This window comes from Lederbergia lenta NBRC 16444, assembly GCF_001591545.1.
Classification (GTDB): Bacteria; Bacillota; Bacilli; order Bacillales; family Bacillaceae_C; genus Lederbergia; species Lederbergia lenta.
On sequence record NZ_BCVC01000003.1, the window covers coordinates 173,015 to 230,685 of the forward strand.

General features: G+C 37.2%; 59 protein-coding genes (2 of these 59 running past the window's edge). 25 read left to right on the top strand and 34 right to left on the bottom strand.

Going from position 1 to position 57,671, the window contains the following annotated elements; translation table 11 throughout:
* The 3 genes from BLE01S_RS12970 to vanY all read left to right on the top strand — a co-directional run.
* Nucleotides 1-35 carry the 3' portion of a response regulator transcription factor gene (locus BLE01S_RS12970; RefSeq protein ID WP_066142735.1) on the top strand. The gene continues 667 nt to the left of window position 1, outside the view, so the window shows 35 of its 702 coding nt (coding positions 668-702); its start codon lies off the left edge, out of view; its stop codon occupies nucleotides 33-35.
* Nucleotides 28-1,143 carry a HAMP domain-containing sensor histidine kinase gene (locus BLE01S_RS12975; protein ID WP_066142738.1) on the top strand — a complete coding sequence of 372 codons (1,116 nt, stop codon included), beginning with the start codon at nucleotides 28-30 and terminating at the stop codon, nucleotides 1,141-1,143. Before BLE01S_RS12970 ends, BLE01S_RS12975 begins: the two co-directional genes overlap by 8 nt.
* A gap of 98 nt (nucleotides 1,144-1,241) precedes the next feature.
* Entirely contained in the window at nucleotides 1,242-2,117 is an 876-nt protein-coding gene (gene vanY / locus BLE01S_RS12980; RefSeq protein WP_066142741.1) for a VanY-A/VanY-F/VanY-M family D-Ala-D-Ala carboxypeptidase, read from the top strand.
* A 1,223-nt stretch (nucleotides 2,118-3,340) separates the two neighbouring features.
* Here the strand turns inward: vanY and BLE01S_RS12990 are convergent.
* Nucleotides 3,341-4,564, bottom strand: a complete 1,224-nt coding sequence (locus BLE01S_RS12990; RefSeq protein WP_111703383.1) for a Zn-dependent hydrolase — start codon at nucleotides 4,562-4,564, stop codon at nucleotides 3,341-3,343.
* 796 nt (nucleotides 4,565-5,360) lie between these two features.
* Here BLE01S_RS12990 and cidR point away from each other — a divergent pair.
* The 3 genes from cidR to BLE01S_RS13005 all read left to right on the top strand — a co-directional run bounded on the left by cidR (nucleotide 5,361) and on the right by BLE01S_RS13005 (nucleotide 7,418).
* Entirely contained in the window at nucleotides 5,361-6,251 is an 891-nt protein-coding gene (gene cidR, locus BLE01S_RS12995) for a cidABC operon transcriptional activator CidR (protein ID WP_066142753.1), read from the top strand.
* Between the two features lie 258 nt (nucleotides 6,252-6,509).
* Nucleotides 6,510-7,028 carry an acyl-CoA thioesterase gene (locus tag BLE01S_RS13000; protein WP_066142756.1) on the top strand — a complete coding sequence of 173 codons (519 nt, stop codon included), beginning with the start codon at nucleotides 6,510-6,512 and terminating at the stop codon, nucleotides 7,026-7,028.
* An 18-nt stretch (nucleotides 7,029-7,046) separates the two neighbouring features.
* Nucleotides 7,047-7,418 (top strand): hypothetical protein, encoded by a 372-nt coding sequence (locus BLE01S_RS13005; protein ID WP_066142759.1) that lies wholly within the window; start codon nucleotides 7,047-7,049, stop codon nucleotides 7,416-7,418.
* A gap of 70 nt (nucleotides 7,419-7,488) precedes the next feature.
* On the opposite strand, the gene glsA is transcribed toward BLE01S_RS13005, so the two are convergent.
* A complete protein-coding gene (glsA, locus tag BLE01S_RS13010; RefSeq protein WP_066142762.1) occupies nucleotides 7,489-8,418 on the bottom strand; it encodes a glutaminase A in 930 nt (309 codons plus the stop codon).
* 160 nt (nucleotides 8,419-8,578) lie between these two features.
* Entirely contained in the window at nucleotides 8,579-9,688 is a 1,110-nt protein-coding gene (locus BLE01S_RS13015; protein ID WP_066142765.1) for a DUF4145 domain-containing protein, read from the bottom strand.
* A gap of 233 nt (nucleotides 9,689-9,921) precedes the next feature.
* Between BLE01S_RS13015 and pcp the strand changes: the two genes are divergently transcribed.
* The 5 genes from pcp (at nucleotide 9,922) to BLE01S_RS13040 (ending at nucleotide 14,852) form a co-directional block, all read left to right on the top strand.
* A complete protein-coding gene (pcp, locus tag BLE01S_RS13020; protein WP_066142768.1) occupies nucleotides 9,922-10,569 on the top strand; it encodes a pyroglutamyl-peptidase I in 648 nt (215 codons plus the stop codon).
* A gap of 166 nt (nucleotides 10,570-10,735) precedes the next feature.
* Entirely contained in the window at nucleotides 10,736-11,173 is a 438-nt protein-coding gene (locus BLE01S_RS13025; protein WP_066142770.1) for a hypothetical protein, read from the top strand.
* Nucleotides 11,161-11,451 (top strand): YxcD family protein, encoded by a 291-nt coding sequence (locus BLE01S_RS13030; protein ID WP_066142773.1) that lies wholly within the window; start codon nucleotides 11,161-11,163, stop codon nucleotides 11,449-11,451. The genes BLE01S_RS13025 and BLE01S_RS13030 overlap by 13 nt, the downstream gene beginning before the upstream one ends.
* A 284-nt stretch (nucleotides 11,452-11,735) precedes the next feature.
* Entirely contained in the window at nucleotides 11,736-12,845 is a 1,110-nt protein-coding gene (locus BLE01S_RS13035) for an MFS transporter (protein ID WP_082788741.1), read from the top strand.
* A gap of 588 nt (nucleotides 12,846-13,433) precedes the next feature.
* Nucleotides 13,434-14,852 (top strand): vWA domain-containing protein, encoded by a 1,419-nt coding sequence (locus BLE01S_RS13040; RefSeq protein WP_066142779.1) that lies wholly within the window; start codon nucleotides 13,434-13,436, stop codon nucleotides 14,850-14,852.
* A gap of 55 nt (nucleotides 14,853-14,907) precedes the next feature.
* On the opposite strand, the gene BLE01S_RS13045 is transcribed toward BLE01S_RS13040, so the two are convergent.
* The 4 genes from BLE01S_RS13045 to BLE01S_RS13060 all read right to left on the bottom strand — a co-directional run bounded on the left by BLE01S_RS13045 (nucleotide 14,908) and on the right by BLE01S_RS13060 (nucleotide 19,627).
* Nucleotides 14,908-16,095, bottom strand: a complete 1,188-nt coding sequence (locus BLE01S_RS13045) for a MalY/PatB family protein (RefSeq protein ID WP_066142782.1) — start codon at nucleotides 16,093-16,095, stop codon at nucleotides 14,908-14,910.
* Nucleotides 16,096-16,111: 16 nt separating this feature from the next.
* Nucleotides 16,112-17,674 carry a maltose/glucose-specific PTS transporter subunit IIBC gene (gene malX / locus BLE01S_RS13050; protein WP_066142785.1) on the bottom strand — a complete coding sequence of 521 codons (1,563 nt, stop codon included), beginning with the start codon at nucleotides 17,672-17,674 and terminating at the stop codon, nucleotides 16,112-16,114.
* Nucleotides 17,675-17,844: 170 nt separating this feature from the next.
* A complete protein-coding gene (locus BLE01S_RS13055; protein WP_066142788.1) occupies nucleotides 17,845-18,618 on the bottom strand; it encodes a MurR/RpiR family transcriptional regulator in 774 nt (257 codons plus the stop codon).
* A 373-nt stretch (nucleotides 18,619-18,991) separates the two neighbouring features.
* Nucleotides 18,992-19,627: an HD domain-containing protein gene (locus tag BLE01S_RS13060; RefSeq protein ID WP_231955884.1), complete on the bottom strand. Its 636-nt coding sequence runs from the start codon at nucleotides 19,625-19,627 to the stop codon at nucleotides 18,992-18,994.
* A gap of 49 nt (nucleotides 19,628-19,676) precedes the next feature.
* Between BLE01S_RS13060 and BLE01S_RS13065 the strand changes: the two genes are divergently transcribed.
* The 3 genes from BLE01S_RS13065 (at nucleotide 19,677) to BLE01S_RS13075 (ending at nucleotide 22,372) form a co-directional block, all read left to right on the top strand.
* Nucleotides 19,677-20,162: a DinB family protein gene (locus BLE01S_RS13065; RefSeq protein ID WP_066142791.1), complete on the top strand. Its 486-nt coding sequence runs from the start codon at nucleotides 19,677-19,679 to the stop codon at nucleotides 20,160-20,162.
* Between the two features lie 324 nt (nucleotides 20,163-20,486).
* The gene (locus BLE01S_RS13070; protein WP_066142794.1) at nucleotides 20,487-20,837 is read left to right on the top strand and encodes a DUF485 domain-containing protein; all 351 of its coding nucleotides are present in this window, start codon (nucleotides 20,487-20,489) and stop codon (nucleotides 20,835-20,837) included.
* Entirely contained in the window at nucleotides 20,834-22,372 is a 1,539-nt protein-coding gene (locus BLE01S_RS13075) for a solute symporter family protein (RefSeq protein WP_066142798.1), read from the top strand. Before BLE01S_RS13070 ends, BLE01S_RS13075 begins: the two co-directional genes overlap by 4 nt.
* Nucleotides 22,373-22,421: 49 nt before the next feature.
* Here the strand turns inward: BLE01S_RS13075 and BLE01S_RS13080 are convergent, their stop codons facing one another.
* Nucleotides 22,422-22,628, bottom strand: a complete 207-nt coding sequence (locus BLE01S_RS13080) for a hypothetical protein (RefSeq protein ID WP_066142800.1) — start codon at nucleotides 22,626-22,628, stop codon at nucleotides 22,422-22,424.
* Nucleotides 22,629-22,787: 159 nt separating this feature from the next.
* Here BLE01S_RS13080 and BLE01S_RS13085 point away from each other — a divergent pair, with 159 nt between their 5' ends.
* Nucleotides 22,788-23,459 (top strand): SIMPL domain-containing protein, encoded by a 672-nt coding sequence (locus BLE01S_RS13085; RefSeq protein ID WP_231955883.1) that lies wholly within the window; start codon nucleotides 22,788-22,790, stop codon nucleotides 23,457-23,459.
* A 72-nt stretch (nucleotides 23,460-23,531) separates the two neighbouring features.
* On the opposite strand, the gene BLE01S_RS13090 is transcribed toward BLE01S_RS13085, so the two are convergent.
* Nucleotides 23,532-23,828, bottom strand: a complete 297-nt coding sequence (locus BLE01S_RS13090; RefSeq protein ID WP_066142806.1) for a hypothetical protein — start codon at nucleotides 23,826-23,828, stop codon at nucleotides 23,532-23,534.
* A 22-nt stretch (nucleotides 23,829-23,850) separates the two neighbouring features.
* Entirely contained in the window at nucleotides 23,851-24,654 is an 804-nt protein-coding gene (locus BLE01S_RS13095; RefSeq protein ID WP_066142809.1) for an RDD family protein, read from the bottom strand.
* Nucleotides 24,655-25,113: 459 nt separating this feature from the next.
* Here BLE01S_RS13095 and BLE01S_RS13100 point away from each other — a divergent pair, with 459 nt between their 5' ends.
* Nucleotides 25,114-26,079, top strand: coding sequence for a stage II sporulation protein M (locus BLE01S_RS13100; RefSeq protein WP_066142812.1), 966 nt, complete (start codon nucleotides 25,114-25,116; stop codon nucleotides 26,077-26,079).
* Here BLE01S_RS13100 and BLE01S_RS13105 read toward each other — a convergent pair.
* Genes BLE01S_RS13105 through BLE01S_RS13125 form a run of 5 tightly spaced genes read right to left on the bottom strand, consistent with a single transcriptional unit; the run spans nucleotide 26,072 to nucleotide 31,024 of the window.
* Complete coding sequence (locus tag BLE01S_RS13105; protein WP_231955882.1) at nucleotides 26,072-27,430, bottom strand: DUF58 domain-containing protein; 1,359 nt, start codon at nucleotides 27,428-27,430, stop codon at nucleotides 26,072-26,074. The genes BLE01S_RS13100 and BLE01S_RS13105 overlap by 8 nt on opposite strands.
* Entirely contained in the window at nucleotides 27,381-28,310 is a 930-nt protein-coding gene (locus tag BLE01S_RS13110) for an AAA family ATPase (RefSeq protein WP_066142818.1), read from the bottom strand. The genes BLE01S_RS13105 and BLE01S_RS13110 overlap by 50 nt, the downstream gene beginning before the upstream one ends.
* Entirely contained in the window at nucleotides 28,307-29,434 is a 1,128-nt protein-coding gene (locus BLE01S_RS13115) for a DUF4350 domain-containing protein (protein ID WP_231955881.1), read from the bottom strand. The genes BLE01S_RS13110 and BLE01S_RS13115 overlap by 4 nt, the downstream gene beginning before the upstream one ends.
* A 30-nt stretch (nucleotides 29,435-29,464) precedes the next feature.
* A complete protein-coding gene (locus tag BLE01S_RS13120; protein WP_066142821.1) occupies nucleotides 29,465-30,100 on the bottom strand; it encodes a DUF4129 domain-containing protein in 636 nt (211 codons plus the stop codon).
* 24 nt (nucleotides 30,101-30,124) lie between these two features.
* Nucleotides 30,125-31,024: a DUF7847 domain-containing protein gene (locus tag BLE01S_RS13125; protein ID WP_066142825.1), complete on the bottom strand. Its 900-nt coding sequence runs from the start codon at nucleotides 31,022-31,024 to the stop codon at nucleotides 30,125-30,127.
* Between the two features lie 713 nt (nucleotides 31,025-31,737).
* On the opposite strand from BLE01S_RS13125, the gene ilvA reads away from it, so the two are divergent.
* Nucleotides 31,738-33,006: a threonine ammonia-lyase IlvA gene (gene ilvA, locus BLE01S_RS13130; protein ID WP_066143412.1), complete on the top strand. Its 1,269-nt coding sequence runs from the start codon at nucleotides 31,738-31,740 to the stop codon at nucleotides 33,004-33,006.
* Nucleotides 33,007-33,038: 32 nt separating this feature from the next.
* Here the strand turns inward: ilvA and BLE01S_RS13135 are convergent, their stop codons facing one another.
* On the bottom strand, nucleotides 33,039-33,587 hold the full coding sequence (locus tag BLE01S_RS13135; protein WP_066142828.1) for a DUF488 domain-containing protein: 549 nt from the start codon (nucleotides 33,585-33,587) through the stop codon (nucleotides 33,039-33,041).
* 126 nt (nucleotides 33,588-33,713) lie between these two features.
* On the opposite strand from BLE01S_RS13135, the gene BLE01S_RS13140 reads away from it, so the two are divergent.
* Nucleotides 33,714-34,784 carry a C45 family autoproteolytic acyltransferase/hydrolase gene (locus BLE01S_RS13140; RefSeq protein ID WP_066142831.1) on the top strand — a complete coding sequence of 357 codons (1,071 nt, stop codon included), beginning with the start codon at nucleotides 33,714-33,716 and terminating at the stop codon, nucleotides 34,782-34,784.
* Nucleotides 34,785-34,820: 36 nt separating this feature from the next.
* Here the strand turns inward: BLE01S_RS13140 and BLE01S_RS13145 are convergent, their stop codons facing one another.
* The 11 genes from BLE01S_RS13145 to BLE01S_RS13200 form a co-directional block, all read right to left on the bottom strand.
* The gene (locus tag BLE01S_RS13145; protein WP_231955880.1) at nucleotides 34,821-35,222 is read right to left on the bottom strand and encodes a hypothetical protein; all 402 of its coding nucleotides are present in this window, start codon (nucleotides 35,220-35,222) and stop codon (nucleotides 34,821-34,823) included.
* A gap of 15 nt (nucleotides 35,223-35,237) precedes the next feature.
* Complete coding sequence (gene menC / locus BLE01S_RS13150) at nucleotides 35,238-36,344, bottom strand: o-succinylbenzoate synthase (RefSeq protein WP_066142833.1); 1,107 nt, start codon at nucleotides 36,342-36,344, stop codon at nucleotides 35,238-35,240.
* Nucleotides 36,345-36,357: 13 nt separating this feature from the next.
* A complete protein-coding gene (locus BLE01S_RS13155; RefSeq protein ID WP_066142835.1) occupies nucleotides 36,358-37,164 on the bottom strand; it encodes a GNAT family N-acetyltransferase in 807 nt (268 codons plus the stop codon).
* Between the two features lie 153 nt (nucleotides 37,165-37,317).
* Nucleotides 37,318-38,520 carry an ABC transporter permease gene (locus tag BLE01S_RS13160; RefSeq protein WP_066142838.1) on the bottom strand — a complete coding sequence of 401 codons (1,203 nt, stop codon included), beginning with the start codon at nucleotides 38,518-38,520 and terminating at the stop codon, nucleotides 37,318-37,320.
* The gene (locus tag BLE01S_RS13165; protein ID WP_111703381.1) at nucleotides 38,517-39,197 is read right to left on the bottom strand and encodes an ABC transporter ATP-binding protein; all 681 of its coding nucleotides are present in this window, start codon (nucleotides 39,195-39,197) and stop codon (nucleotides 38,517-38,519) included. Before BLE01S_RS13165 ends, BLE01S_RS13160 begins: the two co-directional genes overlap by 4 nt.
* Nucleotides 39,181-40,407: an efflux RND transporter periplasmic adaptor subunit gene (locus BLE01S_RS13170; protein ID WP_066142840.1), complete on the bottom strand. Its 1,227-nt coding sequence runs from the start codon at nucleotides 40,405-40,407 to the stop codon at nucleotides 39,181-39,183. Before BLE01S_RS13170 ends, BLE01S_RS13165 begins: the two co-directional genes overlap by 17 nt.
* Before the next feature lie 202 nt (nucleotides 40,408-40,609).
* A complete protein-coding gene (yidC, locus tag BLE01S_RS13175) occupies nucleotides 40,610-41,371 on the bottom strand; it encodes a membrane protein insertase YidC (protein WP_066142842.1) in 762 nt (253 codons plus the stop codon).
* A 32-nt stretch (nucleotides 41,372-41,403) separates the two neighbouring features.
* Nucleotides 41,404-41,670 carry a hypothetical protein gene (locus tag BLE01S_RS13180; protein WP_066142844.1) on the bottom strand — a complete coding sequence of 89 codons (267 nt, stop codon included), beginning with the start codon at nucleotides 41,668-41,670 and terminating at the stop codon, nucleotides 41,404-41,406.
* A 354-nt stretch (nucleotides 41,671-42,024) separates the two neighbouring features.
* Nucleotides 42,025-42,801 carry an ABC transporter permease gene (locus BLE01S_RS13190; protein ID WP_066142851.1) on the bottom strand — a complete coding sequence of 259 codons (777 nt, stop codon included), beginning with the start codon at nucleotides 42,799-42,801 and terminating at the stop codon, nucleotides 42,025-42,027.
* Complete coding sequence (locus BLE01S_RS13195) at nucleotides 42,798-43,694, bottom strand: ABC transporter ATP-binding protein (RefSeq protein ID WP_066142854.1); 897 nt, start codon at nucleotides 43,692-43,694, stop codon at nucleotides 42,798-42,800. Before BLE01S_RS13195 ends, BLE01S_RS13190 begins: the two co-directional genes overlap by 4 nt.
* Entirely contained in the window at nucleotides 43,691-43,885 is a 195-nt protein-coding gene (locus tag BLE01S_RS13200) for a PLD nuclease N-terminal domain-containing protein (protein WP_066142857.1), read from the bottom strand. Before BLE01S_RS13200 ends, BLE01S_RS13195 begins: the two co-directional genes overlap by 4 nt.
* 233 nt (nucleotides 43,886-44,118) lie before the next feature.
* Between BLE01S_RS13200 and BLE01S_RS13205 the strand changes: the two genes are divergently transcribed.
* A complete protein-coding gene (locus tag BLE01S_RS13205; protein ID WP_066142860.1) occupies nucleotides 44,119-44,301 on the top strand; it encodes a hypothetical protein in 183 nt (60 codons plus the stop codon).
* A gap of 103 nt (nucleotides 44,302-44,404) precedes the next feature.
* Here the strand turns inward: BLE01S_RS13205 and BLE01S_RS13210 are convergent, their stop codons facing one another.
* From BLE01S_RS13210 to BLE01S_RS13240, 7 genes are all read right to left on the bottom strand, one after another.
* Complete coding sequence (locus tag BLE01S_RS13210; RefSeq protein ID WP_066142862.1) at nucleotides 44,405-44,836, bottom strand: terpene synthase; 432 nt, start codon at nucleotides 44,834-44,836, stop codon at nucleotides 44,405-44,407.
* Nucleotides 44,837-44,982: 146 nt separating this feature from the next.
* Nucleotides 44,983-46,326: a TldD/PmbA family protein gene (locus BLE01S_RS13215; RefSeq protein ID WP_066142865.1), complete on the bottom strand. Its 1,344-nt coding sequence runs from the start codon at nucleotides 46,324-46,326 to the stop codon at nucleotides 44,983-44,985.
* Between the two features lie 4 nt (nucleotides 46,327-46,330).
* Nucleotides 46,331-47,719 carry a TldD/PmbA family protein gene (locus BLE01S_RS13220; protein ID WP_066142868.1) on the bottom strand — a complete coding sequence of 463 codons (1,389 nt, stop codon included), beginning with the start codon at nucleotides 47,717-47,719 and terminating at the stop codon, nucleotides 46,331-46,333.
* 293 nt (nucleotides 47,720-48,012) lie between these two features.
* Nucleotides 48,013-49,383, bottom strand: a complete 1,371-nt coding sequence (locus tag BLE01S_RS13225) for a sensor histidine kinase (protein ID WP_066142871.1) — start codon at nucleotides 49,381-49,383, stop codon at nucleotides 48,013-48,015.
* Nucleotides 49,380-50,063: a response regulator transcription factor gene (locus tag BLE01S_RS13230; protein WP_066142874.1), complete on the bottom strand. Its 684-nt coding sequence runs from the start codon at nucleotides 50,061-50,063 to the stop codon at nucleotides 49,380-49,382. The genes BLE01S_RS13225 and BLE01S_RS13230 overlap by 4 nt, the downstream gene beginning before the upstream one ends.
* 560 nt (nucleotides 50,064-50,623) lie before the next feature.
* Nucleotides 50,624-52,831: an MMPL family transporter gene (locus BLE01S_RS13235; RefSeq protein WP_066142877.1), complete on the bottom strand. Its 2,208-nt coding sequence runs from the start codon at nucleotides 52,829-52,831 to the stop codon at nucleotides 50,624-50,626.
* Nucleotides 52,832-52,914: 83 nt separating this feature from the next.
* Complete coding sequence (locus BLE01S_RS13240; RefSeq protein ID WP_066142880.1) at nucleotides 52,915-53,673, bottom strand: AAC(3) family N-acetyltransferase; 759 nt, start codon at nucleotides 53,671-53,673, stop codon at nucleotides 52,915-52,917.
* Nucleotides 53,674-53,837: 164 nt separating this feature from the next.
* On the opposite strand from BLE01S_RS13240, the gene BLE01S_RS13245 reads away from it, so the two are divergent.
* From BLE01S_RS13245 to BLE01S_RS13270, 6 genes are all read left to right on the top strand, one after another.
* A complete protein-coding gene (locus BLE01S_RS13245; protein ID WP_066142883.1) occupies nucleotides 53,838-54,206 on the top strand; it encodes a GntR family transcriptional regulator in 369 nt (122 codons plus the stop codon).
* On the top strand, nucleotides 54,206-55,102 hold the full coding sequence (locus BLE01S_RS13250) for an ABC transporter ATP-binding protein (RefSeq protein WP_066142886.1): 897 nt from the start codon (nucleotides 54,206-54,208) through the stop codon (nucleotides 55,100-55,102). Before BLE01S_RS13245 ends, BLE01S_RS13250 begins: the two co-directional genes overlap by 1 nt.
* The gene (locus BLE01S_RS13255) at nucleotides 55,099-55,785 is read left to right on the top strand and encodes a hypothetical protein (RefSeq protein WP_066142889.1); all 687 of its coding nucleotides are present in this window, start codon (nucleotides 55,099-55,101) and stop codon (nucleotides 55,783-55,785) included. Before BLE01S_RS13250 ends, BLE01S_RS13255 begins: the two co-directional genes overlap by 4 nt.
* 30 nt (nucleotides 55,786-55,815) lie before the next feature.
* Complete coding sequence (locus BLE01S_RS13260) at nucleotides 55,816-56,007, top strand: hypothetical protein (protein WP_066142892.1); 192 nt, start codon at nucleotides 55,816-55,818, stop codon at nucleotides 56,005-56,007.
* Nucleotides 56,008-56,305: 298 nt separating this feature from the next.
* Nucleotides 56,306-57,400, top strand: coding sequence for a GerAB/ArcD/ProY family transporter (locus BLE01S_RS13265; RefSeq protein ID WP_066142895.1), 1,095 nt, complete (start codon nucleotides 56,306-56,308; stop codon nucleotides 57,398-57,400).
* A protein-coding gene (locus BLE01S_RS13270; protein ID WP_066142898.1) for a spore germination protein crosses the window boundary here: on the top strand, nucleotides 57,397-57,671 show its 5' portion. Its footprint extends 1,204 nt past the window's final position; only the first 275 of its 1,479 coding nucleotides appear in the window; it begins with the start codon at nucleotides 57,397-57,399; the stop codon falls past the right edge of the window. The genes BLE01S_RS13265 and BLE01S_RS13270 overlap by 4 nt, the downstream gene beginning before the upstream one ends.

The following is a 57,671-nucleotide window of genomic DNA, read 5'->3' on the forward strand; positions in this document are numbered from 1 at the left end:
CAGTATGGGGAGTAGGGTATACTTTCAATGGTTAAAATAATGCGCAGTTTTCGTTCAAAGATGGTGTTGTTATTTGGTTTAAGCATGTTTCTATCTGGCATCATAACGTATCTAATCTTTAAAGGACTGCAATGGTATTATCAGAAATCGGTTGATTATGGGGATCTGTTGGCTCAACTACGTATATTCATTCGTAATATTGGCGATATTAACTTTTTTTTGTTGCTATTTATCCCACTTTCAATTCTGTTTTTTTATTTGCTAACCAAGCCCTATTCTACCTATTTCAAGGAAATTTCAAATGGAATTCATTACCTTGCCCGCGGTGACTTTAAACACAAGGTATATATCCAATCAAATGATGAATTTAGGGATATTGCGCAAGACATTAATTTGGCAAGCGAGAAATTGAAAGAAGCGATTCAACGGGGAGATTTTTCGGAAAGCAGTAAGAATCAATTAGTCGTAAATTTAGCTCATGATTTGCGGACTCCACTTACCTCTGTTTTAGGGTATTTAAATTTGATCCTAAAGGATGAGGGCTTGACTAAAGAACAAGTAAGCCACTTTTTAACGATCGCCTATACTAAATCTCAACGTTTAGAAAAGTTAATTGATGAATTATTCGAAATAACCAAAATGAACTATGGAATGCTACCAGTTGAAAAAAAGAGATTAAATTTAACTAACCTACTTAATCAATTAAAGGAAGAATTGTATCCTATATTAAAAGAAAATCATTTGATTGCACGGATGAATAGTACGCCCCACCTACCCATTTATGGTGATGGAGATTTGATAGCACGTGTGTTTGAAAATCTTATGATTAACGCGATTCGTTATGGATACGAAGGTCAGTATGTTGATATTAACGGTTTTATCGATTCAGATGAAGTGGTAGTTCAAGTTGTGAATTATGGAGATAGCATTCCTACAGATGAAATCCCTCATCTCTTTAATGTGTTCTATACTGGAGACAAAGCACGAACTTCTCAAGAAGGTGCCACAGGTCTCGGCTTGTTCATTGCAAAGAATATTGTCGAGCAGCATAATGGAACCATTTCTGCTGACAGTAATCTAATACGTACGATATTTGAAATCCGTTTACCGCATGAAAATGTACCAAATGATGAGCAAGATTAAAATTCCAGTGAATTTAAGAAAAATTTAAGGTTTACCCTACTCTTTTTTTAAGAAGTTTTTCCTATCCTATAATTAGTAGACAAAGGAGGAAACAGTAAATGAAGAAGTGGGGATTTTTTTTGTTTTTGATAGCGTGTTTGTGTCTTGCATTTGTTTATATAACACTGATTTCTCAAGACAAAGTAGAGATTCAACAAATTGATCCAGAAAAAGACGCATTAGATTATCAAGGTCATTCCGAGAGGATCCAACAGGAAGAAATTACAAAAGAACAAATCTATCAAGGAAATCTGCTTTTGGTCAACAATGAATATCCAGTTCATGAAGAGAGTATTAAATCGGACGTTGTTAATTTATCTATACACAATGAATTGACAGAGGGATATGTGTTGTTAGGTAGTGAAATTTATCTGTCAAAGGAGATTGCACATATATTCTCGGAGATGATTACTGACGCAAGAAAAGATGGACTTCATTCTTTTGCCACCACAAGCGGATTTCGCAGTTTTGAGGAACAAAATATACTCTATCAAGAAATGGGTTCTCTTCGTGCTTTACCGCCAGGTTATAGTGAACACAATTTTGGTTTAGCACTTGATGTAGGATCTACTCAAATGAAAATGGAAGATGCACCCGAAGGAAAGTGGATAGGAAAAAACGCTTGGAAATACGGCTTTATTTTACGTTATCCAAAAGATAAAACTGATATTACAGGAATACAATATGAACCTTGGCATATTCGCTATGTAGGTCTGCCACACAGTGCAATTATGTATGAAAAAAATCTTGTTTTGGAAGAATACTTGGATTACCTAAAAGAAGAACAGGACATTTCTGTTAATGTCAATGGAGAAAAATATACTGTTTCGTATTATCCCGTATCTCAAGGATTGAAAATAAAAGTACCAGTGAATCACCATTATGAGATTTCAGGCAACAATATGGATGGAGTAATTGTGACCGTGTATGAATGATAAGGGATGAAACTTTACTAAGAAATTACTTAGTAAGCATAACTTTGACATTGCAAAAGGGCACTACAATCAATTTAATAGTGCTTTTAATCGGGGCGATTAGGCCGCGTGTAACAGCCACTTGAGGAGTTACGTGGAAGAGTAACTCGCCGAAAGAAATAACTGGAACCCCACTAGTAGTCAGATGGCTAAAATTGCATTTCCTAATACCAACTCACCAATACTTTATAAAGGGTTGAATGAATGGTTAGAGAATGGACAGGGATTTGGGGGCATTTTGGAAATGGTTTCGTCCCAAGGGATCACACCCAGGGCTTTCAGATGAGTCCGATTTGACATTTAGACTAAATCTTGTACAAATATCTACACTTTGAAGTTTTAAGAAGATATGACCTTAATTATTATTAAGACTTTTTAACTAAAGTGGACTGGGGTAGGAATAATAAAATTCCTACCCCTTTTTACTTTGAAATTGTACATAATTATAAGTCCTAATTTAGGTTTATGTACAATCTAATATTTAAGTGCATTAATAGAATTAGTGGAATACCTGTGGGTCATACATTTAGGGGAAATTTATTATTTTATGTACATTGATGTTTATAGAGATACCTGTAATCGTTGAGGTTGTCCCGATGGGTGATGAGATAGATCAATCCATGTGATTCCATGGTGCAGGTATGCACACAGATGGCTCTCCTCTGATACGATTTTCGGTGTTTTCCGAACACCTCCTATATCGCACAGTCTAACTATCGGCTGCTTCATTGCCAACGTATAATTTTCCTGTTCATGTTCTCTCCTTTCGTTCAGTCCTTCCTTTCCATTAATGGCTCAGCTATCTATTGCTAGATAGGTTCCTTTATAGGACATCCATCAGACCTCCCGGGGCAAGTTCATCTAATTTCCCCTCATCTATCTACCCCATTTATCCTGTTCCTTCCCGAGATATTTGGGGCTTTGTATTGCAAACTCATCCAGAAACCAGTACCTCGAATGTGGTTCGTGTACCTCAGACCGAGCCTCCGACTTCCTTCAAATTCTACGTCACCATGGACACCCTTGTCTTCAGCTAATGGTTCACATATCCCAACGTCCATAACGAACTTCCGTCAAGTTGATGAACATGTCCTGCGCACAAAAAGGCACACCTTACATAAAGTTAGGTACGACAAAATAAAAATGTGTATATTCTCCCGCACCACTTTTATTTTTCACACCCCCTACTCCACCTCAGTCAACCTCTTCACTACTTCATACAAAACAGACACGGCATTTGCTATATCACTAGAATCTGACCACTCTTCCGGACAATGACTCAAGCCACTCTTACTAGGAACAAATAGCATCGCTACGTCCGTAAAATCGGCAAAGACCATAGCATCGTGTCCTGCACCACTGTGAATGGGACTGTATTCAATTTTTAACTCATCGCATTTCTCCTTCATTAAGGACATAATCTCTTGATTCATTGCTTTTGGAGGAACATATAAAGATTGTTCTACGGCTGTTTGCAAACCATGACCATTATATGACTCTATCAATTCTTCTACCTTTTGGATGACATTCAATACATCTTCTTCTTTACTTGATCGAATATCAATGGAGAACTCTGTTTTTTCTGGGATCACGTTTGCTCCGTTTGGAAATACATGAAGGCGCCCAGTCGTTATCACTGTCCCTTCACCAATTGCAAGTTCTGGCAACTGAGCAATAATCTTGGCCGTTGTGACTAATGCATCATGTCTGCGATCCATTGGAGTTGTTCCTGCATGTCCCGCTTGACCTGTTACTGTTACCTCTAATTGAGTTAATCCTACGATTGACTCTACTACGCCAAGTGGAATATTTTTATCCTCAAGAATCGGCCCTTGCTCAATATGTAATTCAAGGAATGCCTTTATTGTTTCGGGATCTCTTTTTTTCGGAAGGGTACTATCAAGCCCAATGCTTGCCATCGCTTCTTCTGTTGAGATTCCATCTTTATCTTTTATTTGCTTAAATTCATCCTCGCTAAGTAACCCAACAATTCCCCTTGAGCCCATTAACCCTGCTCCGAATCTACCTCCCTCTTCTTCGACCATAGCAATGACTTCTAGAGGATACTTAGGTTTAATGTGATTTTTTGAAAAGAGAGCAGCTACTTCAAGACCTGCTACTACTCCGGCAGGACCATCATAGTTACCTCCATTTGGGACAGAGTCAAAGTGAGAACCTATTAGAACACTCGGCGCATCTTTTAAAGTTCCCTCAAGTTTACCAAATATATTTCCAATCCCATCTTCTCTTACCTGTAATCCATACTCCTTCATCTTTTCTTTTATATAATCCCTTGCCTGTAAATCCTCTTTACTATAAGTAAAACGAGTCGTGCCCCTTCCTGGTGTGGAAGTAAACTTACTCAATGTATCTATATGTCTTTCAATTCGCTCTTGCACATCTCTCATATTAAAAATTACTCCTTTCCTATAGGCTAACATAAGTGCCAATGAAACCTAGGGTTAAACACTAAAACTTCGTTTCTATACTCCCTAATATTACAAAAAACTACTAATTATAACCAATATAATTGTAACATTTATGAAACCTCTAAAGACGGTTTTCTGTATATTAAAATACCCCAATTAACAATCTAAATAATTTCCATATTGTAGTTATGCTATGGAATATAGCATATAAGTGGGGGCGAAATTCCAAGGTCGATTGTGGACAATGAATGATTTTCCCACCTTTTTCCATATCAAAAGACAACGATTTATGGCTGGCAGTCTGAACAACAACTCAACCTTTACAGCAATCACTGAAATCAACCATGTTTAATCTCCGACCAGTCTTATACCACCGTACGTAGCCCAATGGTTTCCCGTTTAATCCTCCAAATCAAAATCCTCCTCACTCCACTGCCTTTGCGAACCTTTTTGATTCAAATATGCTTCAAATTTTGGACCAAACAATGTCTCTGGCCGCAAATATTATTATTACCCAACTTTCGAAGTTGTAAAATGGAGTAATTAAGCAATATAACAAAAAAAGATTGCCAAATATGATGGCAATCCTTTCATCGTATTTATATAAATTCTTCTACTTCCCCCTTCGACTACTCAAACAATAGTAGGGCTAGATTCTTTTTTAAAAAAAGAGCAATCTACTTTACAGCTTGCCCATCCGTCCTTTCAAAAACCATGCTATCATAATAAAATAACCTATTCGCAACAACAATTTAATCACAAGCAGGTGTACATATTGGATATCAAGCATTTACAATATTTTATTGAAGTAGCAAATTTTAATAGTTTTTCCCGAGCGGCAAATCATTTATTTATTACACAGCCAACCATTAGTAAGATGATTAAAAATTTGGAGACGGAGTTGGGGGTTGCTTTGTTTGATCGGTCTCGAAAGCAATTAGTGCTTACGGATGCGGGGCGGATCATTTTGGAGCAAGCGAAGTTAATTGATAAAGCTTTTAAGAACTTAGAAGTGGAATTAGACAATCTGACAGGGCTGAAGAAAGGTCATATTCGCATTGGCTTACCGCCCATATTTAATGCGCATTATTTTCTCGAGATAGTTGGTAGTTTTCATGAAAAGTATCCCGAGATTACCTTTCAACTAGTGGAGGATGGCTCCAAGAAAATTGAAGAAGATGTAAGAAATAATCTTCTTGATGTTGGTGTCGTTGTTCTTCCTACTAAGAATGATATCTTTGATCATTTTTCTTTTATGGAGGAAGATCTAAAACTACTTCTTCATCCATCACACCCGCTAGCTGAAAATGAAGAAGTTAATTTAGCCGAATTGGCTAATGAATCTTTCATTTTATTTAATAAGGATTTCGCTCTGAACGATCGAATTATTCACTTTTGTAATAGTGTCGGCTTTGATCCACACATTATTTCAGAGAGCTCACAACGGTCTTTTATTGAAGAAATGGTGGCAAGCAAACTAGGTGTTTCTCTTTTACCAGGAAGTGTTTGCAAGCAACTTAATAAAAATGTGAAGTCTGTCAAAGTAGTAAATCCTTCTATTAGCTGGAATCTAGCAATTATTTGGGGAAAGAACCAATACTTCTCCTATGCCGCAAAAGAATGGTTAACGTTCACGAAAGCTGAGCTTTCACGATGTTATCGATAGAATGCATGAATCTAAAATATACATTGTTTTAAGGAAAAACGGTTCTTCATTGAAAACCGTTTTTTCGCATTTCCTTAATAATATATACATCGCATATATGAATGCACTTACATAGACAAAAGCTATACTGTGGATAAAAAAGAACCATTTTACTATGCTAACCATGCAGCGTACACTTGTTTCAAGGGAAAAATACCATTTATTATTACTATGGATTCATTATTTATAGGAATCCCAGTTACGAAAGGAAGCACAATGATGGAAGCAATAAAAGCGAAAGAAAGCCGCATTGTTAATACAGCTCAAGTATTATCATGCGATTTAAATAATTACGATACATTGTTTGGCGGAGTGTTAATGAAGAAGCTTGATGATGCTGCTACTTTATCTGCACGTAGACATTCTAGAGTGAAAGAATGTGTTACTGCATCTACAGATTCAATCGATTTCTTATGGCCCATTCAACAAACTGATTCAGTCTGTGTGGAATCGTTTGTCACATATACAGGAAGAACCTCCATGGAAATTTTTTGTAAAGTGATCGCTGAAGATATAGTGAGCGGCAAACGCCGAGTTGCAGCTACAGCATTTTTGACATTTGTAGCCATAGATGAAAACAAGCGCCCTGTTGAAGTTCCAGGTGTTATACCGGAAACAGATGAGGAAAAGTTTCTTTATAAAACAGGTAAAGAAAGATCGGAAATGCGTAAATTACGAAGAAAAAAGAGTAAGGAATTAGCTGCATATATTTCCTTGGAGAAACCCTGGGATAACTAAACAAAGGAGGAAAATGGTATGTTTACTTTATCTAGTATTGATGAACTAAGAGCCACCGAAGAAGCACTTGAGAAGTTTAAAAGTGATTATCCAATCCTTTATACGAAACTATTAGATGTGGTTAATCTTACACGTGCGTTCCAATTTAAATATCATTATATGGGATGTTTAATTATGGATGAAGATCCTGGTCAATATACACCAAAGTTTGTGTATGGCTCCGTTCTTCGTTTATATAAAAAAGAAATACAAAGATTAAAAGAGGATCAAGACTCCCATGTATTGAAGCAATTATTTTCTGATTTCAAACATACGGGTTACGCAGATATCAGTCTTTTAGTACTTAGTATGACACCTGAATCATTAGTTGGCGCTTCTATTATTAGATAAACGTCCTCTTCTTAGTGAAAATTGTATTAGTTATCACTGCGCCTCTCCAGATTATTAGAGAGGCGTTTATTTAAAACAAACTCAACTTATACTTCGCTGACAACAATTCTAATAATTTTATTCCACCGCTACTGTTTCCTTTTTCGTCTAAGGCGGGTCCGAAAATGCCAATGCCGTATTTCCCTGAAACAGTTCCCATAATCCCACCAGATACACCACTTTTCGCTGGAACCCCAATTTTGATGGCATGCTCTCCTGATGCATTATACATTCCGCATGTCACCATAAATGTTTTACATATACGGGCTACATCTACAGGCATGATTTGTTTACCGCTCTGCGGATCTACTCCATCCATCGCAAACACCATTCCAATTCTAGACAAATCTAAACAATTCATTTCAATGGCACATTGCTTCGTATATAAATCCATTAATTGTTCCACGTCTTCCTCGATAATATTATGCTGTTTTATAAAATAGCATAAGGCTCGGTTTAAATAAGCCGTTTCGAATTCAGAACGAGCAACTTCTTCGTTATAAGTAATGGTTGGATCATTAATCATCTCTCGCACAAAGGATAGAAGTCGCTGAAATCTTTCTTCGACAGAGTTCCCTTTAATCATATGGGTCACAACAAGTGCCCCTGCGTTGATCATCGGATTTAACGGTTTGCCAGGAGCTATCGTTTCTAATTTGATAATCGAATTAAATGGGTCTCCCGTAGGCTCCATACCAACACGATCAAACACATAATCCTGTCCCCTATCCATCAAAACAAGGGCGAGACTAATCACTTTAGAAATACTTTGGAGTGTTATCTTTTCTTCGATATCTCCCGCTGAAATGCAACGTCCATCAGGATAGTAAATCGCAATCGACAAATCATTTGGATTTGCCTTTCCAAGTGCAGGAATATAGTCTGCAACCTTACCATTCTTTGTATAAGTCCTCGCCTCTTTAACTAACACTTCCAACTCATCACTTGACTGACATGCCATATTCATCACCACTAGTAGTATGAACGAAAGACATTCCTATTAATCCTATAATTCATTCGAAATTGTTTGGGTGCCAGGCACCCAAACAATTTTGAACATTACCAATTGAACCGGTGCCTGGCACCGATACAATTCAATTGCTAAAACCCCAAGCGTCACACTACCTTTGTTTCCCTCTCAGCTGCTCAAACAAGCTTTCTACTGTTCCAATGCCTACATTTTCGTATTTAGCTAGGATGACGAGTTCTCTCGGCAATTGCCCTATTGTTTCAATTTGTGCTTCGTTAAGCTGCCTAATGAGGCTGGGGCTTCCTGTAAATTCATCGGTAGTAAGCGGTATTCTGGCGAGTTCTTCTGTAACCACAATATGATCGGCTCTATAAAAGAAGAAAAGTTCTCCCGGTCGCTCGAGTGCTAATTTTCTCCGCACTTTTTCTTCCTCAATATATGTTTTTAGCTCCTCAAACAGGTTTTCATCGTTCTTTTCATTATAACGTTTTACGTGTTTATGCAATCCTTCTAGATTATTCGGCAACTCGCTCATGATTCGCGCCTGTTGTTCTGCTCCGAGCTTAATGAGGAATCTTTCGGATTTGGCAAATCGTTGCGGCAAAAGAAAAGCATCTCGAAGAAAATAGGGAATATCGAGTTTTTGCTCTTTATAAGTAATCGTTCGAATGGATGTAAATCCAGGGACCTCTATCTCTTGAATAAAGTGATCCGCCGCTGCTAGCGTTTCCTCGTGCATCACTTCTTCTTGTCCTTGTCCAAGCGATGCTGCTAGTAGTTCCTCCAGACTCTTAAGCCTCACTTCAAGCTCTGTCATATCGTACTCATTTCTCGCTGGTTCTGGGTCTTGATATTCAGGGACTATCATATCAACTGGCCCATACACTTCGATATACCATTTAACAATTGTATAGATTGCTTCCCATGAAAGGAGGGCTTCCGAATAGCGGAATTTGCGCACATCATGTGCTGCCCTATTACCGCTCTGTCTAATATAATGTAATGCATCTATTATTTCCGGTATCAAATAGCCTCGTTCATTTAGCAAGTCTATTCGCTCTTTCAACGTCATATATGAATCATCATTCATCTTCTCCGCACGCATCACTTTTTGGAGAATGGCTTCAATAAATGTACGGGCATGCGTTAGCATGGTGCGCGGACTTAAATAAATACTATTTTCCAGTTCACGCACTAAATAAGCCAATTCCTTCGAGATAGGCTCTAAAAATGTATAAAAATATGGTGTGTTTTTGCTCATATGAATCTCACTTTCTCATCACTTCAGATTATCTTTTAACGTTATTTTACCATAATCAATGTACCGGAAGCCCAGTTACATTTTAACAACCCCTTTCAGCTGTTAGTTAAAAGGCAATAGAATGATAGTAAGCGAGGAGTTATATTATGTTACAATAACGCTTGAGAATTGTTTAGAATTGTTTGAGTGCCTGGCACCCAAACAATTACTATCATAAACGGGGAGGTCTTGGAATGAAGAAAAGGGTGTTAATAACAGGTTTTGATCCATTTGGGGATGATAATGTTAATCCAGCGTTGGAAGCGGTTAAGCAATTAGATGGCATGGTCATTGAAAATATAGATATTGTTGCTCAGGAAGTGCCAACTGTTTTTCATAATTCTATTAAGGTAATGATACATGCGATTGAAACACATCAGCCAGATGTTGTCATTTGTGTTGGACAGGCTGGCGGGCGTACTCAAGTGACTCCTGAGCGGATTGCCATTAATATCGATGATGCCCGAATTCTAGACAACCATAAGAACCTGCCAATTGATGAACCAATATACGAAGAAGGCCCAGCTGCATATTGGACAACCTTGCCAGTCAAAAGGATGGTTCATCAGATGAGAAAAGCCGGAGTGCCAGCAGCTGTTTCCAATACAGCAGGAACCTTCGTTTGTAATCATCTATTCTATGGTTTAATGCACTATATAGAAAACAGTGCCTCCCACATACGCGGTGGCTTCATTCATATTCCTTATATTCCTGAACAAACAGTGGTAAATGGGGCTCCTAGTTTAAATCTCGATGATATTATACGCGGGCTAAAAATAGCAACAGTGATAGCAGCGAATGAAAAAGAAGATATCCGCGAAATTGGCGGGACCACACATTAATTGTTTGGGTGCTAGGAGTTGTTTGGGTGCCAGGCACTCAAACAATTTCATTGGAACAACTCTGTCACTTTTTCCTCATTTATTGTGTAGAAGACGGTTAATATTTAGTTTAAAATAAAAGAGATAATGTACGAATCTGGTATTACAAATATGGAGGGAATATATATTGAAAAAGATTGTAACTGTTGCACTTACGGCTATACTCTTACTTTCTCCTGTTGGGGACTTGTTTTTTCAAGACCATTCAACAACTGTAGAGGCAAGGGGTTACAAGTCAGGTAAGAGAAGCTTTAACATGAATAATAATAAGACCAATAATAACTCAAATATTCAAAAGAAACAGGATGACTCTTCTAAATCAAGTAAATCTACTACTACAGCAAATAATAAAGGGAAATCTGGCGGTCTCATGAAAGGTTTATTAGTAGGTGGACTTGCGGGACTTCTATTCGGTAGTCTATTTGCAAATATGGGAGCACTAGGTTCTATTCTAGGTTTTCTTATCAATATTGCAGCGATTATTATTTTAATCTCCGTCATACGTAAAATATTCGCCTTTTTCAAGGAAAAGAAAAAAGAGGAAGCTAATCCATGGAGGGGTTAATTATTCCTGAGCAAGATATTATTAACGCGGTTTGCGTGTATATCTCTCGGAAAAAGCAAGTAACCCCAGAAGAAGTCGAAGTCGAGTTAATGCATGACGATGATTATGGATTTTCCGCAGAAGCTTTTGTAGACGGACGTAAGCAGGTGCTTATAACTGCAAACTTAATTGAAGCATTACGATTATGGCTGGATGAATTTTTAAATGAGGATCCATATGCCGGAATTAAACTTTTGTTGGACGATGAACAAGGCATTATTGCAGAAATCAACCAATAATTATATAGTTACATGCTCACTTATATTTTTATAGAACAACTCATTCTGATCATTAGGATGAGTTGTTTTTATTTTCCTCTTCCATCCCCACTACTTTTCACAAAAAACAGAGTCTTTCCGTTAGATTTGTCATCTAAAGTTATGTACTATTGTATGTATATGTTTAGTGTCTCTAAATATATTTATATTAGGAGGGGATCTTATTGAGTCTTCAACTCGCAAAAGGAACTCCTCATCAGGAGGTTTCCGAAAAGATCTGGACAAGAGATTTTGTATTAATTGTCATGTCCAATTTCTTTGTTTTTCTTGGGTTTCAAATGACGTTGCCGACCATCCCTTTATTCGTTGAAAAACTCGGGGGTAACGATCAACTTATTGGTATTGTCGTTGGTATTTTCACCTTTTCTGCGCTTCTCCTTCGCCCTTATGCTGGACGCGCATTGGAGTTAAAAGGAAGACGCTTTGTATTCCTAACAGGACTAGGAATTTTTGTTTTATCTATTGGTTCTTTTGGGTTTGCAAAGAGTTTGCTTTTTTTATTCATGATGAGAATCATACAGGGAATTGGTTGGGGTTTCTCAACGACCGCTTCCGGTACGATTGCGACAGATCTAATCCCTGCAAAAAGACGCGGTGAAGGTATGGGGTATTATGGTCTCTCAGGGAACTTAGCGTTAGCATTTGGGCCAACCTTAGGACTCGCTTTAGTAGGAGTTATTACTTTCACCCAGCTATTTTTAATCTCTTCCTTACTTGGATTAGTAGCATTGTTACTATCTTCCAAAATTCATTATAAAAAGGTAGAAAAGCAGACTGTTCCACTCAAAAAATGGGACTTTTATGAGAAAAGTGCACTTCCACCATCATTACTGTTACTTTTCATCACTGTTACCTTCGGTGGTATTGCCGCTTTCTTGCCCATCTATTCAGCCCAAAAAGGAATTAATGGTATTCATTGGTATTTCTTACTTTATGCCATCGCATTGATGCTCTCACGTACATTTGCCGGAAAAATATATGATCAAAGAGGACACAAGGCTGTTTTTCTTCCAGGAGCATTATTAATCTTAGTTTCTATGATTCTGCTATCTTGGCTACCCAATAGCACCATCCTTTATGTAGCCGCCATTCTATACGGTTTTGGATTTGGAACAGTACAACCTGCATTACAAGCATGGTCTGTTAAAGATGTTGCGGCCAATCGAAGAGGCATGGCAAATGCCACCTTCTTCTCTTTCTTCGACCTGGGTGTCGGAATAGGTGCCATTTTATTCGGACAAATCGCTCATTGGTTTGGTTATGGTGCCATTTATAGCGTTGCAGCGCTATCCGTACTAACTTCTATTCTGCTTTACCTCGTCATATTAAGAGTAGGACGTACCCAAAATGCTTAGCCTACATCTATTAGTCTACCAATTCAGTGCATGCATAGCCCTTTTGGTAGACTTATTTTTATTCTACTGCTCTTTATTAAAATTACTTAAGCGAATCAATTGCCTTCAATAATTTGCTAATACAAGTGCTTTGCTTTGCTGTTTCTTACATTATGCATAGATAATTTACTTTAACTCATAAAAAAGGTATGGAATAGTATAAGGCACTCACTACGTCAGCATGGTTGAAACAAAGCCACTGTGAGAAAAGAAAACAAAGTTGATTGAGGGCGACTCCGAGGGGAACAGCGTGACAGATGAGAGCCCACAGGAGCGCAGCGACGAGGAATCTCACCGTACGCCCCCCCGGAAAGCGTCCACCTGAAACGTAAATCAACGGTTCTTAACCCTTACATTACGTGTAAATAATTCTCCCCCTTATTCATCTAATAAAATACTAATTTCTCTATCCTCCCCTCATTCACAACAAGCCTTCGACGCAATATGACTTTTTTACCATTCATTCATTTTTCTGACAAAGTCTTCTTGTAAAATGCTACAATAATTTCCAAGATTACTAAAATTATTATTGATTGGGAAGAGGTTCATATGAAACTTAAAAACTTGCTACTATGTATAATAGCCATCATCGTCCTTACTGCTTGCGGTAAAAAAGATGCCGATAACAAAAAACTAGAATTAGATCAACCAATTGCACTAGACGAAACGACAGAAAATGTTGCGAAACAAAAAGATGAGGGTATTGCTGAGCCAGAAAAAGAAGCAGAGGAAGTTTCAAATGAAGAAGAAATCGAGGTTAAACCACTCCCTCAAACACTAGCTGAATTGGCAGCCCTCCCCACTGGCCATATCGATTATGTAGGCATCCTTAAAGAGGAAGAACAAAAGCAGATGGATGAGCTAACGAAAGACCTACCTGATATTTCCGGGGAACCAACAGAGCAACAACTAGATGCATATTATAATGATTTATTAGCCATTTTCCAACAAGACTTCAATGGTCCAGAGGAATTAATTGCCGAGATGAAATTCCAATCCATTGGTAGTCCCGACATTGATAACCCGCGCATGCAATTCAAGGAAAATCTCAATGTCTTAGTCCTTCTCGATGCATCTGGAAGTATGAATGTTGATCTTGGTGGACAGACACAGATGGATGCTGCAAAAAAGGCAATTACAAATTTCGTAAAAGGATTGCCAAAGGAAGCTAACGTCGGATTACGAGTATATGGACATAAAGGGACTGGCAGTGATTCTGACAAAAAATTATCTTGTTCAAGCAGTGAATTGATTTATCCACTTGCACCTTACAATCAATCTGACTTTCAATCTTCATTAGATAAAGCGCAACCTTCAGGCTGGACACCCATTCAGCTCGCTTTGAATGAAGCTGAAAAAGATTTAGCACCGTACAAAGGAGAAGAAAATACCAATATTGTTTATCTAGTAAGTGATGGAATTTCTACTTGTGATGATGATCCAGTAGCTGCCGCTGAGGCTCTTTACAATTCTGATATTACACCCATCGTCAATGTCATTGGCTTTAACATTGATCATGAAGGACAAAAACAATTAAAAGAAGTAGCTAAAGCAACAGAAGGAACATATCAAGACGTACAAAATGCCGAAACACTTCAAAAAGAATTGGATCAAGCGAATGAAATTGCTAAGGCGTGGGCTGATTGGAAAAAGAATAAAACGGATAGATTAGAGGGAGACCGGACAAGAAATTGGCTGTCCATTTTTGGCTATAACTCCCGTGAATTTAAAAAATGGGTGGATGAGCGCCAACAAGTTGGCTTTTCATTGCAATATTTATATCAAACGAAGAAAATAATGTCTCGAGAAAGCCATGATTATTTAAGGCAAAAGAATAGAGACTACCATGATTGGATAGAAGAAGAATATGAAAAACTAAAAAAGGAACTACATGAGCTAAACGACAAAAAAGTCGATGAAGCGATACGAACGCTTGAAGAAAAATACATGGAAAATGCTCCTGAATAATAAATATAAGCCAGCCAATCTTTCGTATGATTGGCTGGCCTATTTAATTTCTATTCTAATGTTCCTCTAAATACTTTATTGCTTTATTCAATCGTTGAAGTCCTTCTATTACCTTAGATTGCGGACATCCTATATTCATTCTTATAAAGCTTTTTCCAGCTTCTCCATATGTTTCACCTGACATGATCGCCACTTTTCCATGGTGAACAAGTGCATATTGTAACTGTTCACTTGAAAAAGGAAGCTGCGATACATCAATCCATGCCAAATATGTAGATTCTGGCATTGTTAGCTGTAGATCAGGCAAATGTTCTTCCAAATAAGCTTGAATGGTCTGTAAGTTCCCATCGATGTATTCAACAAGGTCATCCACCCATACTTCACACTCATTATAAGCAGTTATCGTTGCCAAAGTGCCAAAAATACTTGCACTCGATAATCCATCTTTATTTTTCAAAGTAAGTAAAAAAGCTTCTCGCAACTTTTCATTGGGAATAAGTGAATAAGAACCACCTAAACCAGGTGTATTGAATGTTTTACTCGCGGAAGTACAAATGCATACTTTATCCAAATTAAGCGCTGCATCTGTGATTGGAATATGCGTATTACCTTCATGAATGACATCCATATGAATTTCATCAGAAATAATGAACACATCGTACTGATTGCAAAGATGGACTATTTTCTCTAGCTCTTCCTTTTTCCACACGCGGCCTGTAGGGTTGTGAGGACTACATAGCAGGAGTACCTTTGACTTTGGATGCGCTAATTTTTCTTCTAAATCGGTAAAATCAATAGAATATATCCCTTCATGATATATTAATTCATTACGTGAGATGATGCGCATATTATCTTTAATTGTTTTATAAAAAGCATCATATGCTGGTGTTTGAATGACGATATGATCTGCTTCTTCCGATAATATTTCAATCATCTTTGAAATGGAGTAAATAACGGACGGACTATATACGATCCACTCTTCTTTTACAGTGCTTGAAAAGCGTTTTTGATACCAGTTTCTGATGGCATCTTTAAATTGTTCGTGATTCCAACGTGTATATCCAAAAACACCATGCTGTAAGCGTGATTCAAGTGCTTGTAAAATTTCTTTCGGGGTTGGAAAATCCATATCTGATATGGAAAAGGGAAGAAGATCTTTCTCACCGAATCGATCTTCAATATAATCCCATTGGGTGCAAAATGTTCCCTTGCGATTTACTACTTTGTCAAAACCTTGTGTCATTCTTTCCACTCCATGTTTAGGAAATTTTCTCTATTTGTGATTTTAATAAACCAACTTGTGGACCTATGACCACTTGTACATTATGTTCATCAAGCTTCACAACGCCTAGTGCCCCACATTCTTCTTTTAAGATCTTCTCGTCTACTTTCCCCATATCCTCGACAACAAGTCGCAGGCGTGTCACACAATTATCTAGAGAGTGGATGTTTTCCTTTCCACCTAATGCAGATAAAACCTTTTCTGCATTATAGCTAGATCCTTTCTTAGTAACAGGAGTATCCTTATCCTCTGGATTCGCTATTTCACGACCTGGCGTTTTTATATTAAATTTCACGATTGCATAACGGAAAACAATATAATAGATAGCAAACCAAATGGCACCAACTACGAGTACAAGATACCATTTCGTTTTGAACCCTTGCATAATTCCGAAAATTAAGAAGTCAAGTATGCCACCATCCGTATTACCAATAGTCACATTCAATAACGACATAACCATAAATCCTAATCCCGTCAAAAATGCATGGATGACAAATAATGCAGGTGCTACAAATAAGAATAAAAATTCAATCGGTTCTGTAATACCTGTCACGAAAGTAGCAATTACTCCGGATATTAAGAGGCCCTTAATTTTCTTACGATTTTCAGGTCGTGCCGTGTGATAGATTGCTAAGGCAACAGCTGGTAAACCAAACATAAAGGTTGGCATTTTACCTTGTGACAGAAATGCAGTTGCAGAAGGACTGATTGGCGCTCCACCTTGCAATTGTGCATAGAAGATATTTAACGCTCCTGATATCGTTTGGCCATTGACAACCTCTGTTCCTCCCGCCTCGGTAAAACGAATCATCGCCACTAAGATATGGTGTAAACCAAATGGGAGTAAGAAACGCTCTCCAGCACCGAATAAAAAGGGACCAAAAATGCCTGATTTATTTATGATTGTTCCAATTCCAGCGATTCCTATTGCAAAAATAGGCCAAATCATTGGGATAATTATGCCAACGACTGACATCGTAATTGCCGTCACAATCGGAACAAAGCGAGCTCCACCAAAGAATGCAAAAGCATCTGGAAGTTTTATATCATAGAATCGATTGTGTAGTAAGTAGACAATGATACCAGCGATAATTCCACCTAACACACCCATCTCTATTGTTTGAATTCCCATGACCATTCCTTGACCAGCCTGACGCATTTGTTCAGCATCTACTAATTTTCCCGTTTCCGCTAGATAAAAGTTAATCGATAAATGCATGATGACATAACCAACAAAACCTGAGAAAGCAGCTACACCTTTTTCATAGCGAACAAGTCCCATTGGAATGGCCATCGCAAATAATACAGGTAAATAAGTAAATGCAAAGCCTCCAATTGTGCTCATGAAGCTAAATATCACTTGCAGAACGGAATTTCCTAAAAACGGAAATGCCTCAATTGTTGAAGGACTAGTGAATGAACTACCAATCCCTAATATAAGTCCCATAAATGCTAATAAAGCAACAGGGAGCATAAACGTTTTTCCAAGACCTTGGAAAAACTCCCATAACTGTGATTTTGCAGATTTCTTCTTTTTCATTATTCAGTCTCCTTTTTAGGTAGTACTACGTCTTTAATATACTCCGGCTTTCTACCTAGAGGCAATCGCTTTCAGTCTTTTGTATATGCGTACATTTTTTGTATACGATTCTTCTTCTCTTTTTAAATCAGCAAAAAACCGTAGAATTTTTGAAAAGTCATTCTACGGTTTTATTTATTTTTGAACTGCTGTAAATAAGTTAAAATAATGAAATCTAAAATAACACTTAGTGGAAAACGAGAGCTCATATCTAAATCTCCATAATAACAATTCGTCACATATGCCTGCAATGATAGATCGACTTCTTGTTGTAATCGATTATTCTGCTGACCTGTGATTGCAATAGTTTTCACGTTTCGTTTCTTTAATAATGCGGCGTACTCTAACATATAGATTGTTTCGCCACTATAGGAAACTAAAATCGCCAAATCATCTTTCGATAAACTATTTGCAACGCTTCGCAACTCATCCCAATCTTCTCGAGCACTTGTTACCTTCCCAGAAAACATTAGCTTCCTTGCTGCGTCAACACATGGAGGAAGTGAGTTGCCTACTCCAAAAAATTCAACATAATTACTTTCATGTATATACTTTGCTGCACTTATAATTTTTCCTTCAGCTATCGATTTCAACGTGCTTTCCATCTCAAGCTGCACCCTGTTAATATGATTAGATAAAACATCGGAATTGGAGGATTCCATATTTTGTTTTTCTTGAAAAACTTCTTTGCTTAAGGAATATTTCATATCTTGAAAGCCGCGAAAACCTAATTGCTGACATGTTCGGCTAATCGTAGCTGTTGAAACAAAAAGCTTTTTTGCTAACTCATCTACATTCAATCGTACAACCTTGTCAGGATGATGCAAAATATATTCGAGTACTTCCATCTCCAATTGACTCAATCGCTCACGTTGTTGAGATAAACGCTTAAGAAACACTTGCACTTCCATCACCTGCAATTTTAATTATACACTCTTCACTATCTAAGCTTTTTCACAAAACACTATTCATTGCATCTTTGATCATTTCATTAAAAGTATTATATCTTCGCTTGGCTTGTCCAATTTATATCAATATCTAGACAGTACCTATGCTCGAATCACCAAAAACAATTATGCCCTCGCCGACTCATTATCATGCCATAACATTAGAACAAGCATTATAAAGTACAAGACCATTGAAATCTAAACCATCTGTTTAATAAGCTTTCATACTCACTAATCCATAAACCTGATTTTATATTCTGCGAGATCCAACATTTAAGTATTAGCATCATTTGCTTCTCTTATCGACATTTTCTCATATCTTTCATTATTGTCACTTACCTCTATTTTCAGAGAAAAGATCGTCCATTTCTATGCTTAGTTTTCGAATGAATGGGACCTCTTTTTCAAAAGGTGTAATTGCTTTAACAATACTTGTATAATACCATGCTTGCTCTTGTTTGCCCCGATTAAAGCGACTCCATATTTCTTCTCCATACTTATCTAAATCAGCACGGATAGAGCGAAGATTATGTATTTTATCGGCAACAATAACTGCAATTTGTTCAGGAGTTTTCAATGCCAAACCATTAACAGTAGCTTGCTTTCTTTCCTCCCAAGACATTGAGCGATCCTGCTCCGTAGCCGCCATCACAAGATTCAAAACGCCCTCGCCAAATTCCTGGAGTAACTCCTCTTTTGTTGTGTCTGTGTCTTCCATTGTATCGTGAAGTAGTCCTGCGGCTATTATCTCCTCCCCATATCCCTCCTGCTGTAAAATCATTCCGACCGCGAACGGATGGGTAATATAAGGTATTTTTGTTGCTTTACGATATTGCCCTTCATGCTTAATAGCTGCAAATTGCGTTGCTTTTTCAATAAGGTTCATATGATCCTGCCTTTCTGATTTTCGGTATTTAGTAAGAATTATATCATTTACCTTCTTCTTAAGTGCCAATCGTTTTATCAACAGATGCATTTCCTATATAATATGACCAATCGAATGGAGGGATTAATAAATGGGTGAAAATAAGCAAATTAGAGAAGATGTATTAAAAAGCGTAAATGGATTATCAGATAAACAATTGAATAAACGAGTAGAAGATGGAAGTTGGACTATTATGCAGGTTTTAGATCATCTGTATTTGATGGAGCGTACAATCGTTCATGCCCTTACTGATCAGTTAGCAAATGGTGAAAATAAATCTGTCGACGAAAAGCCTATTCAATTAACAACCAATCGCTCGACAAAGGTAGATGCACCTTCATTCGTTAAACCTTCAGAGGATTTTATTACTTTGGAAGAAATGAAAAATAAGCTCTCCGAGTCAAGATCTGCATTAACTAATATCGTGAATTCTACAGATAGAGCGTTATTAGAACAAAGGTCTTATCCACACCCAATGTTTGGTGAATTAAGTTTAAAACAATGGATCCCATTTGTTGGACTCCACGAAAAAAGACATTTGGCACAAATTGAGGAATTGAAAGAGAATTTAGGATAGTTACGAATCATCTTTTATAACGCCTTCTTGATTGCACAAATCTCCTATACCATAATAGGGATTTGTGCTTTTTCTGTTCAATAGATAGATGGGGCATACGCATTAGAACGATAGCTTTTTAACGGAGATATAACTAGTTCAAAAGGTCGGTTATAACCATGTATAGAAAATCTATCTGCATGTTTCAATAGAAGAAATCATCCGATATGAGTAAAGTGACTAAAGGACCAATTATTAAAATTGAATTGACACTCATCTCTTTATTCATTAACTTTAAAATTGTATTCGTATAATTTTGAATTTAGCAAAAAGGGAGGATGAAGAATGGTAGATCCAAAAGTGGAAGGAAAACAAAAGAAACTAGTAGAGGACTTTGAAGTAATTGTAAGTAGTATGCCGTTTCGCAATTTGTTAGCCGCTAAGAAACGATTTTTAGTGCCATCGATTATTCTTTTTCTCACGTTATATTTAATATTTCCTATCTTGATTTCCTACACAAATATAATGGATAAGCCAGCTATTGGTGATATTTCTTGGGCTTGGGTTTACTCCGGTTTCTTATTTGTGATGACATGGGTGTTCGCTACTATTTATATGAGAAAAGCCGCGTCATTTGATAAAATGGCTGAGGATGTTTGGAAGAAAGCTGATGTAGAGGGGAGAAAAGCCCAATGAATAGCACTGTCATCATTTTGTTTTTAATTATTGTGGGTATGACTCTATTAATTACTTATTATGCAGCTAAAAAAACAAAGACAACAAATGAATTTTACACTGCTGGCGGAGGCTTAACAGGTTGGCAAAATGGTCTCGCAATTTCCGGTGATTATTTGTCTGCAGCTTCTTTCCTTGGAATAGCTGGTGCAATTTCTCTGTACGGATTTGATGGATTTTTATTTAGTATTGGCTACTTAGTCGCCTATTTAGTTGTTATGTTTATTGTTGCGGAACCGCTTCGTAATCTTGGAAAATATACGCTCGCTGATATGATTCACTCTCGTTTTGATGCTAAAAAAGTACGAGCAACAGCTGCTCTTAACACGATTACAATTGTTATCTTCTATATGATTGCCCAATTAGTTGGAGCAGGTGCATTAATCCAGCTCTTGTTTAACATTGATTATTGGATTGCAGTATTAATTGTCGGTGTAATGATGACCATCTATGTGATGTTTGGTGGCATGACAGCGACAAGTTGGGTACAAATTATCAAGGCTGTTCTACTCATGCTTGGAACGACTATCATCTCCTTTTTAGTTCTATCTCGTTTTCATTTTAATATTTTCGAAATGTTTAGCACGATGAAAACTGTCACTCCTTTAGGCGAAGCCTATTTAAACCCTGGCGTTAAATACACTGTTCCGTTAGATACGATTTCTCTTATGATTGCGCTTCTTTTTGGAACAGCTGGTCTCCCCCATATACTGATGAGGTTCTTTACTGTAAGAGATGCTAAAACAGCTCGTAGTTCAGTCATTTGGGCAACATGGATCGTCGGGATTTTCTACGTAATGACGATATTCCTTGGCTTTGGCGCTGCCGCTTTTGTTGGCTCCCAAGCAATTACAAGTAGCAATGCTGCTGGAAATATGGCTGCCCCGCTTCTCGCGCAAGTACTAGGTGGCGATATATTAATGTCATTCGTATCAGCTGTCGCATTTGCTACCATTTTAGCCGTTGTCGCAGGTCTAGTTTTATCTGGTGCATCCGCTTTTGCCCACGATGTTTATGGACAAATTATCAAAAAGGGGCAAGCGACAGAGAAACAACAAATGCGGGCAGCAAAATATGCCTCACTTGGCGTTTCTATACTCTCCATTTTACTTGCTCTTTTTGCTCAAAACTTAAATGTAGCTTTTCTTGTCTCTTTAGCATTTTGTGTGGCAGCAAGCGCAAATCTTCCTGTCATTGTATTTACAATTTATTGGAAGCGCTTTAATACAACAGGAGCGATGACAGGTATGTTATCAGGACTCTTGTCATCTATTATTCTAGTTGCGATTAGTCCGAATGTCTTTTCACCAGTGGAAGGAGCAGCCTTTTTTACTGGCGATCCTATTTTCCCTTTAACAAACCCTGCCTTGCTTTCTGTACCGATCGGCTTTATCGGAGCTGCCATTGGTACATTCGTCTCTAGTAAACAGGACGCTAAAAAGTTCGCTGAGGTAAAAGTAAAAGCAAATACTGGTTATCGTCATCCAAGCGCTTAAACGCAAAACCAACACCGTTCATTTTATGAACGGTGTTGGTTTTGTCCAATTAATAGCGTTTATTTCTTTTCCCAATTATACTTCTTATGCCAAGATAAGCGAATATAATAAAATTAATTGCTAAAGCGATATCTACATATCCCATATAGGCCATATTTTGATTTAGCCTAAAGAATAATTTGATTACGACTAATATACAAAATATTAATAACACGGCTTTATATCCAATTGATGCCTCATTTGCTTTTTGAAACAAAGGAACCCCCCCTTAAAGTTTTAAAAACATCTACTTGTGGATAGTTCGGTGCTTATTTGTATGATTAAGTGTTTTTTAAATAAAATTGTGGATAATTGTATTTTATCATTCCGTTTGCCGTACATATGATAATAGAACATAGAAAGCGGGGAGATCATTTTGCAATATCAATCAAATAATTATCGATTTCAGGAAGATTTGAACCGAAATAAGGCAAATATAATAAAAGTAGTGGGAGAAGGTAAAGTATCCGTGCAGCCGGATAGGGCCGAGCTAACATTAGGTGTTTCAACAGAGGATGCATCACTAATGCAAGCCCAAGAAAATAATGCAATGGCCATTATGAAAGTCAAACAAGCTTTGAATCAAATCGGGATAACCAATGAAAATATGAAAACGATAGATTATTCTATTTATCCACAATATGACTATGAAGAAGGAAAACAAGTTTTCAGAAACTATAAAGTAGAGCATTTGCTACAAATAACTGTGGATAGAATAGAAAACACAGGCTTAGTTGTGGATACTGCTGTTAGTAATGGTGTGAATAATGTTTTGGGAATTAAATTTAATACATCAAACTATGAACAATTCTATCAACAAGCACTATCCTTAGCAGTTATTCAAGCTGGGCAAAAGGCAGAAACGATCGCCAACACGTTAAGAGTTACCTTACAGCCAATCCCTATTTCAGTAACAGAAAATGTACAGCAACACGGAGGTCCGACACCATTTAAGGCTACTGCTTTTGTACATAGCGAAGCTGTTACTCCTATTCTTCCAAGCACTTTAGATATCCAGAGCATGGTTACAGCCAAATTTATCTATTAACTCGAAAGGCGGAAGACGCTCAGTCACTTCTCGACATTCAGAAAATCTCAGAAGTGACTGGCATCCCTATCATTATTCAATACCATAAAATTCAAGTGATAGATTTTCTAGCCCTTCAATAATAATATCCGCCACACTTTCAAAATGATCTAAGTCGCTAAGATCACGAGTTTCTGTGCCTGTATCCTCAATTGTTAAATCTATATCTATTAAATTCAACTTCTTAAAAACATATCTCTGTTGAACCTTTTCAAAACTCATTGATACCAACCGGTAATTTATTTTCCCAAGCATTTTCTTCATTTCCATCTCAAGAGAATAACCAGTAAATTTTTCATCTTGAAAGATAGTTAATTTTAAATTTTCCATATGTACCTGCCCCCTGTCCTTACTACAACTCGTATTCCCACTCTTCTTTAAGGATCAAATAAAGAATAAGAAGCGTGTTCTCTAGATCATGATTAATTCTTCCTTCCACTTCTAATCCTAGTTTTGGTAATAAAATGCCTGCCACTTGTTCGGTAAGCTCATATCTCTCACTTAATGGCAACTGAACCAAACGATTGCTATACGTTTTGATTAAATTCCAATCTTTCTGTTCTATTGATTTTAATGCCCATTCTTCCATTTTAAGATCATCTTTCGTAAGACCCTTTTTTTCAATTTCCTTTTCAATTGGAGAAAGTTTCTTTCTACGTTTCGCTTTCCTTTCGTGAACAACAATCGTTCCCGCAACGAGATCTCCAATTCTTTTATGTTTAGAATGGAAGAAAATCATAATGATCCCTAGAAAATAACTTGTTGGTAAGGAATCCACGATGCGGAGAAGATTTCTAATAAAACTAGAAAGAAGCGTCAAACTATGACCGTTATCCTGAATTACGCGAATGCCAATCCACCGCTTGCCAATTGTCCTTCCACCTGAAAAAAATTCAAAGGCAACAAAATACCCCCAATTAATAACAAATAGAACGACAATGGTAATTCCCAAGATAAGTGAATTTATATCTCCAACAGCAAATATATCTGGCTCCCCAAGAATCAGGACAAATAGAACAACAAAAATTAAAATATTCGCTGTCATTAAAATAAGCTGATCAATGATAAATGCGGCGGTTCTACTCCCTAAACCTGCGAGCTGAAATTGAAGAGATACGAATTCAGGTGTTTTAATTCCAACTTGCTCTTGATTCATCACAATTCCTCCATTTCTAGGTTGTTTTTCCAAAATTGTTTCTATTCATCTAGAAAGTATCTATAATATAGAGTATCTATCCATTTTAAATAGCTGTTATGGTGGAATTCTTGAGCCATTTATACATATCTATGACTGAATCTAGTTTTACTGGCGGTTATGCTTTTTTACAAGCCGTCACATGACATTTTCTGGCCGTTATACCTTTTTACAAGCCGTCGCATGACATTTTCTGGCCGTTATACCTTTTTACAAGCCATCACATGACATTTTCTGGCCGTTATACCTTTTTACAAGCCGTCGCAAGAAAATTACTGGCCGGCGTAATTTTTCACAAGCCGTCACCATGCAATTACTGGCCATCATACCTTTTTACTAGCCATAACAAGCAAATTACTGCCCGTCATACTTTTTCACGAGCATTCTCGTAACAATACTATTAAACAAGAAGGTGTCAAAATGAACATAAAGAAATTTGTACAGCAACATCGTGCTGATTGGCAACAGCTTGAGCAGTTGGTAACAGCATTACATAAGAAAAGAGTCGCCATTACTGGTGCCAAGATTGATCATTTTTATCATCTTTATCAAAAAGCAGCTCAGAATCTTTCATACTCACAAACTTATTTTCCAAACGAAGAGGTAACACTTTACTTAAATGGACTTGTAGCGAAATCACACAATCTTTTATATAAAGATCAAGTATCAAGTATGAAACAAATTGGCCATTTTTTGAGTACTACTTTTATACGGTTGTTTCTGGAACAGTGGAAGACTATCGTTATAGCAATGATTTTATTTACAATCGGCGCATTAGGAAGCTTTTTCTCCGTTATGAATGACCCTCTCCATATGTATGCAATCTTACCTGCGGAAATGGCCCAAGGTGTTAATCCCGATCAACTGGGAAGCGGGGATGGCCAAGTATATTCCTCCATTATGTCTGCGAGTATCATGACTAATAATATTCAAGTGGCCATATTGGCATTTGCAGGTGGTGTCACATTTGGATTATTGACCGTTTATGTACTTATTTATAATGGCATTTTGGTTGGAGCGCTTGCTGCATTATTTTGGCATCACGGAAAGACATATGAGTTTTGGGCATATATCGTTCCTCATGGAATGATTGAGCTTACAGCCATTTTTATTGCTGGTGGTGCAGGCTTATTAATGGGCTATAAGCTCTTTGTTCCAGGGGCACTTTCACGGGGATACCAATTGAAAACACAAGCGAAGCGCTCCGTCCAATTATTACTCGGTACCATTCCTTTATTTGTTATCGCTGGATTAATCGAAGGTTTCATCACTCCAGCAGCTATTTCTTTGGAAGCCAAATATACGGTAGCTTTCTTGACGGTAATCGGCTTAATCTTATATATATTAATCGGTAAGTCGTTATTATCGAAAAAACAAGCTATATAAGATTTCGATTCATAATATCAATATAGTGGGAAACAGCTATTGTAGCGAGATTTTCTTCACGGGCCTCAATCATTTGGAGGCCTTGCCTTTCCCATTTTGCTTTCTCCCTTTTCTTGAATAGTATTTGTTGCTGTGCGATACTCTTCACCATCGCACTCCGCACATCTACTGGCTCTTCATTTACCCTTTCTAAAAGCATCCTATCCTCTATTCCAATCATTAAAAATAAATGTCTTCGTCTGAGTTTTTGCAAATATGTTAGGGCGCTTCCTTCATGAAGAAAAGTGCGAACATCGCTGAATAACAATAAAAGACTGCGTTTCTTTTGCATTGTTTCTAAATAGGACAGAACAGCACCATAATTAGATTCAGCAGAATCTACTTTAAGATTATAAAGAGATTGGAGTACTGTTTGTAAATGCGCCATCCCTTTTGCTGGTGGGACAAAAACCTTTACTTCCTTTGAAAAAGCGAGTACAGACACGTAATCTCCTTTTTGGAGAGCTGCTGCCGTAACAGTTAGCGCGGCCTCTAGTACTTTTTCAAGCCGATTGCCTTTCGTGAGTTCTGCTCCCATCATTCTCCCACAATCAATTAATATCGTTATATATTTTCCGTGCTCTGGTTCATATTCATTGGTCATAACTGCTTGGAGCTTCGCTGTTTGTCGCCAGTTGATCATTCGGGGATCGTCCCCGACAACATAGTTTCTGATCTGGGCAAAGTCCCCTACCCCTCTTTGTTGCCTTCGAATCTTCAAACCTTCATATAGTAAAAATTTCTGTGCATCTTGCAAGTATTGCTTCGTCTCTGTTAAATCTGGTATTACCTTAACGGAGTCTGCTAATTCAATCGTGCTTTGCTTTTGCCACAAACCTAATTGGCTTGTATAACGAAAATAGAGCTGCTGGATATCATATTTCCCTCTCACGGTTGCCTTCGTTTCATAAGTAACCAAGTTTGTTGATTCCTTCACTTTCCCTTTGAGCGGAAAAGGGCTCTCAAAGGATTGGGGAATACCATCTACCATGGAAAAGGTAAAAGGATGTAGGGACGCATTTTTTATTTGTACCTGTATTGGATATAAAAGATCCCTCTCCATCTCTTGTATGATTGTCCGTTGAAATGACAATTGTTTTTTTCCTGGTGAAAAAAACAAATCTAACATACTTGCTAAAACAACAACGATATTCATCGCGAGGATGAATGTCCAGGAAATATTAAATAAACTTCCAATCAACAGAAATACGATGGACAAAATGATAAAAATAACGAGTAATCTTTTTGTCGGCAATACTCCTCTACCTTGGAACAGGAATCGACCCCACAAGTTCTTCGATGATTTGGTCAACGGCCGCTCCCTCCAATTCTACATGTGGGGATAATTGTATCCGATGTCTTAGTGAAGGTTTCGCTACAATCTTTATATCATCCGGAGTCACATAATCCCGACCAGCTAAATAGGCCCATGCTTGACCTGCTTTTCCAATAGAAATCCCCGCTCGTGTACTCGCTCCAAAACGAATTGATTCTGTCTCTCGTGTTTTTCGAACAATTTGCATGATGTAATCTAATACACCTTCGCCTACCGTAACTTGCTCTATTTCTTTTCTAATCGTTATAAAAGTATCCATATCTAGCATGGAAGCAACAAGACTGGCATCATAGCTATTTTCAATCACTTGTTGTAACACATTTTTCTCTTCCTCAAATGATGGAAATTCAATATGAAGCTTAAATAGAAAGCGATCTTGTTGCGCTTCTGGTAATGGGTATGTACCTTCAAATTCAATTGGATTTTGTGTTGCTACAACAAAAAACACATCAGGTAACGGATAAGTTTTTCCTTGAATTGTTACTTGCTTCTCTTCCATCGCCTCTAATAGTGCTGCTTGCGTTTTAGCTGGAGTTCTGTTAATTTCATCTGCTAACAGAATATTTGTGAACACAGGTCCTTTCAATGTTTCAAAAGTGCTCTCTTTCATGTTATAAATCATACTTCCTGTAATATCACTTGGAAGTAGATCAGGAGTAAACTGGATTCGATGAAAACTTCCACCAAGTAAACTAGCTAGCGTTCTCACCATCTGCGTTTTTCCCGTACCAGGAACTCCTTCCAATAGTACATGTCCACCTGCTAAAATCGCAGATAATAATAGTCGGAGATTCGTACTTTGACCTAAAATTCGCTCCTCATATTTTTCTAATAAAGTTAAAATTTGTGTTCTCATTCTTCTTCCACCTCTTTCCTCATTCGCTCTATCCTTTTCGACCATAGTAAATATTCTTGTTTACTCATTGTCTCTTTTTCTAATACATTCGTTAAGCCATTAAGAAGAGATTGAATTTCCGCTTTGGGCATATGTGGCCACTTTTGTTCTAATTGCTCAAAAAGGTCATTCCACTCTTTCCGATAAGGAATTCTCCAACGCTCTTGCAGTAATAATTTAACGTAATCAGCTTGGATCACTAACGAATCATGATAACGTCGGCCTCTAATATACCAAGCTGCTAATGCACTGACTCCTTCATCACTATATCGAACCGTTTCTTCTCTCGGAATGAAAATAGGTCCAAATCTTTTACCTCTGTACCATAGCCAAAGGATAGTAACTATTACTCCTTGCAACATCAATAATAAGAACCAGCGTGGATATAAAGTCAAAACATGCTCTGCATTCTTCCCACCATGTATGTATTCATCAAATAAAAATATATTTGCATCTGCTTCGTTTATAAGTGATAAAATCAGTGGTAAATGATCTTCCTTTAATATTTTTCCATTTGTGAGCCACACTGGGGAATTAGATACAATCAATTGTCCATCACCAACTGAACGTTTGAACGCCATTGTTCCGGCTTCATCAGATAATAAGACTTCATCTTGATCCGTTGGTTGCAGGCGTACCGGCGTAGTTTCCTCCACCCTATGCCCTGTTCCTTTATGATCTTTTACAATAGTAAGATCCGCTTCCTTTAACTCTACAGATAAATCAAACATCCCTTTTGGATTTTCATGAAATAAAAGAATCGTATTCCCCGCTTGCATGAAAGCCTCATATGCTTCGATTTCACCACTATCCGGGATAAAATAAGGTTCGATCATAACCAACACTTGTTTCCCTGTATTACTTGGTAGTTTTTCAGGTGAAACAGACCATCTTTTAACTGCATCATTATTGTTCTTTAAGTATGTATAAAATGCCTTCACACCTGTTGGAGAAGGAGAATCTGAAGCATATATTGGATATTCCTTTGGCTGTTTTTCAATGATAAAATAACTTGAAAACATAAACACAATAAGAAGAAGTGATAGCCAAATCCACATTCTTTTATTCGATATTTGTTTCTGCAACGTGTCGACGTACCTCCTTTCTTCCTATCTTTATACTACTTCATCCGATTCTCCCAGCCATTTCATAACTTCCGTTCGGAACTGAATGTACTCCTCTATCTCTACTTCTCGTTCTCCATATGTCGCTTCATCGAAAAAAGAGGCTAGATGATAAAATTGGTCTGCCCATTGCCGATTTACCTTTTTCAATTCTTCATAGTACTCCCAATTGGTTTTCCATATTCTCGCCTCTAACCATTCCTTATCGTGAAAATAAAGAAGTAACGCTAAAAAGAGATGACGAGTTGCGAGGGTATGTTTTTCCGAATGCTCTTGTTTCTTCGCTTCTGATAAATGCATGTGATAGGACCAATCCAACTCCTTTGTAGAATGGAGCGGGGTTTTCTCACGAAACAAACGCTTACGGTTCCTGTTACGTACAATAAAGAATATAGTGACTGCTAATAGAATAACTACCACAGCAATAATAATGGCAATAAGCCACTCTGCCGCTGTATTAGTCGCCTCAAGGGAAGGGAACAACCGCTCTAGTTGTTCCGCTATCCACTTCTTCGCTTTTTCCCACCAAGTTGCAAATATATTATTAGATTGATCATGATATATCGTATATTCTCTTTTACTTAAAATTTTTTCCAGTTCATCTCTTGCTTCGTCTACATTTACCATAGATTATCACCTTTGATAGGTTCATTATTTAACGTTATAATCTTCTATCATATCCTTTAAATCATCTGCATCATGTCTTATTTTTAAATCAAGATACATTACAGCATAACCAACAGATAATATTAATGTAGTAAATATCGTTGCTACACTTGTAATAAGCGACAATAGTACACTATTTCCTAAAAACAAACCAAATGTTAGTTCAATAGCAACGCTAATACTAGTAATGATTAAGAAAAACACAATATAAAGGCCGATGAGTGCCCAAGTGCGTTTCCGAGTAAGTCTCCAACTTCTTGTATATCCTGGTGAACCTTCGCCCAATACAACTGAACCAAAATAAAAACTCCACCGAGTTAATAAATAGCCGATCCCAACAGCAAACCCTAAAAATAGAATAATCGCTAATATAATACCTAATGCTGGGAGTGCGACCGCACCTAGAACACTTACTAGCGTAATAATAAGAATAGGAAAAAATACAAGACCAAATACAAAGAGGCTAAATAGCATTGTGCTACCAAGCATTGGCCAATATCTTGAAAATGCTTGTTTAATCACCGAGCCAATCGTATATTCTTCATTTTTTCTAATATGATTGACAGCAAGTAAAATCGCTGCTGAAGCAACTGGAAAAAGGAAATAACTCATAAATCCAACGAAGCCCGTACCTAAATTCGCTCCCATATTTACTTCGGTTTCACCAAAACTAGAAGCAACCTGCTCATACCATGGTCCACTACCCCCTACTTCCCTAAAAAAGCCCACGCCAAAAATCAGCTGAATCAACGCTTGTAGTAAATAAATGGGACCCATAAAAATAAGTAAAATCATGAAAAAATCTCGGAACTTATTTTTACTCAAACTAAAAGTAAGATCAAGTATCTGTCCGAATCCCTTCGGACTATTAAATTTTTCATCCATTCCTTCTACCCCCTAAAAAATACTCATATCGACCATTTTAACACTATTCTGACTGGTATAAAGTCTCATTTTCTTTAAAATGCAAGATCTTATACGAATAAAAAAAGAACTTATTCAGAGTGGGTTGTTAATATTGTGGATAAAACTGTGAATATTGTGAATAACCAGTGGATAGATTTACTACTTTATTACAAAAAAAGAGTAAAATAGACACCTATTATAGATATAGCTGTTAGCAATTAAACGATTAGCCTATTCTGTGGATTAAATATCTACACTTATCCACAAATATCTATGGCATCATGTAAATATATAAAGTTATTGTTGATATCTCATGAGGCATTCACTAATTGTATGGGATTTGTGGATAAGGTTTTCTTGGGAAATGATCATAGTGCATATAATTATCCTCCTCCCTTTTCATATGTAGATAAGTTCCCCTTTATTATTTAAAAAGACAAATATTATTTAAATTATTACCATTAGCAAGATTTAGTGTTGTATAACACAGTATAAAAAGAGATCTTTGTGGATAACATTCACTCAATTAATGTAAAACGCGCTTTCTAGCTTTAGTCTCATTAATACTTATGAGTATGATCATAAATAACAACTCTCACATTCAATATTTAGAATATTCCTTTGATTTTTCTTTTCGTTTCATGTTATAATTTAGAAATGTTCAAAGAAAGCGGAGGAAGTGAATGGACGCCATGAATCAAACGAAGGAGAAAACAACGACTGTGCATGTAGAAGATATTCTGATTGCGTATCAGCGCTTAAAAGATCTGGTGGCACATACGCCTTTGCAAAAAAACGAGCGATTATCTGAAAAATATGATTGTCATGTGTATGTGAAAAGAGAAGACTTACAACATGTCCGATCATTTAAATTACGCGGTGCTTTTTATAAGATAAAAACAATTGAAATAGAAGCACGGGAAAAAGGCATTATATGTGCTAGCGCCGGAAACCATGCTCAAGGTGTTGCATTTGCTTGTGCAAACTTAGGAATTAACGGAAAAATTTTCATGCCACAAACAACGCCTAGACAAAAAATTGACCAAGTTAAAATGTTTGGTAAAGATCAAATAGAAATTGTCTTAATTGGAGACACTTTTGACGATGCATCCATGAGTGCGGCGGCTTGTGCAGAAGAAGAAGGTCGCATCTTTATTCATCCATTTGATGATCAAGACGTGATTGCTGGCCAAGGAACTGTAGCTGTTGAAATTATGAATGATACAGAGGAACCACTTGATTTTGTATTTGGTAGTATTGGCGGCGGCGGTCTCATGTCTGGGGTAAGTACTTATATTAAAAATGTCTCTCCACATACACGCATGATTGGTGTTGAACCGGCTGGAGCTGGCAGTATGAAGGCTGCATTTGAAAATAATGGTGTATTGGCTTTAGACAAGGTCGATAAATTTGTTGATGGAGCTGCTGTGAAGTGTGTAGGCCAAAACAATTACGATATTTGCCGTAAATATCTGGATGATATTGTACTCGTTCCTGAAGGTAAAGTATGTACAACGATCTTAGATTTATATAACCAGCACGCGATCATTGCAGAACCTGCTGGAGCTCTCCCAATCGCAGCCCTCGACTTTTACAAAGATGAAATTAAAGGAAAATCTGTCGTTTGCGTAATCAGTGGTGGAAATAATGATATTGGCAGAATGCAAGAAATCAAAGAGAAATCGATGATTTATGAAGGACTGCTTTATTATTTTATCGTGAATTTCCCACAACGCGCTGGGGCTTTGCGTGAGTTTTTAGATGACGTGCTTGGACCTGATGATGATATCACTACTTTTGAATATACGAAGAAGAACAACAAAGAGAGTGGCCCTGGTCTCGTCGGAATTGAATTAAAAAGAAAAGAAGATTATCACGGCTTGATAGAGCGGATGAATCAAAAAGGTTTTTCTTGTACGGAAATAGATAAAGATAGTAGATTATTCCATCTGCTTATATAAAAAATTGAGGTCAAGTTCAATGGAACTTGACCTCAATTTGTCTCTGGATAGATAACCTTATCTTTCTGAACGAGTGGTGTTGCACCCCATTGTCCTAGTTCATGTTTCACTACATCAATTTTACCTTTCGGACCGTCGATAATATGATGAACATCCCAACCATTCGCTGTTAGCCAATTACTAATTAATAGACGATGACATCTTGCTGGATGACGTTCAGCACAACAATAAGCAACTGGCTTTTCCACGGCCTCTTCGATCAATTTTTCTATACCTTCTGCAAAGGAGTCTGATAATGTATAGTCAGCATAATTGTGAAAGGATCTATTTCTCCAACCTCCATTTAAAGCGGGATCCACTTCTTGTGACTTTGGTCTTCTTCCTCCAAGTTTTTTAAAATGTTGATAATCAATATTTTCTACTTGTAACCAATTTGGCAGATGATCTTGAGAAAATTGCGGAAATTTTCTACTGCCTGGAAATGCTCTTACATCTGCTAATAATTGTATATCAAAGGATTTAAGCATGGAAGTGAACGCCTCTTTAGAATGAGTAGAATGACCGATTGTAAATATCTCCATTTGTCGCCCACCTTCCTATATTAGATTTATTCCTGTAATAATACGGAAATAAACCCAAATGTGTTAGATATTAAGATGTATGTGGAAGAATACATATAAGTACATATGAAGAAAGTAGGTTGTTATATGAAAAAGGTTCACAGTGATGTGATTCAATTCCGTGGTTCCCATTATGATTTTGGATATATGCAAGGTGAAATGGTTAAAGATTCTTTGACAGTAAAGAACCGTGAAAAACAATGGAAAGTGCGCAAACCTCGATTTAGTGTAGAGGCGGAGGAAGTCAAACAAGCTATTTTTCCATTTGCTCCTGGTATATGGGATGAATTACTAGGATTGCAAGCGGCATTGGAATGGCCGATGGAACGTGTATTAATGGAATTCGGTGGTTATCGTTTAGATTATGTCCATTCAGGTTGTTCGATTATGACAGGTGATCATTATTTAATCCGGAATTATGATTATCACCCTAAAACATATGAAGGCCGCTATGTCCTTTATCAGCCAACGGATCAAGGTTATGCAACGATTGGTCCAAGTCAAAGGGTGACTGGACGCATGGATGGAATGAACGAAAAAGGGCTCGCAATTGGTTATAACTTTATGCATCGAAAAAAACCTGGTGATGGATTCATCTGTTGTATGATTGGTAGAATGATTATCGAATCATGTGCTAATGTGACAGAAGCGGTTGCAATGTTGCAGGAAATCCCACATCGACATTCCTTTAGCTATGTTGTCTATGATCAGAGTGGTGAGACCTATATTGTGGAAACATCTCCACGCGATGTGAAAGTACGTCAATCTAATTTCTGCACTAATCACTTTGAAATAATGAAGCATGAAAATCGCAACCATCTTGTAGATTCAGAACGTAGATTAACAGCAATGAAAGGCCAACAGGAACATATTGCAAAAGCATACGATGCTTTTCGTTTAATGAACGATGTAGATAAAGGGGTATTTTCAAAATTATATGGGAGTTGGGCTGGAACAATACATACATCGGCTTATCTCCCAAGAGACATGAAAGCATGGATTGCTTTAGGGGGAAATCAAGAACCTACCTCCTTTCATTTCGCAAATTGGTTAGATGGACAAGATATTAATCTTGATCGAATAATAGGTGACGTCGACACAGATATTCCATTCGTTCATATGAATGAAGGGGCTCACTGGTCGCAAAATCGGAAATAAACACGAATAAAAACATCGACTGACATGTCGATGTTTTTATTGTTCTCCTATATATTCAACTTTTACACCACTTACTCGTTTGTCCATCTCATACGCATTAACACGATTGTTATAATATACCTTTAATGACTTATCATTTTGCCACTCAATGCTAAATTCCTCATCCGAAACAAATGTATTACCTGACTTATTTTTTAGTTGTTTATTTTGGTTAAGTATGGATAAAAGATACGAATAACCTGTCATTGCCCCGCAATCTCTTCTGAAAATATAAGCTGTTTTTCTCTCATTTTTTGAGTTACTTTGTTCAATAATCTTGTTCCCACACATTCCACCAAGCAGCAAATCTAATCCGAACTTCCCACTTGTTAATATTGCCCCTAATACGAAAAGAGTGATGATGATAAGAAGCAGTCTGTTTTTCCATCTACGTTTCACTAATTTCTCCACAACCTAGGAAAAGCTTTTTTCATTGACTGTAAATTGTCTTATTAAGTCCAAATTCGGTTCGTATCCTATTCCAGGCTCGTTAGGTACCTCAATATAGCCATCTTTCACAATAACCTCTGGATCAATAATATCCTTTTCCCAATAACGGGAAGAGCCAGCAGTATCACCTGGTAAAATAAAATTTCCCAATGTGGTTAATGCAATATTATGAGCTCTTCCAACTCCCGCTTCGAGCATACCACCACACCATACAGCGATATCATGCTCTTGGCAGAGATCATGGATTCGCTTAGATTCCGTTAGTCCCCCAACACGGCCGATTTTAATATTAATAACTTTACAGCTTCCTAATTCAATTGCCTTCCGTGTATCCTCGTAGGAGTGAATACTTTCATCTAAACAAATAGGTGTCTTTATTTCTTTTTGCAGTTTGGCATGATCAATGATATCGTCCGCTGCTAATGGTTGCTCAATCATCATCAGATCAAATTCGTCCAATTTCTTTAATAAATCGATATCATTAAGTGTGTACGCGGAATTGGCATCAGCCATTAACGGAACGTCGGGAAACGCTTGTCTAATTTGGCGAATCACATCAATATCCCAACCTGGCTTTATTTTCACTTTCATGCGTTTATAGCCTTCATTCACATGTTGATCAATAATATCTAGGAGATCCTCTACTGAATCTTGAATGCCAATGCTAATACCCACTTCAATTTTTGACTTTTCTCCGCCTATTGCTGTTGCCACAGAAATTCCCTTATTGCGTGCATATAAATCCCAAATAGCCGTTTCAATAGCTGCTTTCGCCATATAATTTCTCCGGAAGTCTGAAAGGATTACGGAAACTTCATCAGGATGCTCTATGTTTTTATGTAGCAATGCTGGTATCAAAAAATCCTCCAACATATGCCAATTTGTTTGAATTGTTTCCTCGTTATACCATGGTGCATGGAAAGCACCAGATTCTCCCCAGCCACTATTTCCCTGCTCATCTTTTACTTCTATTAATAGGAACTCTTTATCTTTAATCGTTCCAAAGCTTGTCGTGAAATCAAATTTCATCTTCATTTTTAATTGGCGTACAATCACTTCTTTAATGATCATTTATCTCACCTTTTCATATATTTAATGATGTTCTTTTCACTAACACATAATAGTGAATAGGTTCGTTATTACTTCTTTCCAAGGAAATAGCTATATACCCTTTGTTAAATAAAGTTTGAAATATTTCCCTAGTTTTTATTCTCCATTTAAGACCAAGATTTGGGTCTATCCTTTTTAACACTTGAAAGTTAGCCGGAACTGGCACGAGAATACGTTCATCATTTGGGATACTGTCGAAATCGCTTAATTGCGGCAAGTCATTCTTTGTCATTTCCCAGGGAATAATTGTACTTGGTGTTTCCTTTTCATATTGTGTTTGCAAATATTCGCTATTGATCCACCACTCTACCTTAAAACGATCTGTCGGGAGACCGTTATTTAAACCATCATTTACTTCCCCATAACAGTTTTCTATATATGTATTACAAACCGCCCGTAGTTTCGACAAGTTCAAGTAAGCATTTCTTGTCTCTAAAGGATCAAAGGTCCATGTAATAAGCTCATATCCCATTTCACTAGCTTTTTCTCTTTGAACATCTTTTAACATGGAGCCAATTCCTTTTCCCCGATGTTCTGGATGAATCCCCATATTATGTGAACATAAATAGATTTCTCCATTTAAAAATCCCGGGAAACTATAATTAAAACCAACAAGTTCTCCTTCAATAAAAGCCCCCAGCATGAGGCCCCCATTTTTTATGGCAGTAATCGTTTGATGTGTAGGTATCGAATCTCCTTTCCAAACCATATCCTCAAGAATATGTACTTGTTTCATTTCTTTCGTATCATAAAGTTCACGTACTTCTACAGCTACACTCATTTTGCTCACCTCTAAGTACATTTTAACAGAAAATTATTATTATATATGGAAGTTAACCTTTAAACTTCCCATCTCTCGATTGCATGAATAGAACAACTTTAAAGAAAAAAAACTGACAGTCACATATAGCAGTGACTGCCAGTTCCATTCTGGTTATTCGTATCTTAATGCATCAATTGGACTAAGTTTTGATGCTTTATTCGCTGGAAGGATTCCAAATATAATACCAATAAATGCTGAGAAACCAACACCAATTATGACGACGATAGGACTAATTACTGCTGTGATTGGAGAAAATTGCGTAACAAGCATTGCTCCTAATACAGCAAAACTAATACCAATCAATCCTCCCAAAGAGGTTAATGTAATAGATTCGATCAGAAACTGTAATAAAATTCGCCCTCTTGTTGCACCTAATGCCTTTCTCAAACCAATTTCCCTCGTTCTTTCCGTAACAGACACAAGCATAATATTCATGACACCAATTCCACCAACTAATAGAGAAATACCAGCGATGCTACTAATAACCAATGTAATGATGGTTAAGAACTGCTCATATTCTGCTTCCCAGTCTCCCATATCGTATGTCGTATACATACCATCCTCAAGGCCCTTTAACTCTGTAAGTTCCTGTGCAGCCATCATCCCTGTTTCCGTGAGAGTATCTGCTTCTTGAGCGATAACAGAGATGTTTTGTATTTCGTTTCCGCCAAACATCATGGAAATCAATGATCTTGGCATCAAGGATTCGCCTTCTTCCCCACGATACATCTCAGGCAAAGGTGATTCATAGACACCGATAATCTTATATGGATTATCATCTATATCAACAATTTCACCAATTACTTGTTCAGACTCTTTAAAAAGCTTCTTTTTAGCAACCGTATCTATCATCACAACTCTGTTCATACTATCAACATCTCGACTATTAAGCGCTCGTCCTTCGACGACCTCCAACCTTCTCCCAGAAAAGTAATCAGGACCAACGCCAGTTATTTGCATATCACTCTGTTTCTCGTTATGCACCATCATACCCCAGCCCTGATTGGTACCGATCACTGTTTTTACACCCGGGACTTCCCGGATAGCTTCCAAATCAGTGCCAGTTAATTCTGGCTCCATCCACATCACCTCTGACCCATCCTCAGTAGGGAATGGTTCATAATATAATTCTATGACATTTTCCTCTGTGCTAAACATATCTTCTGTCATTTGTGTCTTAGCACCTTCACCAATAGCAACGATCGTGATAACGGCGGCAACACCAATAATAATCCCAAGCATTGTTAATATAGATCTAATCTTATGATTCCAAATGGAGGATAAGGCAATTTTAAAACTTTCCCATATACTCATGGCATATTCCTCCGGTCATCCGTGATCAGGCCATCTTTTAAAGTAATAATCCTGTTTGTGTATGCCGCTATTTCTTCCTCATGTGTGACGATAATGACCGTTTTTCCTTCTTTATTCAGTTGAACTAAGAGCTGCATGATTTGTTCACTTGTTTTTGAATCAAGGGCCCCAGTTGGCTCATCTGCTAAAATTATGGATGGATTATTCACTAGTGCCCGGGCGATAGCAACCCGTTGTTTTTGACCACCCGATAATTGATTTGGTAAATGGCCCATTCGGTCACCTAACCCAACTTTCTCTAGCATTTCTTTTGCTCTTTTCGTTCTTTCGCGTCTCGGAATACCTGCATAAACAAGTGGTGATTCTACGTTTTTTAACGCATTAAGTCTCGGCAATAAAAAGAATTGTTGAAACACAAATCCAATATGTTCATTTCTAAGCTTTGCTAGTTTTTTTTCTTTTACTGAACCGATTTTTTCTCCATTTAACTCAAATATACCTGCAGATGGATAATCCAAAAAGCCAATAATATTCATTAATGTTGATTTCCCAGATCCAGAGGGACCCATAATAGAAACGAATTCCCCATCCTCTATTGATAGATCAATACCATGCAGAACCGGAACTTTCAGTGATCCATCCCCGTATACTTTCGTAATTTCACTCAGCTTCATCAAAGGAGGTCACTTCCATTCCATCATGCATTCCTTCATCTGGTGCAATGACAACGAGCTCATTTAGTTCCACACCTTCTGTTATTTCGATAAATTCATCATTCATTTTCCCTGTTTGTACTTCACGTCTTTGTAACATACCATCTACTAACACATACACAACCTCAATACCTTCTTCATCTTCGATCAATGCCATATGTGGTATTACAAGTGATTTATCTTTTCCACCCACATTAATCTCAAGTGAAACATGAAAACCTTGGCGCAATTCTGACGTATCATCCGTGATAGCAACCTTAAATGGATACATCGTTACATTGCCACCGCCGCCTCCGAAATCTTCTCCTCCGCCATCTTCATCGTTTGGAAATTGTGAAACAGATTCAACTGCTCCTTTCCATTCCCTTTCCTTAAACACTTTCGGACGGATGATAACGGGTTGTTCTTTTTTTATTTTTACAGCATCAAATTCACTCATTGTACCAATTACTTTATAAGGATCACTTGAAATAATATGTACGACTGGCTCATTTGACCCTGTTTCTGTTTTCGCTACATTTGGATCGATTTTTACAACCATACCATCGATTTTACTTACAACTGTCATTTCCTTTATTTGCTTATCCAAATCATTAATTTGCTCCTGTGCGGAAGCAATTTCTGATTTTGTACTTTCATATTGAATTTCCAATTGAACCTTCTCGTTTGCAAGTTCATTTACATCTTCTTGCGGGGTGGATACTTCTAATTCTCCAGTCTCTTCATTGACCTGTTTTGTCCCCGTTTGCTTTTTCGCTTCTGCAATTCTCTTGTTCATATCAGCAATTTGATTTATTTCTGTTTGTCCTCTTTTTTGAATTAAGTCTCTTTCTCGAACCGCCCTACTAAACTCAACTTGTAGTTTTGAAGAATCGTAAACAAAGAGAGGATCACCAGCAGTTACTTTCTGGTTTTCTTCGACTTTAAATTCACTTATCTCTCCATTTTCCGGCTCTAAAAATACCTTTTGTTCACTTTCAGGAACAATCTTCCCGGTGACAAGAATAGATTCAGTCAATTCTTGTTCCGTCGCTTTTTGTACCATAACTCCCATTTCTTCAGGTTCACCACTTGCTACCTGCGCCTTACTACTAACTATCCAAAAGGTGGTAGCTGCCGCAATCGCTAGGACCCCGATTACTGATCCAATCCAAATCCATACTTTCTTCTTCACTTTGTATCCCCCTAATACCCTTTTTGGTGATAATTTTCCAAAATACGCAATTATTTTACAATACATCAGAAAATTACCAAAATATCTCTTTCTATCATTAATATGACGTTTTATATCAGGGAAAAGTTTCACTTTTTTTAAAAATAATATAAATATCGACAAAAAAAGATAGCCCTATCAAAAAGGCTATCTTTTTCTCATTTTATTCTTTTGCTTTTTCTGGATGATGCTGATAATATCGGCGTCCAATCCACGTTTGAATAATGAGGAAGATTCCCCCCACTGTCCAATATAACGGCAATGCAGCTGGGGCCGAAAAGGAAATAAACATGATCATAATTGGCGATATATACATAAATATACGCATTTGTTTTTTCTGTGCATCCGGGACGGTTGATGCTGATATTTGCGCTTGAATGAGATAAACAAAACCAGCGATCAATGTCATGATGATATCAGTCTGTCCTAGATCAAACCATAAAAACGAATGTGTAGCAATTTCTGTAGAACTACGAATCGCAAAATAGAGACCCATTAAAATTGGCATTTGAATCAGCATAGGTAGACAACCTATATTAAGCGGATTTACATTATGCTTTTGATATAGTTGCATCATCTCTTGCTGAACTTGCTTTTGCTCTTCCGGTGTTTTCGCTTCTTTAGAGCGTTTTTGAATTTCTTCCATCTCTGGCTTTATTAGCTCCATTTTCCCCTTCATTAATTGCTGCTTTTTATACGTTTTTAGCATAAAAGGCATTAAAACGAGGCGGATGATAAGCGTAATGAGTATTAAAGCCAATCCGAAGTTCCCTCCGAGCAGTACCCCAATCTCATGAATCGACCACTCAAATGGTCGGACAAATGTGCTATAGAAAAAACCTGTTTGATTTTCAACCCCTGAACAACCACCTAATAATAAGGTTGTAATGGCGAGTATTGTAATTAATAATGTATTTTTTCTCAATGAATTCACCCTTCTATTTAAAATTTTAACTTTTAAATAGAAGAATGGGGCCCTTCCGGATCATCGGGACATTCTTTTCGCTTAACGGTTTTAAATAACTGTTCAGCTATGCGAAGCGGCCGTTCACTTCTAGTCGCAGGAACGATAAATACTGCAGACTGCCGCGTACTCTCTATATTATTACGTTCATAACTAGGATGAGCGATAGAAAAAAGCTGCAAACTAAGAATCCACATGATCGCAAGCGTCAGTGGCACAACCCATTCCGTATATGAATCTTGCAAAAGAATATCATACATATCGATCACCTAATTTCTCTTCGTATCTTTTAATTATAACGGTGTTTTGGAGAAAAAACAAAAAATACTGCATTTTTTCAATTGGAAAAATTAAATTTACGAGTTTTATAAACCTTGTTAACTGTCTACTGGCGGTTGCGGAACGTTTACTGGCCATTGCGTGTAGGTTACTGGCCATCGCTCTAAAAATACAAGCCATCAGTTGGCTTTTACTGGCGGTGGATGGTGCTTTACTAGCCAACTAACACTTTATACTAGCCATTCTACTTAATTAGCAAAACTCCACAAAAAACTGCTCTATCTAGAAGCAGTTTAATGACATGATTGCTTTTTATCTCTAACCTGGTAAGACTCTTAAGCCAACTCTTTCCGCCTAAAAATTCGAATAGAAAGCACTGCGAGTACAGCCATTACTACGATGGTTACGATGAAGGCAACTGATATTCTCCCAGAAACTTCTTGCCCCATCCAAAACTCACTCGCATATACCGTTAATCCAAAGGGCGTCCAATTCAATTTTTCCGGTAATAAGGATGAAATCGTCGATAGTACAATAACAGTTGCTAATGTCGCAAACGCCGCAATTCCTGCTTTAGAACTGAAACTACTAAAAAATAGTGTGAGTGTAAAAATGAATAAGAGCCACACTCCAAATGTTAAGGTTCCCGCCATAAAATCTGTTACCTTTACTAATTCAAATAATTGATACGTATAATACCAAGATGCCAGCATCCCGAGCAAATAAGAAACACCTACTAGAACAGCACCGTGTAGCCACTTCGCTCCGATAAATGCATGATAAGATACTGGTTTAACTAGAGTCATTGCTGCGGTACCCGAGTTCCTTTCCCCAGCGAGGATTCCCATAAATGCTAAAATAATGACTAGGACACCAAATAGATTAAGTTGACCTGCTGTCCGAACGAGCACTTCTCCTGCTGTTGGCATTGGAATTTCAATGACCGTCCCTTCCGGTAAACCTCCAAATTGCTCGATGATTTGTGGTGTATAATAAGCCGTTAACGGTTCCATAATCCCAAGGAGGATGAATACAAGCGGTATCCAAATCCACCTAAAATCACGTGTTGCTTCTAACCATTCCTTTTTAAAAAGTACTTGAAACTGTTTCATTTTTTCACCACTTTCATAAAAATCTCTTCTAATGAGACATCACTCATTTCAAATTTAATAAGTGGCAATTGTTCGCGAAGAATGATTTGAAGGATGTCTTTTTTGGCCTCTTCTATATCTTGGACCTCTATTACTAATGTGTCTCTGTTCACATTCACTTTATATTTATTAAAAAGGGGCATATACAATGAAGCAGCATCGATAAATTGTAGATTTATCAAATTCTCCGCATTTCTTTTCTTCACATCTTGTAAACTACCAGCCTCAATTATTTTTCCCTCATTCATAAATAAAACATGATCACTGACTTCTTCTGCATCATTTAAAATATGAGTGGAAAATAAAATCGTCGTCTCCTCTTTTAACTTTTTCATAAGCTCCAAGACTTCTCTTCTCCCAAAAGGATCAAGTGCAGAAACGGGTTCATCCAGCAGAATTAGTTTTGGTTTGTGAATCAATGCCTGTGCAATGCCAAGTCTTTGACGCATACCACCAGAATATTGACTTATTTTCCGTTTCTTTCCGTCCTCTAAACTGACAAGCTGTAAAAGTTCTGCCGTTCTCGTTGCTGCTTCCTTTTTCTCTAAACCACAAATCTCACCCGCAAACATCATGTACTCTTCCCCACTCATCCAACCGTAAAAAGAAGGATATTGCGGTAAAAATCCGATTAATGTGCGAAGATCCTGCTTTGGATGAAGAAGGGGTGATTGAATTTCTCCCGTAGTTGAAGTAAGCAAACCAGCAATCATATTCAATGTCGTCGTTTTTCCTGCACCATTCGGACCAAGTAAAGCTGTACACTTTCCCGATTCGAGCGCAAAATCTAAACTTTGTACCGCCTTTTTATTTTTATATTGCTTTGACAGGTTGTTAATCTCTAGCACATTCATCTGTCCTTACCCCTTCCAAATACAAAATATATGATTGGTCCTAGAAGATTGCCAAACAGAATGACAAGTACCCAAATCCACTTTGACCCATTCGCTCGCTCTTGTTTTTTCAAATCAATCAACGCAATGACAAGTAAAACAAATTGAATTACGAGTAATGGCGCGATCAATCCCCAATTAATTGTTGGCATACTACACTTCCTCCCACTTGTTCTACATCTACTATAACAGATATAGAATGTATTTTCTATATATTTTTAAAAAATAGGCTTGTTCAAACGCTAATTGCAAATGTTTATTAATTTTTAAAGTAAATATAGGCAACTTTACTATCAATTCAACGTCATTATATATGAATTATTAATTATCAATAAAATATCGAAAAAGTGTTACCTCTTGGTATAAATAAAGGAGTTGATAAATTTTGAGAAAAGCTAAGAAAATTTTAAATTCTTCTAGATTATTTGATCACACCTTAATTTTCTTAGGAGTTTTGGTTTTTTATAATGTTTTATTTGATATTAAAATTGATATTTTAAATATTTTAATATTTACTGTTGGTTTTTCTATCTTATTACTAGCATCAGAACTAATAAGAAGGAAGTAATAAATAATTTTATACTCTAGTAGACATGACGCTAGTTTTCGGAAATTAAAAAGGATCTTCAATTGAAGATCCTTTTTAATTTAATCTACTTAGCTACCATTCTTTAATCTTGAGATAAATAAATCCAGTTTATTTCATCAAATTCTTCAATAATATAACTTGAACCTATATTTTGTAAAATCTTATTGAAAGACTCTATATTATCATCATTATCATATAAATCTTCTTGAATATATTCCTTAATAATGAAATTCGTCAAATTTGTATTATTCACAAACACTGAAAAGTACTCTCTCAAAGTAATTGAATCTTCTTTTATAAAAGTTTCATCATTAATTAATGAAATTCTTATTACATTTAAAATTTCATTAATGTCTTTTTCATCCATATAACATAAAGGTTCCATTTTTTTATCTTCTTCTGTAAAAGGATTTTTAGTATCCTCAATTATTACATAAGCTAAAATATTTCCGTTGTTTAACACATGAAAAATTTCTAAGTCACGCAATTTTAAAATTCTACTAAGTGAAATCATCGTTTCCTCCCACCAAAATATTAGATTAACATAACACTCGATGTCTTTAGTCATGAAAAAACAAGCCCCAGTAATTCGCCATATTTTGGCGAATCTGGAGCCTTTGGTTTGGGAAAAGAACGTGCTCTCCCTTATCTTTCTATATATTATTCAACTGTTACTGTTAATCCTTTTAATAAAAGCGACGGAGATCCAATTCCACTGGTCGAAAAGTAAAGATCAGATCCGACCTCATCTATTTGTTTTAGCAGTTCAAAGAAATTCCCAGCAATCGTCATTTGCTTCACAGCTGTTTCTACCTTACCATCTTTCACATAAAAGCCGTTTGCTGCAACAGAGAAATCCCCTGAAACGGCATTAGCACCAGAGTGCAGACCGGCAAGCTTTGTAATGATGACTGCTTCCTTCTGAGCATTCACTAATTCCTCATGTTGTTTTTCGCCCGGCTCGATATAAAAGTTTGAAGGAGCAACTGTCAATGTTCCTTTATATGAAGACTTATATGCGTGACCTGTCGTTTCCACGCCAGCTTTTTTCGCAGTTTTACGATTGTGAAGCAAGGTCTGTAATATTCCTTTTTCGATAATCGTGCATGTTTTCGATGCTACACCCTCGCCATCGAAATTCCTACTATCAAAACCTTCCTCATGAAAAGGATCGTCTTTGATCGTAATATTCTCGGCTGCAATCATTGTTCCAGTTTTTCCTTCTAGTAATGAACGGCCTTTTTGTGCAACCTCGGCAGAAAAAGTCGATACAAATGTCGCTAGCAAACTTGCAGAGGCATCATTGCGAAAAATAACTGGATATCTTTTGCTAGCAACTGATTTTTCTCCCAGATAAGATAGAGCTTCTTCCGCCGCTTCTTTTGCTATTTCATCGGCATTTAGTGTGGAGAAATCCTTCGTTATTTTTACTGTGAATCCACTTTTCGTTTCTTCTTCCTGCTTAACGACAACCGATAGGACGATAGCGAGATAATTTTTCCGATCATGTAAAACAAGCGCCCTACTATTAGCAAGAACCCGTTCTTTCGACTGCTCTATCATCTTGCAAGAATTAAGTGAAACGATGCGGGGGTCATAGTTAGAGACCTTCTTTTCCACTTCTTTCAAAAAAGCAATTTTATCAGGAATAGAGATCATATCTAAGCTTTCTGAATAGAAATCTCTTTCTTCGTATTCATCACTACCTGCGAAAATATCGTCTTGCTCCTCATCCTCGATAACTTGCGCATTTGCTTTCGCATGTTCGAGTAAGTAAATGATTGATTCCTCATCAAACTTTTCTGTGTAGGCATAACCCATTTTCCCATTATAAAGACCTCGGAAAGAAAGCCCACTATCTTCGGCAGTTTCGTAATGATCCAGTTCACCTTTATAAATCTCGCAGGCAAAGCGATTGGATTTTTCATAATAGATCTCCATATCTTCAAACCCATGCTCTAATCCATTGCCTAATAGCATTTCTTGAAATTTCTCCACTTTCATCCGATTACTCCCCCTTCGTTCCACCAACGGTTATTTCACTTACACGAATCATTGGCTGGCCAACATTCACTGGAAGGCTACCGCTAACAGAACCACACATGCCTGCTCCATGAGCAAGGTTATTACCAACCATGTCAACAAGCTGTAATGTTTTCGGTCCATTTCCAATCAATGTAGCACCCTTAACTGGTTTGCCAATTTTTCCGTTTTTAACCATATATGCTTCCATAATCGCAAAATTATAATCTCCAGTTGCCGTATTCACGGAGCCTCCGCCCATATATTTTGCGTACAGTCCATGCTCTGTTGATGCAATAATTTCATCCGGTGTCGATTTACCTGGTGCTATATACGTATTTGTCATGCGTGAAGTTGGATTAAAGCGATATGATTCTCTTCTACTTGAACCAGTCGCATCCATACCCATACGACGCCCATTAAATCTATCAATTAAATAGCCTTTTAATATTCCATTTTCAATTAAAACATTTTTTCTCGTTCTTTCGCCTTCATCATCTATATTTAAAGAACCCCATTCATTCGGTATAGTGCCATCATCAATATAGGTAACGATATCTGGCGCAACCTTTTCTCCGATCCTATTCGCAAACACAGAGTTATTTTTCGCAACAGCCGTCGCTTCTAATCCATGCCCACACGCTTCATGAAAAATAACACCACCAAACTCATTATCGATAATTACAGGGAATTTTCCACTCGGACATTCTTCCGCATCAAGCATTGTTACTGCAATGCGCGCTGCTTCACTTGCATAATGTTCTAGGTTCAGATTCTCGAAAAACTCAAATCCTTGATAAGCGCCAGGACCATAGAAGCCCGGCTGCATTTGCGTTCCATCCGAAGCGATTGCTTGAATCGCCATCCGGCTTCTTACCCGCGTATCTTCGACGAACTTGCCTTCTGAATTCGCAATTAGGACATTTTGTTCGTTATCAATATAATTGACGGTTGCTTGCTTTATACTAGAGTGATAATTTTTCGCTATCTCATAAGCCTTTTTCATTACTGCCGCTTTTCGCCCATTTTCAATTGTTCGCGGCATTTGTATAATTTTATGTATTGGTTCAATCATTTCCTGTTTAAGTGCTGCAATTGTGTGCTGCTCACTACCCTTTATCGCATGTGCAGCATTTTTTGCAGCCTTTAGCAAGCCAGCTGTGGTAAAGTCTGTCGTGTAAGCATACACACTTTGAAGACCATTGAATACACGAATTCCCACACCAGCATCTCTGCCCGAAATACTGCGGTCAATCTTACCTTCCTGAAGCATTATACTATTCGTAAAGCGATCTTCAACGAACACTTCTGCAAAATCTCCACCTGTTGATAAAGCTGCCGTCAATATGTCCTCGATGCTAGATTTACTTAACATACATGTATTCCCCCTTGATTACCAATTTTAAGCGTTTACTTCTCTACTAATAGTTTACTATTGATTGTTAAGCTTTTACTACTGATTGCGCTTCGTCTCATCCGTTATTTATTTACACGGCTATGATTATGTGGAGTTGGAGAATTTATGTTCAATTAGGTTTTATATTGCTCTGAAATTGTTAATCCGGTCTACTTCGGGTAATCTCACTCTATTCGCCGTCTCACGATTCTATTCGCGATCAACCACTTTCTATTTACGACCGTCAAACCCACTCTTTAAATATCCAAATCTCACCACGGTAGCCGAATGATAAATTCGGTTCCTTTTCTTAACTCACTACTCACACTAATGGTGCCACCATGTATGTCGATAATTTTTTTCACTACAGATAGCCCTAGGCCACTCCCAGATTTCGTTCTATTCCTAGATTTATCTGCCATATAAAAACGGTCGAAAATTTGCGCTAATTCTTCTACTGGAATGCCAGTTCCTGTATCCCTTACCACGACAATAATATCATCATCCACTTTGGCTGAAATATAGATAGCTCCACTTTCATCTGTAAATTTAATGCTGTTTGCAATTAGGTTCATCCACACTTGGAACAACAACTGCTCATCCGCATTTATCACTATCTCTCGTAAATCAAGATTGATTTCAATATTCTTTTGATTCCACTGCCATTCTGTTACAAGTATTACTTCGCGGATTTGTTCATCAAGCCTAAATTCAGTTTTACTTATGGACTTCACTTGTTTATCTAACGATGAAAGCATCAATAGCTGTTTGCTAAGTGAAGATAGGCGACTACTTTCTTGTTCAATAATGGACAAATATCGGTCTGCCTCTTCCTTTGAAACAGTTTTTGTACGAATCGCCTTCGTAAATCCTTGAATTGATGTAAGTGGTGACTGAATTTCGTGTGACACATTTGAAACAAATTCTTGACGCATATCATCTAATTTTTGCAATGATTTAGCCATTCTCCCAAAATCATTTGCAAGTGCACCGATTTCATCTGACCGATTGCTTTCAAGCTGGATATGATAATTTCCACTTGCAATTTTTCGAGCTGCTTTCGTTAACCTTTTTATTGGTCGTACAATAAATGTTGTAAAAATAAGGATCAATAACAAGCTTAATAAAAATGTGATTCCTAGCAGCAAACTGAATACAATTCGCATTTCCCCAAATTGTTTTTCCACATTAGGACGTACGAATAAAGCCTTTGTCTGCCCGTCAACCGTAATAGGAATGCCAATACTATTTTCTAAATTATCTTTAAAAAAACCTGTTACAAATAGATTGCTTTGAAAATCGGAAATGCCATAGTAAGTATTACCATGCAAAATTGATTTAATAATATTTTCTTCCAAATCATAATTACGGAATCTATCTCCATATTGCGTACCTTGCAGATTTTCATCAACCAAATATAGCTGAAAGTTCATATTAGCAACACTTGTTAGAAATTCATCCATTGGTAATTCATTATGCTCATGTAAATAAGCAATTTCACGGGAGATTTCAAGGATTTTCTTCTCATTAAAATCCTTTAACTTCGAATGATAATAAAGATTAGAAAATAAAAAGGCGATGATGCCACTGACGAGCGCTACTAAAGCAAATGTAGCAACGATTCTAAAATATAGTGATTTCATTTTGTTTTTACCTCAAGTTTATAGCCTAATCCTCTAATCGTAACAATCTGAAAATCGTCTGTCAGTTTGCTAAATCGTTCCCGCAATCGTTTAATATGAACATCTATCGTTCTACTATCCCCTTCAAAATCAATACCCCACACTAAATGTAAAAGTTGGTCACGAGTGTATGTACGATCTGGGGAACTTGCAAGCTGTGTAAGCAATTCGAATTCTTTAAGTGGTAATATAAAACTCTGATCCTCCACTTTCACTTCATAATTATTACGATCAATCACCGTATTTCCCATTGAAATAATATTTTCAGAAACCATTTGATAGCGTCTTAACAACGCTCGAATTCTAAATAGCAACTCCTCCGGTTCAAAGGGTTTTACTACATAGTCATCTGTTCCCGATAAAAACCCCTTCGCTTTATCTTCCATCTCACCTTTTGCAGTTAGTAAAATGACCGGAATATCATAGTATTTTCGAATTTCCTCACATAGTTCCCATCCATTTTTTTTAGGCATCATTACATCAACAACTGCTAAATGTATTTGCTCCGTCTCAAGCAAATCTGAGGCTTGCTCACCGTCTTCCGCTTCGATAACACTATAACGTTCTTGTTGAAAATAGAATCGTAATAATTCACGAATATGCGGATCATCATCCACAACTAAAATGCGCGTTTTCAACATACATCACTCCTCATTTTTACTTTACCTTAAAAACGAATATAAGTAATCACTTTCAACCTTTTCATGAAAAGGTAAGAGATTATATGCTTTGTGATCCAAGTGCGGCGATTCACCGCACCACCTATACCCGCCACTTGTTATTTTGAAAAACATTTTATCACTAATGAGCAGGTAACATATATTAGACTCCTGCTGGAAAAGTCCATCTACCTAAGATCCCGCAGGAGCGAAATGAATATTCGTTAGGTTTATTTGACATACAGATTTCCCAGAAGGTATAAAAATCTAACTACATTTGCATGAATGGAACAAAGCTACTGTGAGAAAAAGATAACCAATTTAATTGAAGCGTAAGGTGGCGGCTCCAAGGGGATCAGCGTGACAGGTGAGACCCTGCAAGGAGAGTAGCGACTGAAGCGGCTCACAGCACGCCTCCGGAAAGCGCCATCCTGGAGCGCAAATCAACATTGTTAACCCTTGCGTTGTAAGTAGAGGTCCTTGACTAAATAGAAATAAAGGCGTTTCGAATAAAATCATCCGAAACGCACATCATTATTGGATTAAATTTTCACTATCGTTTCCAATTCTTTCTTCTCTTTATCCTTTCGATGCGTCCATATTAAAATCGACGGTAAGAAAATGCCCCTGATTAAAAAGGTATCGAGTAAAATTCCTAAGGCCATTGTAAAGCCGAATAAAAAGAGCTCCTGTAAAGGTTGTGTCATCAAGACTGCAAAGGTAGCCGCAAGAATTAACCCCGCTGACGAGATAACTCCCCCAGTTAAGGCGACACCACGTCCAACCGCTTCCTTCCACGGATGTGTCCTTGCTTCCTCTCTAATGCGTGAAACAAGCATGATATTGTAGTCAATTCCCAGTGCGACCATGAAGACAAAAGTGTATACAGGTAATCGATAACTTATCGCTTCAAAGCCCATTAAATGTTTAAAAATCCACCAGCCAAATCCTAGTGATGCAAAATAAGATAACAGAATGGTAAACATCATCAGAATTGGCATAAGAACTGCCTTTGTCTGGAAACCAAGAATTACAGTTAGTAACACTGTAACAAGTGAAAACAAGATAATCATATCACGCTCGTTCATTTGCTTTACATCAAGCTGCTGTGCTGTTTGACCAGCATACTGAAGCTCGTAGTCAGTTATAGAAAATCCACTATTTTTAACTAGCTCCTTTTCTGAATTTCTAAGTTTTTGAACCGTATCAAGTGCCCTTTGTTCATACGGATTATCAGCCAATACAACTTGAAGACGTACTGCCTTTTTTGAATCTGCTAAAAAGTTGCGAGGTAGTTCATGTACATCATTTGGGATCATCGTTGTGACGGAACTGATGCCTTTTTCCCTCTCTAATCCCTTTTTCAGATCATTCATGTTTTGTAAAAATGCTTCGTTTACCTCTATCTCTTTATCAGATTGTAAAATCACTGTTAATGGTGCCAATTGACCAACTGGATAATGCTCTCCTAATAATTCAAATCCTTGACGTGATGAGATATCCTCCGGAAATGAATTCAACAAGTTAAAGGAATATTTCACAGATGTAAAATTAATGGCTCCAATTAGTAAGACGATTAGTAAGCTAGCAGCTAATAATGCAGGTCTTTTCATTACTTGCTTACTTATTCTCGACCAGACACCAACCTTGTGTTTTGCATCCTTTTCTACTTTAGGAACAAATGGCCAGAATGCCTTTCTTCCCATTAAAGCAAAGATGCTTGGGATGAGGGTTAAGCCAGCAAGCAAAATAACAACAACTGCCACTGAAAACACAGGAGCAAAATGATTGTATGGTTCAAATACAGTTACGAATAGTGTTAGCATTGCCAAGAATACCGTCCCACCACTAAACGTAATAGGCTCTGATACATGGTGCATTGCTTCTTCCATTGAACTATACTTTGACGCTTGCTTCCTTAATTCTTCGCGATAACGTGAAAAGACGAACAGGCTATAGTCAGTTAAGACAGCAAACAATAAAACGAGCATAATAGAAACTGCCGAACTATCAACTGCAAACCATTCATTTTTACCAGCCAATCCTAACACCCTGTCAACCACTCCATATACAATCCCCGCAATAATTAGCGGTGTAATCGCTAGTAATGGAGAGCGATAAATAATAATTAAAATAATAAATATTAAAACAATCGTGGCCAACATTAAAACAAAGTCGGCATTCCTAAACAATGAAATAGTATCGGCAGAAATCCCAGCAGGACCAGTGATTTCAAATTGCATACCATCATCGATACTAATTGCATTTGCTTTCTCCCTGATTTTTTCCATCGTCTCATTTGCAAGGCCTGAATCTAAATCAGCTTGTAATGACAAATTAAACAATAATGTTGTACCATCTTCTGAAAACATTTGGTCTTGTACAGAAGCGGGAAATTCATGATATGGTAATGCGCTAGAAATATATTCTGGCTTTTGATCCGATGCAAGCCATTCACTTAACTCTGTAATTTTTTCTCTATCTTGCCCAGTAATCTTGCTATCACGGTGAAAAACGAGCAGAGCTGTCAAGCCTTCATTCGAGGGATACTCTTCTTTTAATACTTGGGCAGCAATTTCTGAGGGAGTGTCCCCTTTGACACTTCCTTCTTTACTGTTACCTTCATATTCTTTTGCTGATGGAGCCAGCATACTCATAAGCACAACGGCGACAAGCCATACTGCTAGAACAACTTTCGCTCCTTTAGAACTGCTTGAATATTTAGCGAGTTGTTGGAACGGACGTAACATACGATTCATCTCCTTAGTTCATTTCTTCCTATATTGTAGGAAGTGGATATGAACGGAGTATGAATAATGGATTACTCAATTAGTTAAGAAACATATTCTCTTGCTTGCATACATTCTTCACAGTCTTTTTCACAAAGAAAATAATATATATTCCTATTTAGTTGTTCACAAGCAATTTCAACTACATCTTTAGCCTTCATTAATTGGGCAATGCCTTTTCCAATCTGGTGAGTGGATAGTAGGTTGCTACTTTTAAGTAATGGCTCCATTTTACTAAAGTTTTGACAGCAATGATTGATTAGTGGAACGGAGACTTTTTCTACCTTTCCATTCTTAAGAAGCGGCATATCAGCCACAATTCTATAAGGAACTTCGCTTACCGACTCAGCCACATGGATCACCGTATTGGCATTAAAAGAAACACCGAGGAGAAGGATACTTCCATTCAGCTGAAAAACTTTTCCGATCGGGCTTTTAATGCCTTCAGGATCATCTAAGGGATGGGAAGAAATGATTTCCTCCGCGTATTTTCCTTTAGCCGCGAAAGAGCTATTCGGGTGTGAACTTCTCTTCACAAAAGGCATTTGCCAAAAAGTTTCTGCTACAACTCCCATCCCATCCGTAGGTGTCTTTTTGGGATCAAAAACTTCCTCTCCATTTGTCATAGACGGCATAACTAATGTTCCATCGTCTCCTAAAATTTCTAACAAACTTTCTATCACTACTATTGGTCCACCTTCTATGTAACCGACATTTCTAAGTGATGTATGAACGACAAGTACCATTCCCTCTTTTATTCCGATTTCCATAAAAGCGTGCTTCAGCTTTTCTTTTGTCAGCATATATATTCGCTCCCTTGTACATTCTTTCTTAGCATTTCTATTAATCGGCTATATTTTCCTTCTTCCAGCCTATTTGATCTTTTTTTAAAAATAACGATTGACATCTTTTTTTATTCGTTGTATGGTTAATTACATAAGTAACTAACCGACATGGTGGTGAGGCATTGAAACACTTAATTGACGATGGACGTCCGATTTTCATCCAAATCGCTGAACGTATTGAAGATGATATTATTGAAGGCGGTCTTTCAGAAGAGGCGCAAGTTCCTTCAACAAACCAGTTCGCCACTTTTTATAAAATTAATCCTGCTACAGCGGCGAAAGGCGTCAATCTATTGGTAGATGAAGGCATTTTATATAAAAAGCGGGGGATTGGAATGTTTGTAGCTAATGGTGCACGTACAAAGGTAATGGAGAAAAGAAAAGAACTATTCTTTGAACAATATATAATCACGATGATGCAAGAAGCAGAAAAACTCGGAATTACAGCTGACCAACTGACCGATATGATTCGGAGAGGGGATAAAAAATAATGAAAAACGTAGTAGAAGTGACCCATTTAGAAAAAGTCTACGGTACATTTGACGCTGTTCAAAATGTTAGTTTTTCACTTGAAGAAAATAAGATATATGGCCTACTTGGCAGAAATGGCGCAGGAAAAACAACGCTAATGAACATGATTTCCGCACAAATTTTTCCTACTTCGGGAGATTTGAAAGTATTTGGAGAAGCTCCGTATGAAAACAACAAAGTTCTAAGTCAAATTTGCTTTATAAAAGAAGGTCAGAAATATCCTGACAACTTTCGTGTAATCGATGTGTTAGAAGTGGCAAAAGTAATATTTCCAAATTGGGATGCCGACTTTGCCAATATATTAATGAAGGATTTCAATCTACCACTAAAGCGGAGGATAAAGAAACTCTCCCGTGGAATGCTCTCCGCAGTTGGGATTATTATTGGTCTCGCAAGTCGAGCACCACTTACTATTTTCGATGAACCTTACTTAGGGCTTGATGCAGTCGCTCGGGGAATATTTTACGATAAGCTGATGGAAGATTACACGGAACATCCACGAACCGTTGTCCTTTCTACCCATTTAATTGATGAAGTGAGTAATTTACTTGAGCACATTCTAGTCATTGATAATGGAAAGTTGATCATTAATCAAGAGGCAGAAGATTTAAGAGGAATGGCATTTACCGTCACAGGTCAGGTGGCAAAAGTAGAAGCATTTCTTGCCGGAAAAGAAACAGTACTCCGGGAACCTTTCGGTGGATTGCTATCTGCTACTGTCATTCACGCCAATGACAGTTTAGATCATAAACAAGCAGCAGCAAATGGACTAGAGATTTCTCCGGTTTCGCTACAACAGCTCATTGTCCATTTAACGAACGGAAAATCCGAACAAAAAGGAGCGATCGCTAAATGAATAATGTTCAAAGCGTATTAAAAATACACAATAGAGATAAATGGTCTTGGATCTATATTCCAGCAATGATTCTCTTTTCGAGCTTTCTCGTAAATCTAATTGTTAGCTATTCGATTAGCAGTGTGGAAAAGTTTTATACAGGTGGCATTACCTCGATTTTCATCTATATATTTGTGGCAGGGATTCTTACTGTTGCTCAGACCTTTCCATTTGCTCTTGGGATGTCGATAAGAAGAAAAGACTTTTTTATCGGAACATCACTAATGGGGATTTCCGCAAGTATTGTGATCGGGCTGCTTATCTTGATATTTTCCATCATTGAAAAGCAATCGGATGGATGGGGTACTGGCTTACATTTTTTCTATTTTCCATATATCAATGATGGTAATCCATTACAACAATTAACTATTTATATCCTCTTATTTGCTTGCTTATTTTTCTTTGGATTTACGATTGCCAGCTTTGCACGCCGATTTGGAGGAAAAGGAATGTTCATCCTCGCCATTACTTCCTTGCTACTTGGAAGTGTCGCTGTCTTACTATGCACTTACTACCAAGTTTGGACTGACATCTTCCAATGGATTACAAACCATACGGCAATACAATTAGCCCTTTGGCTCATTCCTTTTGTTCTATTTTATCTAGTAGCTTCTTTTTTACTGCTTCGGAAGGCAACTGTATAGATTTAAAAAATATAATGGAGAAAGTAGGTAATGAAAATGAACAAGTATAAAAGAAACTCGATGATTGTGATAATTGCATCACTCTCTTTATTTTCGATCATCTCCCTGATCACTGGAAATTGGTTTATCTTTTTAGCAAGCATACCAGCTAGTCTTCTCGGTGGTATGACTAGTCTATACCCTACAAAACTACAGTGGAAAAATAGCAGTACAAAAATATAAAAAAACGACTTGCCTTAGAATTCTAGTCTGGGGGCAAGTCGTTTTTTTACATCTGTCCCATATTTAATCAACATCAAATGGCAGAATGAAAACAATTTTACCTTATTCCTTATGAATTATTTGACATACTTCTCTTCATTTTCTTGAGAACATATCTTGGCTTCAAGCTGGCACGTTTGGTTCCCCTACGCTGCTTCTGAATATATCCCACTTCCTATGGTAAGAATGAATGCTATCCCCACTCCGTTAGGTCCTTTTGTAATTGGAGTTAAAAAGTGTCGAAAGAGGAATACTTCATATGAAACAAACTGATACAATATCGAGCTGGCAAATCATTCTTATTTGTATGACAGCCATTGGATTGCATAACCACGTCATCGTCATCACGCCCCTTATTCAAACCGCTGGCAGAGATGCATGGATGTCTGTTATTGCCACAAGTGCATTAGCTTTCGTTTGGGGTTTTATTTTGTTATTTATCCATAGAGGAACGAAGCAAGAACATTTATATACATGGCTTAAGAGTCATGTAGGCAAACCAGTTGCTGTGTTAATTGGTGGGCTTGTCTATCTTTATTTTATTCTTCTCGCAACGATCACTTTAAAAGAAACAATGACTTGGACAAAAATTACCTACTTACAAAATACACCTTTAATTATCTTAACTATATTCTTTGTAATCCTTTGTCTAATTGCTGCTTTTACTAGCTTAAGAACGATCGCAATAGCCAACTTTTTCATACTCGCCTTTGTTGTGTTATTAGGTTTTTTTGTTGCATTCGCCAATATACCGGTGAAGAATTATTCTTTACTATTACCAATGCTTGAACATGGTTATAGTCCTATCATAAAAGGTATGGTTTTTCCTGGATCAGGCTTTGCAGAACTTGTATTACTCCTTTTTCTACAACATAAATTTCAATCAAAGGTTCGATATTCTCGCATTGCCTTAACGGTAATTATTATTACCTTTCTAACAGTAGGTCCTCTCATTGGAGGAATTGTTGAATTTGGCCCACAGGAAGCTGGCAAACAGCGCTTTACAGCTTTCGAAGAATGGGGATTAGTCTCATTCGGTAGATATATTGAACATTTAGATTTTCTATCTATTTACCAATGGCTAGCAGGTGCTTTTATCCGGATCTCGATGATGTTTTTAATTACGCTAGAAATTTTCCAATTGAAAAAGACAACTGGAAAAGTTGTTACGTTAACAATGCTCGCTAGTTTAACAATATTCCTGACAGTTTATCCATTTAGCGATATAACCTATTACAATATATTAAAACATTTACTCATTCCGATATCCTTTTGGTTTTGTTTCATTATTTCCTTTTTACTAGCAGGTATCGTTCTGATTATAAAGATAAAGGAAAAGAAGGAGCAAATATGACTAAAAAATCCCAAGATAAAACGCTTATTGCTTCTGACTCCATTTTCCAAATTAATCAAGTTGATTTACGGCTGCTTTTTGAACATTCTTCTGATGTTCATTTTCATCCTTTAAAATTAAATAATACGGAGATACTCCTCTTATACTGTGCAGGGATGATTGAACAGAATTTCTTAAATGAGCAAATCATTCCTGCTCTAGATCATTTTTTACAAAAAAATGAAGTCTCTTCTTTAAAACAAGAAAGCTATTTAGGTACACTTCATTTATC

Excerpts from the sequence above, each read along its gene's own strand:
- BLE01S_RS12975 (WP_066142738.1), top strand. The coding sequence starts at position 28 with ATGGTTAAAATAATGCGCAGTTTTCGTTCAAAGATGGTGTTGTTATTT.
- vanY (WP_066142741.1), top strand. The coding sequence starts at position 1,242 with ATGAAGAAGTGGGGATTTTTTTTGTTTTTGATAGCGTGTTTGTGTCTT.
- BLE01S_RS12990 (WP_111703383.1), bottom strand. The coding sequence starts at position 4,564 with ATGAGAGATGTGCAAGAGCGAATTGAAAGACATATAGATACATTGAGT.
- BLE01S_RS13000 (WP_066142756.1), top strand. The coding sequence starts at position 6,510 with ATGGAAGCAATAAAAGCGAAAGAAAGCCGCATTGTTAATACAGCTCAA.
- BLE01S_RS13005 (WP_066142759.1), top strand. The coding sequence starts at position 7,047 with ATGTTTACTTTATCTAGTATTGATGAACTAAGAGCCACCGAAGAAGCA.
- glsA (WP_066142762.1), bottom strand. The coding sequence starts at position 8,418 with ATGGCATGTCAGTCAAGTGATGAGTTGGAAGTGTTAGTTAAAGAGGCG.
- BLE01S_RS13015 (WP_066142765.1), bottom strand. The coding sequence starts at position 9,688 with ATGAGCAAAAACACACCATATTTTTATACATTTTTAGAGCCTATCTCG.
- pcp (WP_066142768.1), top strand. The coding sequence starts at position 9,922 with ATGAAGAAAAGGGTGTTAATAACAGGTTTTGATCCATTTGGGGATGAT.
- BLE01S_RS13030 (WP_066142773.1), top strand. The coding sequence starts at position 11,161 with ATGGAGGGGTTAATTATTCCTGAGCAAGATATTATTAACGCGGTTTGC.
- BLE01S_RS13035 (WP_082788741.1), top strand. The coding sequence starts at position 11,736 with ATGTCCAATTTCTTTGTTTTTCTTGGGTTTCAAATGACGTTGCCGACC.
- BLE01S_RS13040 (WP_066142779.1), top strand. The coding sequence starts at position 13,434 with ATGAAACTTAAAAACTTGCTACTATGTATAATAGCCATCATCGTCCTT.
- BLE01S_RS13045 (WP_066142782.1), bottom strand. The coding sequence starts at position 16,095 with ATGACACAAGGTTTTGACAAAGTAGTAAATCGCAAGGGAACATTTTGC.
- malX (WP_066142785.1), bottom strand. The coding sequence starts at position 17,674 with ATGAAAAAGAAGAAATCTGCAAAATCACAGTTATGGGAGTTTTTCCAA.
- BLE01S_RS13065 (WP_066142791.1), top strand. The coding sequence starts at position 19,677 with ATGGGTGAAAATAAGCAAATTAGAGAAGATGTATTAAAAAGCGTAAAT.
- BLE01S_RS13070 (WP_066142794.1), top strand. The coding sequence starts at position 20,487 with ATGGTAGATCCAAAAGTGGAAGGAAAACAAAAGAAACTAGTAGAGGAC.
- BLE01S_RS13075 (WP_066142798.1), top strand. The coding sequence starts at position 20,834 with ATGAATAGCACTGTCATCATTTTGTTTTTAATTATTGTGGGTATGACT.
- BLE01S_RS13090 (WP_066142806.1), bottom strand. The coding sequence starts at position 23,828 with ATGGAAAATTTAAAATTAACTATCTTTCAAGATGAAAAATTTACTGGT.
- BLE01S_RS13095 (WP_066142809.1), bottom strand. The coding sequence starts at position 24,654 with ATGAATCAAGAGCAAGTTGGAATTAAAACACCTGAATTCGTATCTCTT.
- BLE01S_RS13100 (WP_066142812.1), top strand. The coding sequence starts at position 25,114 with ATGAACATAAAGAAATTTGTACAGCAACATCGTGCTGATTGGCAACAG.
- BLE01S_RS13110 (WP_066142818.1), bottom strand. The coding sequence starts at position 28,310 with ATGAGAACACAAATTTTAACTTTATTAGAAAAATATGAGGAGCGAATT.
- BLE01S_RS13120 (WP_066142821.1), bottom strand. The coding sequence starts at position 30,100 with ATGGTAAATGTAGACGAAGCAAGAGATGAACTGGAAAAAATTTTAAGT.
- BLE01S_RS13125 (WP_066142825.1), bottom strand. The coding sequence starts at position 31,024 with ATGGATGAAAAATTTAATAGTCCGAAGGGATTCGGACAGATACTTGAT.
- ilvA (WP_066143412.1), top strand. The coding sequence starts at position 31,738 with ATGAATCAAACGAAGGAGAAAACAACGACTGTGCATGTAGAAGATATT.
- BLE01S_RS13135 (WP_066142828.1), bottom strand. The coding sequence starts at position 33,587 with ATGGAGATATTTACAATCGGTCATTCTACTCATTCTAAAGAGGCGTTC.
- BLE01S_RS13140 (WP_066142831.1), top strand. The coding sequence starts at position 33,714 with ATGAAAAAGGTTCACAGTGATGTGATTCAATTCCGTGGTTCCCATTAT.
- menC (WP_066142833.1), bottom strand. The coding sequence starts at position 36,344 with ATGATCATTAAAGAAGTGATTGTACGCCAATTAAAAATGAAGATGAAA.
- BLE01S_RS13155 (WP_066142835.1), bottom strand. The coding sequence starts at position 37,164 with ATGAGTGTAGCTGTAGAAGTACGTGAACTTTATGATACGAAAGAAATG.
- BLE01S_RS13160 (WP_066142838.1), bottom strand. The coding sequence starts at position 38,520 with ATGAGTATATGGGAAAGTTTTAAAATTGCCTTATCCTCCATTTGGAAT.
- BLE01S_RS13180 (WP_066142844.1), bottom strand. The coding sequence starts at position 41,670 with ATGTATGATATTCTTTTGCAAGATTCATATACGGAATGGGTTGTGCCA.
- BLE01S_RS13190 (WP_066142851.1), bottom strand. The coding sequence starts at position 42,801 with ATGAAACAGTTTCAAGTACTTTTTAAAAAGGAATGGTTAGAAGCAACA.
- BLE01S_RS13195 (WP_066142854.1), bottom strand. The coding sequence starts at position 43,694 with ATGAATGTGCTAGAGATTAACAACCTGTCAAAGCAATATAAAAATAAA.
- BLE01S_RS13200 (WP_066142857.1), bottom strand. The coding sequence starts at position 43,885 with ATGCCAACAATTAATTGGGGATTGATCGCGCCATTACTCGTAATTCAA.
- BLE01S_RS13210 (WP_066142862.1), bottom strand. The coding sequence starts at position 44,836 with ATGATTTCACTTAGTAGAATTTTAAAATTGCGTGACTTAGAAATTTTT.
- BLE01S_RS13215 (WP_066142865.1), bottom strand. The coding sequence starts at position 46,326 with ATGAAAGTGGAGAAATTTCAAGAAATGCTATTAGGCAATGGATTAGAG.
- BLE01S_RS13220 (WP_066142868.1), bottom strand. The coding sequence starts at position 47,719 with ATGTTAAGTAAATCTAGCATCGAGGACATATTGACGGCAGCTTTATCA.
- BLE01S_RS13225 (WP_066142871.1), bottom strand. The coding sequence starts at position 49,383 with ATGAAATCACTATATTTTAGAATCGTTGCTACATTTGCTTTAGTAGCG.
- BLE01S_RS13230 (WP_066142874.1), bottom strand. The coding sequence starts at position 50,063 with ATGTTGAAAACGCGCATTTTAGTTGTGGATGATGATCCGCATATTCGT.
- BLE01S_RS13235 (WP_066142877.1), bottom strand. The coding sequence starts at position 52,831 with ATGTTACGTCCGTTCCAACAACTCGCTAAATATTCAAGCAGTTCTAAA.
- BLE01S_RS13240 (WP_066142880.1), bottom strand. The coding sequence starts at position 53,673 with ATGCTGACAAAAGAAAAGCTGAAGCACGCTTTTATGGAAATCGGAATA.
- BLE01S_RS13250 (WP_066142886.1), top strand. The coding sequence starts at position 54,206 with ATGAAAAACGTAGTAGAAGTGACCCATTTAGAAAAAGTCTACGGTACA.
- BLE01S_RS13255 (WP_066142889.1), top strand. The coding sequence starts at position 55,099 with ATGAATAATGTTCAAAGCGTATTAAAAATACACAATAGAGATAAATGG.
- BLE01S_RS13260 (WP_066142892.1), top strand. The coding sequence starts at position 55,816 with ATGAAAATGAACAAGTATAAAAGAAACTCGATGATTGTGATAATTGCA.
- BLE01S_RS13265 (WP_066142895.1), top strand. The coding sequence starts at position 56,306 with ATGAAACAAACTGATACAATATCGAGCTGGCAAATCATTCTTATTTGT.